The organism is Dokdonella koreensis DS-123 (assembly GCF_001632775.1).
In the GTDB taxonomy this organism is placed as follows: domain Bacteria; phylum Pseudomonadota; class Gammaproteobacteria; order Xanthomonadales; family Rhodanobacteraceae; genus Dokdonella; species Dokdonella koreensis.
The window spans coordinates 3,269,777-3,327,447 of the sequence record NZ_CP015249.1 but is presented as its reverse complement, the minus strand read 5'-3'; the positions used below and the strand labels follow the sequence as shown (position 1 = coordinate 3,327,447).

Genomic DNA, 57,671 nt, shown 5'->3' with positions numbered 1-57,671 from the left:
CGCTGGATGGTGTAGTCGTGCGCGTACTGCGGATGCTCGCGCGTGACCTCTTCGCGCAGCTGGCGCATCGCCTCGATCGGCCAGGCGGCGGCCACGGCGGGGCAGTGTGCGTGCAGCCAGGCATCCACCCGCTGCTCCACGCGCGCCATGACCGGCGCGATCGGCCACAGCGTGTCGTCCAGGTCCAGCGTGATCGCGCGGATGTCCACGTCGCGGATGCCTGTCTCGCCGCCGTCCGCGTCACTTGCCGCCGGTTTTCTCCTTGGCCTTCTTGGCGGCGGCTTCCTCGGCACGCACGCGCGCCTCCTGCGTGGACTCGGCGCCCGGCGCCGTGGCCACCTTCGAGGCCAGCGTCGCCTGCGGTGCGCCGGTCGGCGTGGTCGAGACCGGCGCGCTCGTGGCGACCGCGGCCGGCGCCGCCGCTTCCAGCGCGGCGTCGCGCTTGAGCTCGTCGTCGATCGCCGCCAGGCGCTCGGGCTCGCGTGCGGCCAGGCCGGCCGCGTCGGCGTACGGCAGCAGCTGGTGGCGGCGCATCGCCGCCTTGGCCTCGGGCGTGGCCAGGAACGCGACGAACGGATCGACCAGCTCGCGCTTGGGGTCCTCGTAGCGGGTGACCAGGTACAGCGTCATGTAGAGCGGGTAGGTGCCGTTGGCGATCGAGTCGGTCGAGGCCGGGATACCCGACACCGACAGCATCTTGAGGTCCTTGCGCGCGTACACGCCCGACAGCGAGGTCAGGCCCAGGCCGTTGGGGTCGAGCGTGACGCCTTCCTCCAGCACCGTCACGTTGAGGTACTGGCGCGGCGCGTAGATGCGCTGCTCGCCCTTGCGGTACAGCAGGTAGCGCAGGCTGTATTCCACGCCGTCCATCGGCGCGGCCACCGAATAGACGTTGATCGGCGCGTCCTTGCCGCCGACCTCCTTCCAGTTCTGGACGCGGCCCAGATAAATCTGGCGCAGCTGGCGCAGCGTCAGGTTGTTGACCGGGTTGCTCGGGTGCGTGATCGGGACGATCGCGTCGAACGCCTGCGGGATGAAGTTGAGGTTCTTCTCCTCCTCGCGTCCGTCGTGCTTGAGGCGCGCGCTGCCGGCCAGGTCCGCGCTGCCGGCGGCCACCGCGTCCAGGCCCGAGATCGTGCTGAACGGCTGCAGCGTGATGCGGACCTTGTGTTCCTTCTCGTAGAGCGCGGCGATGTCGGCGACCAGGCCGCGACCGGTGGCATGGTCGCCGCGCCAGATCAGCGTGGCCTTCGGCGGCGGGCCGGCCTTCTTCGCGCCCGGCTTTGTCGCCGGCTTGGCGGCCGCCGGTTTGGCGGCAGCGGGCTTGGCCGCGGCCGGTGCCGCTGCGGCGGGCTTGGCCGGCGTGGCCGTGGCGGGCTTGGCAGCGGGTGCCGGCTTGGGCGCCGTCGGCGCGGGATCGGCGGCGTAGGCGCCGCCGGCGAGGAACAGCAGGGCGGCGATCAGGACGTGGCGTGCTGGCATCGACGTAAAGAGTCCATTAAAAACGCGCGCACCTTACCACGCGCGCCACCGCATCGCCCGCATCGCCGCCCTGAACGGCGGCGACCGCGCGCTGGGCGGCTTTACGGCCGCTGCGCGCGGTCGCGTGGCCGCTACTCCACCAGCAGGAAGAACGCGTTCTGCCCGCGCACCACCGTCAGCAGCAGCTGGCGCGAACGGCGCTGCAGGACCTGCTCCAGGTCGTCCACGCCGCCGATGTCGCGCTGGTTGACCGCGGCGATCAGGTCGCCGCTGCGCAAGCCGCTGGCGTAGGCGCGGCTGCCCTCGGCCACGCGTGTCACCGCCACGCCGCCCAGCGCCTGGCGCTGGCTGTCGGCCTGGTCGGCGATCTGCGCGCCAGCCAGGCGCGGGTCCAGGCTCTCGCCCTTCACGCTGCGCACCGTCGGCGCTTCCAGCGTGGTGGTCAGCGTCAGCGGCTTGCCGTCGCGCAGCACGCCCAGCGCCACCCTGGCACCGGTCGGCGTGAGGCCTTCCAGGTTGTGCAGTTCCTGTGCGCTGCGCACCGACTTGCCGTCCAGCGAGAGGATGGTGTCGCCGGCGGCCAGGCCGGCGCGGCTGGCCGGCGAGCCGGCGCGCACGCGCGCCACCACCGCACCGCGCGCCTCGCCCAGGTTCAGCAGGCGCGCCAGCTCCGGCGTGATGTCCTGTGCCTCCACGCCGAGCGCGCCGCGCTTGACCGTGCCGAACTGCACCAGTTGGCCCATCACCTGCGCCACCAGGTCCGCCGGGATCGCGAAGCCGATGCCGACGTTGCCGCCCGATGGCGAGAAGATCATCGAGTTGATGCCGATCAGGTTGCCGCGCAGGTCCACCAGCGGGCCGCCGGAGTTGCCCGGGTTGATCGAGGCATCGGTCTGGATGAAGTTCTGGTAGCCGCGGCCGCCGAGGCCGGTGCGCCCGAGCGCCGAGACGATGCCGGAGGTGACGGTCTGGCCGAGGCCGAACGGATTGCCCACCGCGACGACGAAATCGCCCACGCGCAGGGCCGTGCTGTCGGCCAGCGGCAGCGCCGCCAGGCGCTCGGCCGGGATCTGCAGCACCGCGATGTCGGTGTCCGGGTCGGTGCCGATCAGGGTGCCGGTCAGCGTGCGGCCGTCGGCCAGCGTGACCGACACGTCGTCCGCGCCTTCCACCACGTGGTTGTTGGTCAGCACGTAGCCCTTGGCGGCATCCACGATCACGCCCGAGCCCAGCGACTGCTGCACGCGCTCGCGCGGCATGTTGGGCAGGCCGAAGAAATGCTCGAAGAACGGATCGCGCCGCACGCGCACGCGCGTCTTGGTGTTGATGTTGACCACCGCCGGCGTCACGCGCTCGAGCATCGGCGCCAGCGACGGCACCGCCTGGCCGTCGACCGCCGCCGGCAGAGCCGCGCCGGCCGGCGCGATCAGGTGGTCGCCGAGCGAGGGCGCGGTGCCGCGCCAGGCGGTGCCGGCGGCGAAGCCGGCCAGTGCGATCGCCAGCGACACGGCAAGGACGGGGAGTTTCTTCGGATGCATCGGGCCTCCAGGTACGAGGGACTGCGCGCAGTATCCGCCACGTCGCCATCCACGGCGACGCAGGGCGCAGCGGGCGGATGGGACCGTGGCGCCGCCGCAGGGTTCCGGCCGGCCGCCGGCAGCGCCCGGCCGGTTCAGCCGCCGTATCGTTCCGGCCGCGCGTCGCGGGCTGTGGCCGGCGTGCGCCACCGCGGTTTTGCCGGGGTTTCATGAACGTCCACGCCGCGCGTTGCCCGTGCCGGTCGTTACTGAAAATTGCTTTACATCACGCAAACGCGGGCGTAGGGTTGAAGCTGCTATCGGGCACAAGATGTTGTGGTTGAGCGCGAGGCGAATACCAGGGTTTGGGTGAACGGACCGGGCGTGCCGACAGCCCCCGGACCGGGCCCGGATCGCCCCGCCACCGGCGTCGTCGTCGTTCCTGCGCAAGCCGGCCGGCTTGGCGGCGACCGCGACATCCGGTCCGACCTCGCTGCGGATGCGCGTCATGAAGAACGAGAAACGGCCCCCAGAGGCCCGCAATCGGGAGACGGAAAAAACGATGAATACGGTACGTCTGGAACAGGTCGCGCGCGGCGCGGTCGAGATCCCGCTGCAGCCGGCCTCCTGGGACATCTGGGACAAGAAGTACCGGTTGAAATCCAAGCAGGGCGAGCCGGTGGACGAGACGATCGACCACACCTGGCAGCGCGTCGCCCGCGCCCTGGCCGAGGTGGAGGACGAATCCAAGCGCGCCCACTGGTACGAGCGCTTCCTGTGGGCGCTGCGCCGCGGCGCGATCCCCGCCGGGCGCATCACCTCCAACGCCGGCGCGCTGGAGCACAAGCCCAAGACCTCCACGATCAACTGCACCGTGTCGGGCACCATCGAGGACTCGATGGACAACATCCTGGACAAGGTGCACGAGGCCGGCCTGACGCTGAAGGCCGGCTGCGGCATTGGCTACGAGTTCTCCACGCTGCGCCCGCGCGGCGCGTACGTCTCCGGTGCCGGCGCGTACACCTCCGGGCCGCTGTCGTTCATGGATATCTACGACAAGATGTGCTTCACCGTGTCCTCCGCCGGCGGCCGCCGCGGCGCGCAGATGGGCACGTTCGACATCGCCCATCCGGACGTCAAGGAATTCATCCGCGCCAAGCGCGAGGACGGGCGCTTGCGCCAGTTCAACCTGTCGCTGCTGATCACCGACGACTTCATGCAGGCGGTGGAAGCCGACGCCGACTGGCCGCTGGTGTTCCCGGTGCACGTCAAGGAGCAGGGCGAGGTCGACCTGGCCGACCCGGCCGCCGTCACCTGGCGCGAATGGCCCACGCACAAGAACTACGTGGTGCGCGACGACGGCCTGGTCGCCTGCAAGGTCTACGGCCACATCCGCGCGCGGCACCTGTGGGACATGATCATGGTGTCCACCTACGACTTCGCCGAGCCGGGCTTCATCCTGATCGATCGCGTCAACGAGATGAACAACAACTGGTGGTGCGAGCACATCCGCGCGACCAACCCGTGCGGCGAACAGCCGCTTCCGCCGTACGGCTCCTGCCTGCTCGGCTCGATCAACCTCACCACCTTCGTGCGCGATCCTTTCGGGCCCAAGGCGCGGTTCGACTGGGACGAGTACCGCGAGGTGGTGCGCATCTTCACGCGCATGCTCGACAACGTGGTCGAGATCAACGGCCTGCCGCTGCAGCAGCAGCGCGACGAGATCCTCGGCAAGCGCCGCCACGGCATGGGCTTCCTGGGGCTGGGCTCCACCCTGACCATGCTCAAGCATCGCTACGGCTCCAAGGAAGCCTGCGCCTTCACCGAGGACGTCTCCCGCGAGATGGCCGTGGCCGGCTGGGAGGTTGCGCTGGACCTGGCCAAGGAGAAGGGCCCCGCCCCGGTGCTGGCGCGGACCTTCAGCGTCACCGCCGAGATGCTGCGCAAGCGCCCGGAGATGGCCGCCGACGGCTGGACGCTGGGCGACACCATCACCGGCGCCCAGCTGCACGCCCGCTACAGCCGCTATATGCAGCGCGTGGCTGAGGTGGCCCCCGCCCTGGTGGCGGAGCTGGCCGAGGTCGGCGCCCGCTTCACCCACCATTCCTCCATCGCCCCCACCGGCACGATCTCGCTGTCGCTGGCCAACAACGCCTCCAACGGCATCGAGCCCAGCTTCGCCCACCACTACAGCCGCAACGTGATCCGCGAGGGCCGCAAGACCAAGGAGAAGGTGGCCGTCTACAGCTACGAGCTGCTGGCCTACCGGGAGCTGATCAACGGCCAGGCGATGCCGTTCTCCGACAAGCCGGAAGAGAAGCTGCCGGACTACTTCGTCGCCGCCGACGACATCAGCCCGACCGAGCACGTGGACATCCAGGCCGCGGCCCAGAAATGGGTCGATTCCTCCATCTCCAAGACCGCCAACGTGCCCACGGACTACCCCTACGAGGACTTCAAGGACATCTACCGGTACGCCCACCGGCAGGGCTTGAAGGGCTGCACGACCTTCAGGTTCAATCCGGCGGCCTTCCAAGGCGTGCTGGTAAAGGAGCATGATCTGGAGAACACCACCTACCGTTTCGAGCTGGAAGACGGTTCCGTGGTGGAGGTGAAGGGCAACGAGGAGATCGAATACGACGGCGAGCGGCACACCGCCGCCAACCTGTTCGATGCCCTGAAAGAAGGCTATTACGGCAAGTTCTGAACGACGTATTTTCGTCAACCACAAACCAGGTCGGAGGGGTAGTCAGATGCACAGCGAAGCCAATGAGTCAGGCAGTCCGCTCGAGAATTTCAAGGAAGGCCTCGCCGAAGCCGGCGGTGCCGTCGTCGATGGCGCCAGTGCGCTGGCCAGTTCCGTGGCCACCGCGGCGACCGACGTGAAGGACGCCGCCAAGAGTGTCGCCAAGAAGGCCGCCAAGGCCGTGGTGAAGGCCCGCAAGCAGGCCGCGCGCAAGGTCAAGGCCGTGGTGGCCAAGACCAAGAAGGCCGCCACCACCGAGAAGAAGGCCGCCAAGAAGGCGGTCGTCAAGGCCGAGACCACCGTGAAGAAGGCCGCCAAGGCCGCCAAGAAGGCAGTGAAGAAAGCCGTGAAGAAAGCCGCACCGACGAAGGCCGCCAAGAAGGCTGCACCCAAGAAGGCCGTGAAGAAGACGGTGGCGAAGAAGGCCGCTGCCAAGAAGGCCGTCAAGAAAGCCGCCGTGAAGAAGGCGCCGGCCAAGAAGGGCGCCAAGAAGGCACCGGTGAAGAAGGCCGCCGCCAAGAAGGCCGTGCGCAAGACCGCCGTCAAGAAGGCCGCCGTCCGCAAGGCACCCGCCAAGAAAGCCCCGGCCAAGAAGGCGCCGATGAAGAAGGCGCCGGCCCGCAAGACCCCGGCGAAGAAGGCCGCCAAGAAGGCTGCCCGCCGGCGCTGACCCGGCACCGGTCCGCGCCGGCCGTCCCACGCGGCCGGCCGGCAGCGGACCGCCGGCATCGCCGCTCCGGCGCCGCAATGCGCCGGCGCGGTGGCATCACCGTTCGACCGATCCAGGAGCACCCGCGATGACCGTGAAGATCGACAAGAAGATCAAGGGCTATGCCGTCCTTAAACCTGAGGACGCCAAGCCCGCCGCCCCCGCGGCCCCGGTCGTCGAGGACACCCAGGCGCCCGGCGCCGAAGTGATCCAGATGCACGAGAAGGTGGAGCGCCCCGAAACCCTCATCGGCGCCACCTACAAGATCAAGTCCCCGCTGTTCGAGCACGCGCTGTACGTGACCATCAACGACATCGTGCTGAACCAGGGCACCCCGCACGAACTGCGCCGCCCGTTCGAGATCTTCATCAACTCCAAGAACATGGACCACTTCCAGTGGATCGTGGCGCTGACGCGCATCATGTCCGCTGTGTTCCGCAAGGGCGGTGACGTGACGTTCCTGGTGGAGGAGTTGAAGGCCGTCTTCGATCCGCGCGGCGGCTACTTCAAGGCCGGCGGCGTCTACATGCCCAGCATCGTCGCCGAGCTGGGCGCCGTCATCGAGCAGCACATGAAGATGATCGGCCTGCTGCACGACCCCGAACTCGACGCCGGCCAGCGCGCGCTGATCGCCGAGAAGCGCGCCGAGTACGAATCGCGGTCAAAAAAAAAGCCTAGCGTAGAAGCCGCGCCCACCGCGCCCGCTTCCAGCCCCAAGAGCGAATCCTCCGCCGCCGCCACGGGCGGCGAAGCCGATGCCGGCGCGTTCCCGCCCGGCGCCACCCTCTGCCACAAGTGCAATACGAACGCGACTATCGTGATGGATGGGTGTGCGACGTGTTTGAATTGTGGTTACAGCAAGTGCGGATAGCTTAAAAAATGCGCATGGAAGCCGAGAAGAGCCAACGTTGCATGCCGTTTGTTCGATTTATGCATCGGCTTTTTGCTGGCGTGTCTGTGGCATTAGTCACGTTGACAAAGACACCTCGTCAAGCATCCAGTGAAAGCCTCGGCAAAATTGCCGCACCTATAGAAGCTCAAGCCTATTGGCTCATTCCATTGCTGTTGTTGGCAGTGCCATTCTTTGAATGGTGGCGGCGGAAACTCGAATCTCGAGCGACATGGAAGGTTGTCGAGTCTGCCCTTGTGGAGCTTCGCGACAGAATTTTTCCGAGGTCAACTGATCCTACTCACTACCATAGGGTTACTCTATTTAAAAGAAGACGCTACTGCTGGGTGTGGCGTTCTTGGCCGGGAAGTGGCTGGATGATACCCGTTGCAAGGTCCTGTCATACAAATAGAAATTCCGCCGCTATCTTTTTGGCTCCGGATGATGGTGATCGCGCTGAAGGGATAGCTGGAGTTGCCTGGACGATGGAGGAGATGCTTTTCCAAGAAAATCTGCCACTTCTCTCCGTGTCTTCAGAGAGGGCTGTGATAGAGGATTATGCTGCACGGACCTTCTTGCCAGTGAAGAGGATCGCGTCTCGTATCAAAGATGAGAAGCCACCCTTAGCTCGCTCTATATGCGGTATTCCAGTTCGAGTTAAAGGAAAAAATTGGGGTGCTATTGTAGTTGATAGTAGAAATACTACATTAGATTCAGAGAAGATTCGCGAGCATTACAAAACCGTGGCGGGGGTGCTATCTAAACTCTTGGAGGGTATGTGATGACCACGTCTTGGATACCCGTTGTTAATGCCAATAAAGATCTCTTCGTTAGAAGGGAGGTCAGAGGTACATCAGTACGCGTCGCCCCTTCACCCCACGATGTTCCCACTTGCCTAAGGACTGTTCGAGAAGAGGGCGATAGAAAAGTAATACTCGAAGTTAGATATTTAGATGAAGAGGCGACAATTAGAAGGAGCGTGAGTGAAAAGGTTGAGGCGCATGTGGGGCGCAATAGCGGCCGTTTGCACAGGTTAAGCGTGGATCTAAATAGAAGCCCCGTGAAAGTCGCTGCGATACAAGAATTTGAGAAGGCCTTGCATAAGGTTCAGGCTTGTGTTAAGCATGGTTTAAATGTGTCTAATGCAGAAATAATAGAGAAGGCAGTTGGGCTTACCAAAGAGTTGGATGATCTGTAGGGGTGGATATGGATGTTGATTACGATAAGCTTAATCTTGCCTTTTCTCCGTCGGCGCCCATAACTTCCGAAGAATTTTTCTTGGGTAGATTTGATCAGTTAATTAAGGCGGTCGATGCTATAAGCGAAAGAGGGCAGCATTTTGTGGTCCATGGAGAGCGTGGTGTTGGAAAAACTTCCTTCGCAAATATTGTAGCCACAAAAATTGAAAATGTAGTGGTGGCAAAGGTCACGTGTAGTAGGGGAGAAAGCTTCCAAGATTTGTGGAGAAAGGCTCTATCGAGAGTAAGGTTTACTAAAAGCGTCCGAGGAACTGGGTTTACGGCGCAAGTGTCGGAAGAAATTGTGCAGCTTGACATGTTCCTTCCGAGCGATGGCGGATTCGATTCTTTGGATATACAAAGTATATTTGAAAGTGTAAATGGGCATCTTCTTTTTATATTCGATGAATTTGATAGTGTGGCAGATGAAGCGGTTAGGGCAAAATTTGCAGACATCATTAAGAATCTTTCCGACAATTCTCCTTTGGTAACTATTGCTTTAGTCGGAATTGCTGATGACGTTTCTGGTCTTATAGGTCAGCACCCTTCTATTGAGCGTTGTTTAAAGCAAATTCGACTGCCAAGGATGTCGAGAGAGGAGCTTGAGCAGATTATCGATAAGGGGCTCGCGATTCTTGGCTTAGGTATGGAGCCTGCGGTAAAAGCTAAGATAATATATTTTTCTTCAGGGTTCCCTCACTTCACTCATCTTCTTTCTAAGAATGCCTCTTCTGTTTGTATATTAAATGGCGACTCTATAATCAGAGACCATCATTATAGGAGCGCTCTCGATGGGGCTTTGAATGATGTGAGTCAAAGTATTCTTCACAGTTATCAATTGGCTACTATTGACGTTAAAAAGAAGAAGTCTAAGTTTGAGGACGTAATTGCGGCTTGCGCAATAGCGGCACACGACGATTATTCAACATTCGCTATAAAAGATTTAATAGTTCCGTATAGGAGGTTGACTGGGCAGCAAGTTAAGGCTAATGATTTGGTGTATAACGTCCGAAAATTATGTGAGCCAGAGCGGGGTTCCATCCTTTCCAGGATAGGCGACTCTCGCAACATAAGGTTTCGTTTCTCTAGCCCCTTGATGAAAGTTTTTGTTAGCATGAAGTTGGATAAGGAGCGACATAATCAGCAGCAAGGCCTGTTTGTTCATTGATTTCTCGCACCATTTAAACCTGCTTTTGCTTGACAGGCTGTGATGTCAGGGGTAAATTAAAAACTAGGAGTGTCGAAACTCCTCGTGAAGCGGCTCCCACCTCCGAAAATCCGGTGGGTTTTTTGTGCCCGTAGCTTTTGGCGGGCCACCTCGGTACGTTCTGTGCCGGGAGGGCGGCTAATGCAATACCCCGCAAGGGGGAATACGCCCACCGTCTTCACGCGGTTTCGAACCTCCCGGCATCCCGGCGCGGATAGCGCCGGTGTGCTGTCGCACCGCTGGAAGCGGGATTGCGGTCCGGCGGATCGTTCACTGCACAGATGGAAGGGTGATTGCCATGAGGAAGGAACGTACGGGAAGCACACCGCGCAGCGCGCGGCAGGTGAGTAAGGCAAGCGCCGGGCGACGGCGCATGGACGTTGAAGATGGGGAGCGGACGCAGGCCGTGCGTCGCCTCCGGCAGGTGGTGGATCGGTACTGGGGTGTCTATGCGCCCATGCCGGACGCGGTCCATGAAGAGACCGCGGGCTATGCGGCCACGCGGCTGCCGCTCTGGCAGCAGGCACAAGGTTTGCCGGCCACGGCGGTCGCGATGCAGCACTGGCGCAAGCACCGGCACCGGCTGCCGGAGTTCGCCAACGCGGTGCAATACGTGGAAGCGGCGAACACCTTCCTGCGCCGGCCACCGGCCGGCACCTTGACCAAGACGCGCGCGAACGGGGACCGGCTCTACTATGACCCTGCGCGCAACCTCCTAGGGGTGGCGTCCTGGCAGGGCCTGCCGCGTACCTTGTTCCGCCCATATAGCGGCATGGGTTACTGGAGCGGCCTGTAACCGATCGAGGCCGAGTCACTGGCCGCCGCAGCGCACGAGGCGGCCAGTGGCTGTGACGTAAGGGCAGACGCAAGATCGCAGAGCAGCGATCCAAATTGCCAGAGGGATTCACGAGAGGGCGACTGGTCTGATGGATCTTGGCAGAATTTTCGCGAGCGGATTCGACGAGGCCGTTGCTTGTCCTGGCATTGCCTGCTAGTGGGAACCAAGGAGATGCGTAGACTGCTCCCGCTTTTCTCGTGTCTCTTCTTCATCGTCGGCGGACCGGCGGCGGGACAGCCGGCGCAAGCGGATTTGTCGCTCAGCGTTGTCGTGACACCATCGACATTCGTCGCCGGCGGACGCAACAGGGTGGCGCTTACCGTACACAATGCAGGGCCTGACCTGGCTGGTGGTGGCACGGAATCCTCGATCAGCGTCGCGAGCGAGTTCTACATCATCAACACCCGGCCGCCGCCTTACGAGGTCGTCGAGGAGACTGCGCAAGGTTGCTGGGTCGAGCGTTTTGTTACCGAGCCTTTACCCGACAACAGCATCGCGCTCCTGTTTGCCTACTATTTCGACTCGATCCCCGCGGGCCAATCGCGTACGTGCACGTACGAGATCGAGTACTACCCGTCTACCCACCCGCCACTGCCTCTGGAGTGGACGGTGTTCACTTGGTACACCGACGTCGATCCTGACCCGTCCAACAACACGTTGCGCTATACGTTGGAAGCGCAGACCGTCTTGCCGGTTCCGTCTGGATCGGGATGGAGCGCGATCGGGCTGATCGGTGTAGTGATCGGGCTGGGCCTGTGGCGCCTGCGCCCGAGCAGGTGTCGTTCTGTGGCGTGATCTCCGAGACATACACGGCTGGCCTTTGCTTACGATCCGTGGTCCACGCGAAGCGTGGGTGTAGACGCAGTACTCGTGTGATAACGTCCCGACGGGGCTCCAGGGGGAGCCGACAGCAAGGAAAGCTCATCATGAAAATGCGTTTCAGCACGATGCTGTGGGTAGTTGCCTGTATCGCGGCTCCCGCTTTCGCCGGAGGTCAGCCAGTTCCGCTCTTCAGTGACATCAAGTGGAACTCGGCGCCACTCTCGCCTCCCATACCGGATGCACTGGAGATCTATTACTCCACCATAGACATCCCGGCACTGGCGGCGATGCCCGACCAAGTCAGAGTTCAGATCCCTCGGCCTCATGGTGGCGCGGTTGATGTTGTCATCGACCTGGAGGCCACCGATCGGCGCGACGGATTCGTGCAGCGCGATGGTTGGGGTTGTCATCAGGGCGATCTCGTCGGATGTGAGCTGATACCTATCCCGAATCTGCCTGCGGACCAATTTTCCTACAGGTGGTCTGGTCGAGGAGACGGGTACGAACTAAGAATCAACGTCCATCGCGGCCATGTCGTCGGTATCGTTGCTGGCGCGGCGGGACGCTTCGCTCTGTCTCGGGAAGTCGTCAAGGAACTGCGAATGGAGTACTTCCGGCTCGATGATCCCGTTGGAACATCGGCAGCGGCTGAGTCCAGCACGAGAGTCGGCGATGTGGCGGATAGGCCAGTCCCTGTCATGACTGCGGCCGAGGCGGACGCAGCTACGCTGATGAGGATTTCTCCTCGGCCACTTTCTCCTGTGGGGCCGTCATCCACGCCGCGAATGATCGATATGGTGGTGTTGTTCACCGAGCAGGGACGGATCGCAGCCGGCGGAAATCCGGCGGTGTGCAGCGATACGGGCGGCATCGTCGGTCTGATTCAGAACGGCATAGGGGACATCAATGACGCTTTCAGAAACAGCGCCATCGATGCGCGGGTGGGTGTGGTGACCATCTCGAAGCTCGCTGGTTGGGAACCGGTTCCTTATGCTGGCAGTTGGGACTACCGGGAAGCTCTTCAAAGCCGAAACCAGATACAAGCAAGTCCTTCCATCAAGGCTTTTCGGAACGCCGTAGGCGCTGACGTTGTTGCAGTGATCCCTGCTTCGCAAGCTACCTTTGGTCCCTGCGGCGTCGCGTATGTTCAGCGAACGGAGTGCGCCAGCCAGGGCATTCCTACTTCGCCCTGCACAGGGATCAACTTTTCCGAGTACACCTACTACATAAGTACAGCGGAATGCTCGTCGAGTGCCGACGTTTTTACGCACGAACTCGGGCATGTGCTTGGCGCCGAGCACAATCGAGGTGCTGGCGCGGCGGCTGATCATGAAGCGTCTTTTCCTTACGCGTTTGGATACAACGACCCTCCTTGGTTCCAGACCGTGATGGCGCAAAATTTTTCCCCAGGGGCTCCCATGCGGCTTCTCCAGTTCTCGAATCCTGGCGTTCTCAGTGGTGGGCGCCCAACGGGAACTGCTACGACAAACAATGCGCTTGCCATCAACAATCTCACGGCCGGCATCGAGGCGCTACGTATTCGGCCGAATGTTATTTTTTCTAACGGTTTTGACAGTCTTGCTGCGTGCCCATCCATTACATACGTGCCGGGACTTCCATGAATCGCGGTCATCAATGGCTGGTGAGGTCTTTGGCGATCTGTGCCGCAGTACTGCCACAGCTTGCCTATGCAGGGACAGGTGCGTGGCCGCAGATCGACGTCTCGATCGCCGTTTCGGTCACGCCTTCGGCGTTCCAGCCGGGCGATCGCGGAACGGTGACGTTGACCTTGCACAACGCTGGCCCCACTGCGGCGGGTGTTGCGCAGCCCGGGCCTTTTGGCGACCAGTTTGCCAATTACGTCATCGGTCCTGGATTCAGGCTTCCCACTACGTGGGATTGGGGGCCGTTCGACATCTTGTGGAGTACCGTCAGTGGCTGCGTTGCTACCTACGATGTCATCGGTCCCGGTCCGCCGCCGGATTTCTTCTTTGCGCTGGTGTTCCAGTTCTACTTCGAGGTGATTCCGCCTGGTGAATCGCGGGTTTGCACGTTCGACATCCAGTTCCTGCAGGAGCCGTTCGAGACCTTTGAGACACGCTGGAGCTATACGATCAGTGCGGCGCAGGAGGACACGAACCCCGCCAACAACGAGGTGTTCTACACGATCGTCGCCGGCGAGCCCTACGTCCCGCCAGAACCGGTTCCCTCGCTATCGCGGTGGACGCTGATGGGCTTGGCGATCGGCCTGTCTGTGCTGGCCTTTGCGCACCGGCGACGATGCGGGATGTGGGGCGCCTCACATCGCTGACCTTCACTTCACGATCGATGGTTCCAGGTGCCGTTGTCGGCGCTGGGGTTCTCACTTGCGCGGTCGTGCGTGAGCCGCCCTCCGGACAGCACCCCTAGGGAATCGGTTCCACTACGTCCGACTTGAGATCCGCTCGCTGCCCCCGTCCGAGGGGCTTGCCTCTGCGGTTGCCCGCCTCGGCCGCCGCGGTCCCGGCAGCTGCGTGTGCCCGCCCGACGCCCATCCAGGAAGGAAGCGCGACCACGGGCGGGCCGAACGCGAGGGCAGGGGCAGCTACCTCCAGACGCAAGTCCATAGCTCCGAGAGCGCCGCACAGCGCGCTGCGCCAGTGCTGAATTGGTGATTTACATTAGTAGAACACTATGTCAGTGTGCCGCGGAACTGGTCCCAGGGGCGCCCCATGCTCGAGCTCACCCACCTCAGCCACGTCTACGGCAACGGCACGCGCGCGCTCGATCAGGTGACGCTGTCGATCCCGCGGGGCATGTACGGGCTGCTGGGGCCGAACGGTGCCGGCAAGTCGACCCTGATGCGGACGATCGCCACGTTGCAGGTGCCAACGGAAGGAAGCATCCGTTTCGGGGAGATCGACGTGATCGCCGAACCCCAGCGGCTGCGGCGCAGGCTGGGCTACCTGCCGCAGGATTTCGGGGTCTATCCGCGGGTTTCGGCCTACGACATGCTCCATCACATGGCCGCGCTGAAAGGCATCGGGGTGGCGGCCGAGCGCCGGCAGACGGTCGAGGCCCTGCTGCACCAGGTCAACCTCTGGGGTGTCCGCAAGAAGGCGCTGGCGGGCTTGTCGGGCGGCATGCGCCAGCGCTTCGGCATTGCCCAGGCGCTGATCGGCAACCCCTGGCTCATCGTCGTCGACGAGCCGACGGCGGGCCTCGACCCGGAGGAGCGCAACCGCTTCCTCGACCTGCTCGCGGAGATCGGCGAGAACGTGGTCGTCATCCTCTCGACCCACATCGTCGGCGACGTGGCGGACCTGTGCCCGCGCATGGCGGTGCTCGCGGGCGGGCGCATCCAGCTGGAGGGCGCACCGCTCGAGCTGATCCGCGGCACGCGCGGCCGGCTCTGGACGAAGACGATCGAGCGGGCCGAGCTCGAGGGCTACAAGGCGCGCCACCCGGTGGTCTCGACCCGCCTGTCCGCCGGGCGAACGATGGTCCACGTGCTTTCCGATACGGACCCGGGCGACGGCTTCACGCCCCACGAGGGCGACCTGGAGGACGTCTACTTCTGCACCCTGGCGCACGCCCGCCGCGCGGCCTGAGGCGCGAAGAACATGCTCGGCACGATCGCGGCGTTCGAATTCCGCTACCAGGTCCGCAGCCCGCTGTTCGCCGTGTCTGCGGCGGCGCTCTTCCTGGGGGCCTTCGTCGACATGGCGGTGGCGAAGCTCCTGACCATCGGCGGCGGGAACGTGCTGTACAACAGCCCGCATTCGATCATCGTGTCCCACCTGCTGGTGTCGCTCGTGTTCCTGTTCGTCGGCGCGGCCTTCGTCTCGAACGTCATCGTGCGCGACGACCAGACGGGCTTCGGTCCGATCCTGCGCACCACGGGCATCAGCAAGGCGAGCTACCTGTTCGGCCGTTTTCTCGGCGCCTTCGCGGTGGCTGCGCTCCTCCTGGCGGCCGCGACCGCCGGCCAGTGGCTCGGCACGCTGATGCCGTTCGCCGACCCGACGATGCTCGGGCCCCACCGGCTCGCCGCCTTCGCGTACGGCTACGGGCTGTTCGCGTTACCGAACGCGCTGATCATCTGCGCGATCCTGTTCGCGCTGGCCACCGCGACGCGCTCGACGGCCGGGACCTTCGTCGGGGTGGTGCTACTGCTGGCCCTGTACCTGGTCTCCCAGCGGCTGATGGAGGGGCAGCCGCAGCTCGCCGGCCTGCGCGTGCTGGCCGATCCCCTCGGCCTGTCGGCCTACATGGCGACATCGCGCTACTACACGGCGGCGGAGCTCAACGCCGGGGCGATTCCCATCACGGCCCTGATGCTGCAGAGCCGGCTGCTGTGGGTGGGCCTGTCGATCGCCCTGCTGGCGTTGACCTGGCACCGGTTCCGGTTCGCGGAGCGGCGCCTGTCGCGGCGCCGGCAACGCCGGCTGCATCGACGGGGTGCGCCGGTCGTGTCGTCCTGCGAGGCCGGCACAGGCGCGCGCTTCGCGCGGCTGGCGGAGCCACGCTTCGATGGCCGTACCGCGCGGACGCAGTTCGTCGCACGCGCCGCGATGGAGGCGCGTTACATCCTCGGCAGCTCGCTGTTCCTGATCCTCCTGCTCGTCGCCTGCGTGGTCACGCTCGCGAACCTGTTGACCGCGTCGGGCTGGGTCGGCGCGGCGCTCCGTCCGCTGACGTCGGTGTCCGTACCGATCATCGGGGCCAGCTTCGAGACGCTCCTGGTCGTCATCGCCACCTACTACGGCGGCGAGCTGGTGTGGCGCGAGCGCGAACGCCGGATGCACGAGATCATCGACGCGACGGCGCTCCCGGCGTGGTCCCTGATGCTGCCGAAGGTGCTCGGGCTGGCGCTGGTGCTGTTCTCGACGCTGCTCGTCGGCGCGGCGGTCGGCATGGCCGTGCAGCTGCTGTGGGGCGGCGTGGACCTCGCGCCCGGCGGCTACCTGCTCTGGTATCTGCTGCCGGGCGCGGTGGACGCGCTGCTGATCGCGGCGCTGGCGGTGTTCGTCCAGGCGCTCAGCCCCAGCAAGTACGCCGGCTGGGGCGTGATGGTGCTGTACCTCGCGCTGCGCTTCTTCGGACCCTCGCTGGGGCTGGAGCATCCGCTGTTCGTGTACGGCAGCGTGCCGGCCGTACCGCTGTCCGACCTGGCCGGTGCCGGCCTCTTCTGGGAGGCGGCCTGGTGGTTCCGGCTGTTCTGGGCCGCGACGGCGGTGCTGCTGCTGGTGGCGGCACAGCGGCTCTGGCCGCGCGGCGCCGAGGCGCGCCTGATGCCGCGGCTGCGCCGGATGCCCGCGCGGCTGGCCGGCCCGGCCGGGCTGGCGGCCGCCGGGGCAGCGGCGCTGTGCGTGCTGAGCGGCGCCTGGATCGTCTACAACACGCTGGTCCTGAACGACTTCCGCACCGACGCGGACACGCAGCGCTACCTGGCCGAGTACGAGAAGCGCTTCTTCCGCTACGCGCGCTTGCCGCAACCGGCGGTCAGGCGCGTGGAACTGGACGTGGCGCTGTACCCGGAGGCGATCCGTGCCGAGGTGCGCGGCCGCTACCGGCTGGTCAACGACACCGGATCGCCGATCGAGCAGGTGCACGTGCGCCTCGTGAATCGCGATCTCGTGCTGGTCGAGCTGGAATTCCCGGCGGCGCGGTTGGAACGCGACGACGCAGCGTTCGGCTACCGCATCTATCGCCTCGACACGCCGATGCAGCCGGGGGAGGCGCGCTCGCTCGCCTTCCACACCCGCCGCGAGCAGGTCGGGTTCCGGGCCGCCGGCACCGAGACCGGCCTGGCGCCGAACGGCACCGACCTCGACACGTTCGAGCTGACGCCGCGGATCGGCATGAGCGACGTGGGCCTGATCGAGTCGCCGGCGGTGCGCCGCGCACTCGGCCTGCCGGATCTGCAACCGCTGCCGCGGCTGGACGATGTGGCGGCCACCTACCTCCTGCCCGGCGGCGACGTCGGCTGGACCACGGCGGACATCACCGTCTCCACCACCGCCGACCAGGTCCCGATCGCCCCCGGCAAGCCGGTGTCGGAGCGGGTCGAGAACGGCCGCCGCATCGTCCGCTTCGTGTCCGACACGCCGATCAAGAACTACTTCTCGATCCAGTCGGGCCGCTACGCCGTCAGGCGGCAGGTCCACGCGGGCGTCGAGCACGCGATCTACTTCCATCCTGCGCACCCCTGGAACGTCGATCGCATGATGACGGCGATGCAGGCCTCCATCGACTACTACGGCCAGGCCTTCGGTCCCTACCAATTCGACCAGGCGCGGATCGTCGAGACGCCCGCCTACCGGTCGGGCGCCCAGGCCTTTGCGAACACCATTCCGCTCGGGGAGACGGCCGGCTTCGCGATGGACCTGGAGGACCCGGACGCGATCGACGTGGTCACGATGGTCACCGCTCACGAGCTCGCCCACCAGTGGTGGGGGCACCAGGTCCTGGGGGCCCGGATGCAGGGCGCCGGCCTGCTGTACGAGACGCTGGCGCAGTACTCCGCGCTGATGGTGATGAAGCGCCTCCACGGGGAGGACAGGATCCGCCGTTTCCTGCAGTTCCAGCTGGACCGCTACCTGAGCGGCCGCCGCACCCAGGTGATCGAGGAGGCGCCGCTCGTCAGCGTCGAGATCAGCCAGAAACACGTCGCCTATGGAAAGGGTGCGCTCGCGATGTACCTGCTCCAGCAACGGCTCGGCGAGGACGCGGTCAACCGCGCGCTGAAGCGCTTCGTCGACCGCTACCGCTTCACGACGCCGCCGTACCCGCGCTCGGTGGACCTGGTCGCCCTGCTGCGCGAGGAAGCGCGCACGCCCGAGCAGCAGGCGCTGATCACCGACCTGTTCGAGCGGATCACGCTCTACGACCTCAAGGTCACACAGCCCCGGGCCGTGCAGCGGGCCGACGGGCGATGGGACGTGACCGTGCCGGTGGAGGCGCGCAAGGTCCATGCGGACGGTCGCGGCGCAGAGCAGGACGCGCCCCTCGACGAGGCCATCGAGCTGGGCCTGTTCACCGCCGAGCCGGGGAGCCGCGCCTTCGACGGCGCGCGCGTGATCCTCATCGAGCGGCAGCCGGTGCGCAGCGGATCGCAGGTCTTCCGCTTCGTCACCGACGCAAGGCCCACCCACGCCGGCGTGGACCCGTACAACGCCTACATCGACCGGAACGCCCGCGACAACGTCGCGCCGGTCGGCCCGTAGCGCGCCGCGCCACGAGGCGCCGGCCACGCCGGGCACCGCCCGAGGATCGCCGGGGCCTGCTCGGCCGTCAGGCCCGGCGGAAAAGATCGCGCGCCACAAGGCGGCCGGCACCGGCCCCGACCGGCCGCGAAGGAATGTCGATCGGACCGGTAGCCGCCCGCAGGCTTGCATGCCTGTGCTCGCCGTCGTGCGCGTGACCGCGCCGCGCGACATTTCACCGACATCCCCGCCCCACGATCGGCACCGACCCGAAGCCGCCACGGCGAGCCTGCCCCCTCGCCGGCGGCGACGGGTCGTCCCGCATCCGATCCGTGAGGTCCCGTCGCGACATGAAGCGTGGTTTGATCGCCCTGGCCTGCGCCGGGCTTGCCGTTGTTGCGCTCGCGCTGTTCGGGCAGGGCCGGGCGCGCGAGGCCGACGGCGGGGTGGACGCATCGCCGGTACCGGTGCTGTCGGTGACGCTGATCCGGCCACAGGAGAGCGTGCTGCCGGTACGCGTGTCGGCGACGGGCCATGTCGTGGCCTGGCAGGAGGCGAGCGTCGGCGCGGAGGCGGACGGGCTGCGCCTGACCGAGGTGCGCGTCAATGTCGGCGATACGGTGACGCGCGGCCAGGTGCTGGCGTTGTTCAAGGCCGACACGATCGAGGCGGAGCTGGCGGAGGTGCGCGCGGCGGTCGCGCAGGCGGCGGCCGAGGCCGGGGAGGCCGAGACCAACCATCGCCGCGCGGGACGGCTGGGTGCCACCGGCGCGATCGCCGCGCAGCAGGTGGGGCAATACGCGGCCGGCGCGGCGACGGCGCGGGCGCGGCTGGACGCGGCGCGGGCGGTGGAGCGGCGCGTCGGCCTGCGCCTGGCGCAGACGCGCGTGCTGGCGCCGAGCGACGGTGTCATCACGGCGCGGCCGGCGACGGTGGGGGCGGTGGTCACTGCGGGGCAGGAGCTGTTCCGCCTGATCCGCGATGGCCGCCTCGAATGGCGGGCGGCGGTGTCGGCGGCGGACCTGGATGCGCTCGCGCCCGGCCAGGCGGCGACGATCAGCCTGCCGGGCCACGCGCCGATCCACGGCACGCTGCGCAGGCTGGGGCCGGTGATCGACGTGGCGACGCATACGGGCCTGGCCTATGCGGACCTGCCGCGCGGCAGCGCGGTGCGTGCGGGTGCGTTCGTCAGCGGCCATATCGCGGTGGGTGATCGCTGGGCGCTGACGCTGCCACGCAGCGCGGTGCTGCTGCGCGACGGCTTCCACACCGTCATGCGCGTGAGTGTCGCGTCGCGCGTGGTCGTGCAGAAGGTGGACGTCGGCCGGTCGGTCGACGACCGGATCGAGATCACGGCGGGACTCGCGGCGTCGGAGCCGGTCATCGCCGCGGGTCTGGGCTTCCTGAGCGAGGGGGACACGGTGCGCGTGGTCGGCGAGCTGGGGCCGGGTGCGGCCGCCGTGCCGGTGTCGAGCACGGCCGACGCGGACGTGACCGAATCGAACGCGCCGCCGCCGGAGCGGTCCGCACCGCCGCGGAGTAGTCCGTGAACCTCAACGTCTCGGCCTGGTCGATCCGCAACCCGGTCGCCGTCACGCTGCTTTTCATCCTGCTGACGCTGGCGGGGCTGGCGGGCTTCGCGGCGATGAAGGTGCAGAACTTCCCGGACATCGACTTCCCCGTGGTCACGGTCACCGCGGTGCTGCCGGGTGCCTCGCCGGCGCAGCTGGAGAACGACGTGGCGCGCAAGATCGAGGACGCGCTGGCGAACGTGCAGGGCCTCAAGCACCTCACCAGCGTGTTGAGCGACGGCACAGCGCGCATCACGGCGGAGTTCCGCGTCGGCACGCCGGTGCAGGCGGCGATGGACGACGTGCGCGACGCGGTGGCACGCACGCGCGCCCGGCTGCCGGCAGACCTGCAGGACCCGGTGATCGAAAAGCTCGAGCTGGCCAGCACACCAGTCACGATCTACACGGTGTCCTCGACACGGCGCGACGACGAGGCGCTGTCGTGGTTCGTCGACGGCCAGGTCACGCGGCGGCTGCTGGCGGTGCCGGGCATCGGCGCGGTGTCGCGCGTCGGCGGCTTGGACCGCGAGATCCGCGTCGCGCTCGACCCGCAGCGGCTGCTGGCGCTGAACGCCGGCGCGGCCGACATCTCCCGGCAGTTGCGCGCGCTGCAGCAGGAGGCGTCCGGCGGGCGCGTCACGCTCGGCGGGGCCGAGCAGTCGGTGCGCACGCTGGGCACGGTGGCATCCGCGCAGGCAATCGAGAACCTGGATCTGGCGCTGGGCGACGGGCGCCGGATTCGCCTGGCCCAGGTCGCGACGGTGTCGGATACCACGGCGGAGCCGCGTGCGGCCGCGCTGATGGACGGCAGGCCGGTGGTGGCGTTCGAGGTGCTGCGTGCGCGCGGTGCCGGCGAGCTGGAGGTGGCCGCGGCCGCGCGCGCCACGATCGCGGAACTGGCGGCCGCGCATCCGGATATCGCGTTCGCCGAGGCGGTCGACCACGTCGGCCCGATCGCCGAGAACTACCGCGGCTCGATGATGCTGATGGTCGAGGGCGCTGCGCTGGCGGTGCTGGTGGTGTTGGGGTTCCTGCGCGACTGGCGGGCGACACTGATCGCCGCGGTGGCGCTGCCGCTGTCGGCGATCCCGACGTTCGCGGTCATGCACCTGCTGGGCTTCACGCTGAACACGGTCTCGCTGCTGTCGCTGTCGCTGGTGATCGGCGTGCTGGTGGACGATGCGATCGTCGAGATCGAGAACATCGAGCGGCACCGGCGGATGGGCAAGACACCGCTGCGCGCGGCGACGGAGGCGGCCGACGAGATCGGGCTGGCGGTGATCGCGACCACGTTCACGCTGATCGCGGTGTTCGTGCCGACGTCGCTGATGGGCGGGACGGTCGGCCAGTACTTCGTGCAGTTCGGTTGGACCGCGGCGGTGGCGGTGTTCTTCTCGCTGGTGGTCGCCCGCATGCTGACGCCGACGCTGGCGGCGTATTTCCTGGCGGCGCCGCAGCGCCCGCCGGCCGCGCCGCGCTGGCTGGCGCGGTACCTGTGGATCGTGCGGACGTGCCTGCGCCATCGCGCGCTGACGATCGGCACGGCCGCGCTGCTGGTGGCCCTCGGCCTGCTCGTCGCCACGCAGCTGCCCGGCGAGTTCATTCCGGCTGATGACGGCGACCATACGCAGGTGACCGTCGCGCTGCCGCCGGGCAGCCGGCTGGGCGATACGCTGGCCGTCGCCGAGCAGGCGCGCGCGCGGATCGGTGCGCTTCCGTACGTGACCTCGGTCTACACCGCCGTCGGTGGCGGCAGCGGTGGCAGCGGCGATCCGGACGAGGCGGCGCCGGTCGCGAGCGTGACGACGGCCGTGCTCACCGTGAACCTGGTACCGCGCGGCCAGCGCGACGGCCTGACCCGGGCGATGATCGAGGCCACGCTGCGGCAGGCGCTGTCGGTGCTGCCGGGCGTGCGGATCGGCGTGGGCGCCGGTGGCGACAGCGAGGGCTACCAGCTGGTGCTGGCCTCGGAGGACGGGGCATTGCTGGCGCGTCATGCCGGCCGCGTCGAGCGCGAGCTGCGCGGGATTCCCGGTGTCGGCGCGGTGACCTCTTCGGCCAGCCTGGTGCGGCCGGAGCTGGTCGTCCAGCCCGATTTCGCACGCGCCGCGGACCTCGGCGTCACCTCGGCGGCGATCGCCGAGACGCTGCGGATCGCCACCGCGGGCGACTACGACCAGGCCCTCGCCAAACTGAATCTCGGTGAGCGCCAGGTGCCGGTGGTGGTACGGCTGGCCGATCGGGGCCGCGACGACCTGGACGTGCTGCGACGGCTGCCGGTACCCGGCGCGCGCGGGCCGGTGCCGCTGGAGAGCGTCGCGGACCTGGCGATCGCCAGCGGCCCGTCCGAGCTGACGCGCTACGACCGCCAGCGCAACGTCACCCTCAAGGTGGAGCTCAACGGCCGCCCGCTGGGCGACGTCGAGCGTGCGGCGGCGGCGCTGCCGAGCCTGCGCAACCTGCCGCACGGCATCGTCCAGGCCGCCACCGGCGACGCGGAAGCCATGGGCGAGCTGGCCCGGGGCTTCTTGCTGGCGATGGCCGCGGGCGTGCTGTGCGTGTACATGGTGCTGGTGCTGCTGCTGAAGGACTTCGCGCAGCCGTTGACCGTGCTGGTGGCGCTGGTGCTGTCGATCCCGGGCGCGTTCCTTGCGCTGTGGGTGACCGGTGCCAGCCTGTCGATGCCGTCGATGATCGGCTTGATCATGCTGATGGGCATCACCACCAAGAACGCGATCCTGCTGGTGGACTACGTCGTCATCGCCCGCCGGGACCACGGCAAGGGCCGCCGGTGCGCGATCGTCGATGCCTGCCGCAAGCGCGCCCGGCCGATCGTCATGACGACGATCGCGATGGGGGCCGGCATGCTGCCGGTCGCGCTCGGCATCGGCGCCGATCCGAGCTTCCGCGCGCCGATGGCGATCGTCGTGATCGGCGGGCTCGTGACGTCGACCGTGCTGTGCCTGCTGGTGATCCCGGTCGTCTACAGCCTGGTGGACGACCTGGTAGGGTATGCGCGCGTCTCGATGCGGCAGCGCCTGGATGGCGCAGTCGGCGGCTACGCGGTCGAGGTATAAGGCATGGCACCGATCCCCGGGCAGACCGCACCGGCCCCGGCACGTGACCGGGATGCGCCGGAGCGCGCCGCGCCGGGCACGCCGCCGGATGCGGCCGAACGGCGCGCTGCGGGCGTCGCTGCCGGCAGCGTCGATCGAGAATCCTGCGCGGCGGACAGCGGCCGCCGGCTGCCGCGCGCGACGCCCGAGCAGGACCTCGGCCTCGCCTTCGCGCGCGCAAGGGCCATGCTAGAGTGGATCGCGCGCGCCGCCGGCGTCGTGCCCGGCGATGGCGCGTGCAATCCTTCATGCGGCCCGGCCGCGCGCCCATCGGCGGACGAACCATGAGCACGCATCCCCTCTCGATCCTGATCATCGAGGACAACGCGCAGCTCGCGGCGAACCTCTACGACTACCTGGAAGGCTGCGGACACAGCCTGGATGCCGCACCCGACGGGCTGTCCGGCCTGCACCTGGCCGCGACCCGGGACTACGACGCGATCGTGCTCGACTGGAACCTGCCGCGCCTCGACGGCCTGACCGTGCTGCGCAAGCTGCGCGGCGAGGCGAAGCAGCGCGTACCGGTGATCATGCTGACGGCACGCGACCAGCTGGCCGACAAGATCGACGGCTTCGAGGCGGGCCTGGACGACTACCTGGTCAAGCCGGTCGCCCTGCCCGAGATCGAGGTGCGCCTGCGGTCGCTGGTGGCGCGCCTGCGGCAGTCGGTTGCGCCGGAGGACGTGCTCACGGTGGGTGATCTCACGTTCCACCTCGGTACGCTGGAAATCCGGCGCGCCGGACGGCCGATCGCGCTGAGCCGCACCGGACGGCACCTGTTGGAGCTGCTGATGCGCGAGAGCCCGCGCGTCGTCACGCGGGTGCGATTGGAGCGCGCGGCCTGGGGCGACGCCGTGCCGGCGACGGACCTGTTGCGCTCGCACATGCACGTGCTGCGCCGTGCGATCCAGCGCGACACGGAGCCGCCGCTGCTGTACACCGTGCCGGGCTCCGGCTACAGGCTCTGCGAACATGGCTAGGCGCGACGTCCCGCCGGGCCGGTCGCGCGGCATCCACGCCTGGATCAGCGCCGCGCTGGTCGTATTCGGGCTGACCATGCTGGCGGCGCTGGCGGCGCAGAGCTTCAGCAGCCAGCGCCTGATCGAGCACCGCTTCTGGGCCGACTTGCTGGCGTCGCTGTCGGCCGACCAAGTCGCGCGCGTCGAGCAGGGGCAGGGCGCTTCGCTGCCGCAGCGCGGACTGGTCCGGTCCTGGTACCTGGCCGAAGGCGGCAGCACCTTGCCGGATCCGGCGTATCTGGCCGATCTGCCGGCCGGCTACTACTCGACCGAGAGCGGCTTTTTCGGTTCGTTCCAATCGCTCGACGACTTTCCCGGCGAGAGCAGCTTCCATGCGCGGGTCGCCGATCTGCCGCACGGCCGGCTGGTCACCACGCTCGACATCCAGGCGCTGGAGGACCAGCAGAACCACGACTCCCTGCTCAGCACCGGCTGGGCCGTCGTCTTCGCCGTACTGATCGCGGGGGTCATCGGCTGGCTGCACGCCAACCTGGTGCGGCCGGTGCGCGACCTGGCCGAGCGCATGCAGGCGATCGACCCCAGCGACACCGCGGCGCGGCTGCCGACGACGTACCCGCGCGAGGAGATCCAGGTCATCGCGCAGGCCAGCAATGCGCACCTGGAGCGCGTGGCGCAGTTCATCGCGCGCGAGCGCAGCCTGCTCGACCAGGCCAGCCACGAGTTCCGCACGCCGATCGCGGTGATCGCCGGCGCCGCCGACGTGCTCGGGCAGATGCCGCTGCCGGAGGCGTCGCGGCCGGTGCTCGGCCGCATCGAGCACGCGGTGGCGGACCTGTCCGAGACGATGGTCGCCCTGCTGTACCTGGCGCGCGAGCCCGACCCTGCGACCGAGCCGGCGGACGTCACCGTGCTGCACGAGCTGCTGCCGCGCCTGGCGCGCGACCACGAGCACCTGCTGCACGGGAAACCGGCGCGGTTGGAGCTGGGCGAGCTGGTGCCCACCTTCATCGCCGTGCCGGAGGCGATCGTGCGCATCGCCGTCAGCAACCTGCTGCGCAACGCGATAGAGAGCACCGAGGCGGGCTATGTCGAGATCGCGCTGAGCGAGGGTGTGGTCACCGTCGCCGATTCCGGCAGCGGGTTCGATCCGGTCGAGGCCGCGCGGCGCTATCGCGACAGCCTGCGGCAGGCCGCACCGGTGCGCGGGCAGGGCCTGGGACTGTTCCTGATCGGCCGCATCTGCGATCGCTTCGGCTGGACGCTGGCGATCGAACCGGGCGGGCTGTCGGGCACGCGTGCCCGCCTCGACGTGACCGCCAGCGTCATCACGCCGTAGGCGGCGGACCACCGGCTGGCGGCCGGTGCGGGACACGACATTTCGGCGACACGACCGATTCATGCTGGGGTGGACGTTTGCCACCGCACCCGCCGCACGGGTGCGCGCCGGTGGACGCACATGACATTCCCCCACTCGATGAGGTCAGGCGTCCCATGAAGAAACGACTGTGGTCCCTCGTGCTGTCCGGCTTGTCGCTCAACGCCGTCGCCCAGCCGGGCGCGGCCGACGAGGTGCCGGCGGAACAACACCCGCCGCGCTGGAGCCTGGGTATCGCCGCGATGGTCTCGGACAGCCCGTTTGCCGGCGAGGGCACGCGGGTGATGCCGGTCCCGCTGGTGACCTACGAAGGCGAGCGCTTCTACTTCCGCGGCATCACCGCCGGCTGGCGTTTCGTCAGCAGCGAGTCGTTCGAGCTGGCCGCGATCGGAAAGCTCCGCTTCGACGGCTTCGACGTCAAGGACCTCGGCCGGCGCGAACTGGCCGACAACGGCGTCGACTACCGGCTGCTGGAAGACCGCGACCTCGCGTTCGACCTCGGCCTGGGCATGAAGTGGAGCGGCCGCGCCGGCGAGCTGGAGGTCGAGCTGCTGGCCGACGCGACCGACACCAGCGGCGGGCAGGAGGTCTCGATCCAGTACGGCTACCCGTTCGCGCTCGGCCAGGGCCAGTTGACGCCGATCGTGGGCGCCACCTGGCAGTCCAAGGACATGGCGAACTACTACTACGGCACGCTCGACAAGGAAGTCGCGCGCGGCGTCGTCGACTACAAGCCCGGCTCGGTCGCGATCGGCCATGTCGGCTTCAACTACTTCCGGCCGATCGGCCAGAAGTGGTCGCTGCTGGCCTCGGTCAAGTACAGCAGCCTGCCCGACGAGATCAAGGACAGTCCGTTGATCGATGCGGACGCCAAGGGTACCGCGTCGGTGTTCTTCGGCCTCTCGCGCGGGTTCTGACGCGCGCGGGGCGGCTCCGAAGCCTCGCGGTCTAGGGGCGTCCGGCGGCCTCGAAGTCGTCGTCGAACAGCGCGTCGATCACCGGCACGAACACGATCGAGGTCGGGTAGCAGTTGCCGCAGCCGGGATCGTAGGGCCCGCCGAAGCGCGTCACGAACGGACCGAGGTCGAGCTGGACGGGGTTGGCGCCGACGTTGAGCCGCACGCTGTGGAAGCGGTTGGAACGCACCGGCACGCCGGGGTTGGCGTCGGTCGGGTTGGTGGTGCCGGGATTGGCCACGGTGGTGCGCACCGGGCCGCCCGGGCACCAGTTGCGCGGGTTGGTCGGATTGGCGCCGACGGTGCCGGAACTGATCGAGCCGTTGAGCGGATTGATCGCGGTACCGACGAACGCATTGCAATTGGTCTGCGTGCTGAACGCGTCGCCGACCGGAGCGCCGTTGACCTGCACGGTGTTGCCGGTGCTGAAGCCGTACTCGGAGTTGCCGCCGTGCGTGGTGACGATCAGATGCAGCGTGCCGTCGACGGTGGTGCTGCCGTCGCCCGGGTCGGGCACGTCGAGCGTGCCGGCGATCGTCAGCGACGCGCCGGAGGCAGGGCCGGTCGGCGCGTTGAGCGCGGCGCGCACCGCGGGGCCGGGCGCGGGCGGGCCGGGCGGTTGCGTGGAGAGCAGGTCCAGCGAGAAGCTGAAGCCGGTGCGCGCGAAGATCGCCTGGGCCTCCTCGGTGGTCAGGCCCGGCGGATACGGCGCGAGCGGCAGGTTCGCCACCTGGGCACCGGCGTTGGTCCAGCACGGGTTGTAGGTGCCCGATCCATTAGGGTAGGTCGGGTAGGAGCCGCCGGCGAAGCCGACCCAGATGTCCTGCGTCGGATCGGCCAGGTGCGGTGCGTAGGCGCTGACGTCCATCAGCGGCGACACGTACGGCGACGGATTGCTGTCGCGGTTGTAGGTGCTGAACGTCGTCATGAAGCGCGCGATCTCGATCGTGCGCGGGATGTCGGCGGTGGTGGGGACGGCGCCGGCGGCCTTCGGCAGGTAGACGATGCTTTCGATGCGGTCGAAGGCGTCGCAGCCGGCGAACTTGGTGACCTTGGCGGCCAGGTCCGCACCGAGCTGCGCCTTCTGCTGCGCGCTCAGCAGCGTCAGCGTGTACCAGGACTCATTGCCGCGCAGCAGGACGATGCCGGGCGGCGTGGTGTAGAGCGGTGGCAGGTCGTCGGAGTAGATGCTGAACTGCGGCGCCTGCGTCAGCACGTTCGTCGTCGTCACCGTCTGGGCACCGGCCGCCAGCGGCACGGCCAGCAGCACGAGGGCGAGAAGGGGTCTGGCGCCGCCAATCGGTGTCGTCGGTTTCACGGGTTCGCTCCTCAGGGCCGCGTTTGGTTCGGGACAGGCTTGCCGGCGGGCCGGCGGCGGACGCTGCGAGCTTCCCTGCCCGATCCCGGCAGCGGCTGCGGGCGTGCACCGTCACCCGCCTGCATCTTGAGTGACGCCCGTCGAGGGATCAAGGCCGCCTGGCCGGTCGTTTCCGCCGGCTGGACGATGGGCTGTCCTCGTGCGGGCGGCAGGCCCATGGACGGCTCGGATGTTCAGTGCGCCCGGCGAAAACATGCCCGACCCACGCCGGCAGGCCGGGCGTCGGGGCGGCGCGTGCGCGGCGTCAGTCGGCCGGCATTGCGGCCTGCGTCGCGTGCGCCGGCGTGCGACCCGGCCGTCGGCCGTTCAACCACCGCCCCAGCACCGTGTGCCGCACCAGCAGCTGGTAGCTGGCCAGCGAAACGACGAGCGTGAGCGTGGTGGCCAGCGCGAACTTGGCGGGCCAGGGCAGCGGCACGTCCAGCAGCCGGTACTGGATCGCGAACAGCACCGGCAGGTGCACCAGGTAGACCCAGTAGGCGGCGTCGGCGAACCAGCGCATCACCCGATTGGACGTGTCCAGCCAGGCGCGGCCGGCGATCAGGCAGCACAGCGTCATCCACAGGCCGGCGCAGGCTTGAAGCACGGCGTCGAGCCCGCGCGTGGCCCAACCGGCCGGCACCGGGCGCGGCGTGCCGAGCACCCACGGCGAGGCCGCGTACGCCACGAGCGCGCCGACCAGCAGCAGCGGCCCGAAGCGCCGCAGGCCGTCGATCAGCGCGGGCTGCAGGTACAGGTGATAGCCGAGCGCGAAGTACGCGCCGAAGTACGCCACGGCCCACAGCTGCGGCAGCAGCGCTTCGGGCGCCGGCCATGGGTTGGTCGTCATCGCCAGCGCAGGCGCCAGCAGCAGCGGGGCGACCAGGACCGTCGGCCAGGAGACCGGCAGCGCGCGTATCCGGGCGTAGGCGCGCTGCGGCTCGATGGCGGCGACGACCCAGACCAGCAGCGTGAACAGCATCAGGTAGGCGAGGAACCACAGGTGCGCAAGGCTGGGTATCAGCGGCACGCTGCCTTGCGTGGCGGCGTAGTCGCGCAGCCAGGCGAGCACCGGCGAGGGGTGCTGCACGGTCGTCGCGGCGTAGACGGTCAGCCGGTACATGCCCAGCACCACCAGCGGAACGCCGGCCAGCAGCGGCAGCAGCACGCGCACGAGGCGCGTACGGAACAGGCCGGCCAGCCCGCGGCGCTGCACCAGCAATGCGCTGAAGAAGCCGGCCACGACGAAGAACAGCGGCATCCGGAACGCGTGCAGCCACCAGGCCACCATGTCCACGGCCGCGGAACCGGCGGCATCGGCGGGCGGCCAGTAGGGCCGGATCAGCGGGCTGTAGGCGAGCGCGGCGTGGAACACCACGCCGGCGAGCATCGCCAGCGCGCGCAGGTTGTCCATGTAGTGGATGCGCGATGTCGTGGTCATGGCCGGGTGCTCAGAGGAACGCGGTCTTGCGCGTGTGGAACCAACTGCTCGCGAGTAGGGCCAGCACGATCGCCGCGAGCTCCGCCGCCAGTACGCGTAGCACCGTGGCGCTCCAGACGATGTCCTCGGTCCGGATGAACGGTGCGACGCCGTCGAGCCGGCTCACCAGGTACATGAAGGGCCCGATCAGCGTCATCAGCCCCAGCATGACGAAGATGTTCCAGCCCTCGGACTCGCAGGCGATCGCGAAGCCCAGCGAGGCGCAGAAGCTGGCCAGCATGAAACCGGCGGTCAGTACGGTCCAGACCACGGTGCCGTCGGGGATCGGCGTGGTCAGGATCAGCACGATCATGCCGCCGGTGACCACGGCGAACGGCACCAGGTAGATCACCAGGTTCGCCAGCAGCTTGCCCCAGTACACGTCCATCGGCGAGACCGGCAGGCTCATGACGAAGGCGAGGGTCTGCTGCTTGCGCTCGGCCAGCAGGGACGTCTCGATCGTGTACGAGCCGCACACGACCAGTAGCACCAGCAGCAACAACGCGCCGGCGGCAGCGGCCCACGGCGCGCCGGTGCCGATCAGGCCCAGCGCCAGCACGATGCCGGCCAGGTAGCCGGCCAGCTGCTTCTGGCAGACCTGCCAGTCCTTGACGATCAGCCGCCCGACCAGGCGGGCATCACAGGCGAACAGGTTCATCGGCTCGTTCCTCCACGCACCGTCGTCACGAAAATGTCTTCCAGCGTCATCGGCTCCACTGCCGTGACCTCCAGGCCCTGCGCCTTCAGCCGCTGCAGCAGCCCTTCGTCGAAGGCGCCGGTCTTGATCTCGATCAGCGGCGGGCTTTCGCGGACGGATGCGATGCCGGCGATCGCGTCGAGCGGCCCGATCGCCGGCCCGCGGCACAGGATGCGCCGCCAGCTGTCGAGGAAGGACTCCTTGTCGCGCGAGGCGACGATCCCGCCGCGATGCAGGAACGTGATCGCGTCCGCCAGCTGTTCGATGTCGGCGGTGTTGTGCGAGGAGAACAGCACCGACCGCTCCTCGTCGCGCAGGACCTCGGCCAGCGCGTCCAGCACCTCGCCGCGCGCGATCGGGTCCAGGCCGGTGGTGGGCTCGTCCAGCAGCAGCAACCGCGGGTGCCGCGCGAAGATCAGCAGCAGCAGCGCCTTGACCCGCTGGCCGTGCGAGAAGCCGGCCAGCTTCTGCTGCGGGCGCAGGTCGAAGCGCGCCAGCAGTGTCTGCGCATAGGCCTCGTCCCAGCCGGGATAGATCCGCGCGACGAAATCCATGTGCCAGCGCAGCGTCTGGCCGCGGTACAGGCGCATGTCGTCCGAGGCGTAGCCGATGTCGCGCTTCACCGCGACCTGTGCCTCGGGCAGCCGCTGGCCGAGCACCGCCACCGCGCCGTCGTCGGCGCGGATCAGGCCGACCAGCAGCCGCAGCAGCGTGGACTTGCCGGCGCCGTTGACGCCGACCAGGCCCATGATCTGGCCGGTGGGCACGACCAGGTCGATGTCGTGGAGCGCGAATTCGCCGTAGTGCTTTTGCACGCCCGAGAGGGCGATGGCGGGAGATTGGATGTCCATGGTTCCTGCAAGGGTCCGGAGGCGGTTAGGGACTGTCGGAAGGGTGGGACAAGGCTTCTTCGACCTGCGTCAGCACGTCCTGGGGTTCCAGGCCGAGCGTTCGCGCGGTGGTGACCAGCTCGGCCAGTTGCGTGCGGAACGTGTCCATCAGTACGGCCCGAGACGCGTCGGGCTGGTCGGCCACGAACGAGCCCTTGCCCTGCTGCGTCACGATCACGCCGGCGCGTTCCAGTTCCAGGTAGGCGCGCTTGACGGTGATCACGCTGACGCGGCTGGCGCTGGCCAGTTCGCGGATCGACGGCAACGGATGGCCGGACGGCCATTCGCCGGCCATCACCTTCGCCACCACCTGCTCGACGATCTGCGCATACATCGGCGTGCCGGAGTGGCTGGAGAGAACGAGTGCATCACGCATGCATAGGATCAGGCCTCACTGTGTATAGTGAGTATACACAGATATGCCCGGACATCAACAGGGCCTTGCGCGCGGTGCTTGCGGGCCTCCGGCGGCTCGGTTTCACTTCCGCGTCCACGGGACGGCTGTCCTTGGGCCGGAGACGGTGTTGCAGGCGTTGGATCTGATCGTTCGGGCGGTGGCGGCCACGCTGTGGCTGCTGCTGGCCTGGCGGCTGGTGTGGGCGGCGGGCGGCGAACGCGTCGTGCGCTTGTTCGTCCCGCTGGCGCTGGGTCTGGTGGGTTTCCTGGCCGGCACTACGGTGCAGCCGGCGTTGCTGCTGCCGGGCACGGCGGCCGTGGTGGCCGGTGTGCTCAGCGGCAGCGCGGCGGTGTTCCTATGGTGGTTCTGCCTGATGCTGTTCGACGACGCGTTCCGCCTGGGCCCGATGCAGGCGGTGGTGGCGGTCGCACGGTGCAGGGCCGGTGCTGGTGGCGCGGCGCGGCGGCAACCTGAGCCGCACCCTGCGGCGCGCGCGCTCCGCTACCTGCTGCACCGCCGTGCGCTCGATCGCCTTGCGGCGACCGGCCCGCGTGCGGCGCCTATCGGGGAACTCCCGCGCTCGCCGGATCGATGCGGGAGCAGGCCGCCGACGTGCCGGGCCGGAGCCGGCGCACGCACGACCGGCGCTTGGCGTGCGCGTTCCGGGATGACGCTCGCGATCGACGTGATGCGGGATTCGCGTAGCGCCACGGTGGCGGCATGGCGTGGAGCCGGCCGCGCAGCGGTGACCTGGGCTTTTCAGCTGCGCCGGGCGGCGCCGGACCCGCCCGATGCGTCGGGCGCGTGCTTGTCCAGTCGGTGGTTCTCGTACATCTCGATCGCGGCCTTCAACAGCCCGATGTAGCCGATGCCGAGCATCAGCACGCCGAACGCCACTTCCTGGATGATGCCTCCGGACGAAACCAGGAAGCCGTACAGGCCCGCGACCAGCATGGCCGCCGCGGAGGCCGCCAACGCGATCAGGGCCAGCCGGCCCTTGCGCGGGTCCTGCCAGATCCGTTTGGAGAACGCGTTCTGCGTCGTGGTGGTGTCCTGCAGCGTCGAAAAGCTGATCGCCACGCCGGCGACGACCAGCGCCTTGTTGAGGCCCTGCCAGAACCCGTCGAAACCCGTGAAATACGGTTGTACGACGTAGAACAACGACACCAGCAGCAGCGGGTACTGCAGATAGCTGACGGCGTGGAACAGCCGCGTGACCTTGCTCATGGGGCGAGCGCTCCGGGGCTCGAATCGTTGTCTTGAGGGTGCCGCGCCCGGATCGCCGGGCAACGATGGCGCGCGGCGCCGCGGCGGCCGCGCACCATCGCATGGGGCGTGTCGCTATCGCAACGGTGCTCGCGCTGCGCAGAGGTTACCCGGACATCGGCTCAAGGAGCGATCTTGATCTTGCGTCCCAGGGCCTTGATGGCTTTGTTGGTGCGCTGGTTACGCGGGGGAAAGTCGTTGGGGCGAGTCCAGCCGACGACCTCCCCCAGGGTGGAAACGCCAACGCCGTCCAGGCGGTAGTCGGGTTCGTGGATGGCGTTCCAGATGCGTTCGGCCACGTCGCCCGGCCCCCATATCACGTAGCGGAACACCTCGGGCCCGGAGTGAGAGCCGCTGGCCGAACGGGCGTCGTAGATCATGCGGGCGTGAGCGAGGATCTTGGGCCATGCGCCGGGACTGCGGGTGAAGCCGAGCTCTTCCACGCCCTTGCGCGTGGAATGCATGCCGAACGCGTGGGAGCACGCAAGCGTCTCGGCAAAGGTTTCCTGGTCCAGCGCCAGGATGCGATCTTCGGCGAAATGCTCCACGAACAGAGGCGCGACTCTCTCCATCATGTCGCGTTCGTTCTCGTAGTCGAAATCCGAGGTCTTCCACCACGCGAGGGCGTCCTGCATCGCGGCTTCGGCATGGCGGCTGTTGCGCTCGTAGTGGCCGAGATAGGCGTCCTTTTCGGATCGCGGATCGACGATGGTGTAGTAGTAGGCGTGCAGGAACTGGTCACACTGCACGCCGGGCGGGATCCCTTCCCGGATCCATCCGGGGCGGTTCTCGGGACTGGCGACACGCAGTGCAAGGGGGCGCAGGTAGGCGAGCGTCTCGTGCCACTCGGCCACGAATCTCCTTTTCCTCATCGTGAAAGAGCTGCGGGCCGGCTGATGCGCGATGGGGCTGTTCCGGTCCATCAAGGCCGCGTGCCCGTCCTCGAATTCCTTCTGGACGAGGTAGGCATCCTTGCGGATCTGCTTGAGGCGCTCGTGCAGCTGCCGCTGAGCGCGGTAGATCGTCTCGTCGAGCGGGATCGACTGCGCCGCCACCTGATCGAAGAACCCGTCGAGCCGCTCGGTCATGCCTTGCGCGTCGAGTTCGTCCTGCGTCAGGAACACGCCGGCCTCGTGGTTCTGGTTCCACGCACGATCGGTGAGGTTCGCCGAGCCGATGTAGGCGCCGACGCCGACCCACCAGATCACCTTGGCGTGGAGCCAGTGAGGGACCAGGCGACACTCGACGTCCGCGCTGTTGCGCTGGCGCATCAGGAACCAGCGCAGCACCGCCGGATCGATCGGGCAGGTGCCGTCGATGCGCCCGTAGAATGTCACGGGCTTGTCCAGCCGCTGTGCTGCATCGAAGAGCAGCAGGTCGCCATTTCCATGTTCGGCGTAAGGGATTGCCGCCTTCACTTCCTCGCAATCGGGAAGACAGTCCTGGTTGAGGTTGGGCAAAGGATACCCAGCCTTTTCGAGCCCGATCAGCTTCATGTGCGACGTCCTTGCGGTTGATCCAGCGGCGTTCGAGCCGATCGCGGCTCGGGGCCGGCCTTGCGGGGTGGGCGTTGAAATCGGAGTCCATGCGCATGCCATTGTCCCCCATCCCGGCGCAGGAGCGCTGGGTGAGCACGCCCCAGGGCCGGCTCTTCACCCGTTGCTGGAGTCCCGGCGCCGGTAATCCCGGGCGCGATGTCCCGATCGTGCTGTTCCACGACTCGCTGGGCTGCGTCGCGCTGTGGCGCGACTTCCCGGAGCGCCTGGCGCAGGCCTCGGGCCGGACCGTCATCGCCTATGACCGGCTCGGCTTCGGCCGGTCCGATCCGCATCCCGGCCGGCTGGACCGCGATTTCGTCCAGGACGAGGCGCGTGGCGCGTTTGCCGCAGTCCGCGAGCAGTTGCGGATCGAGCGCTTCATCGCCTTCGGCCACAGCGTCGGCGGCGGCATGGCGGTGGCCTGTGCGGCACGCCACGCGCCCGCGTGCATTGCGCTCGTCACCGAGTCCGCGCAGGCGTTCGTCGAGGACCGCACGATCCAGGGCATCGGCGATGCACGGCGCAGCTTCCAGGCGGCGGGCCAGCGCGATCGCCTGGTGAAGTACCACGGCGACAAGACGGACTGGGTGCTGGCCGCCTGGATCGAGACCTGGCTGGCGCCGGACTTCGCCGGCTGGAACCTGGATGCGGACCTGCGCGGCGTGCGCTGCCCGGTGCTGGCGCTGCACGGCGACCACGACGCGTACGGCTCGGTCCGCCATCCCCGGCGCATCGCCGAGCAGGTGGCCGGACCGGCCACGGTGGTGATCCTGCCGGACTGCGGCCATGTTCCGCATCGCGAACAGCCCGAGGCCGTGCGCGCGCGGGTGACGGCCTGGCTGGACGGCGCGGTCGGCCGGGAATGACCGGGCTGCACAGGCCGTTGCAGCGTTAACTGGCCTGGGGGTATCAGTCCGCTTCGGCGGCCAGCACCTGCCCGAGGTCGCGCGCCAGGCACCGGGCCTGCGCGGGGTCCAGCGTCGAGACCGTGATGCGCAGGCCGTGGGCGGGGGCCTGCACGCCGAAGGCCTCGCCGCCGCGGACGCGCCAGCCGCGCCGGGCCAGGGCGGTGGTGACCGGGCGGCTGTCCGCCGGCAGCGGCAGCCAGAGGTTGAGGCCGTCGGCCGGGGCCAGGACCGGTACGGATTGGGCGGCGAGGGCGGCGCGCAGGGCGTCGCGGCGGCGCGCGTAGTCGGCGCGCGCGCCTGCGATCCGCCGGGTGACGGCCGGTGAGGCGAGGCAGGCGCCGACCACGTCCTGCAGCAGGTGGCTGACCCAGCCGGTGCCGGGCGCCAGGCGCAGCTGCAGCCGCTGCGCGGTCTGCGTGTCGCTGGCGACGAAGGCGAGGCGAAGGTCGGGCCCGAACGGTTTGGAGACCGAGCGGACCACGGCCCAGCGCCGGGCGCCGCGCGGGATCACGTCGTGGTAGCCGGCGGCGGACAGCAGCGAGAAATGGTCGTCGGCGATCACCAGCGCGTGCCGGTGGCGCGCCAGCACGGCACGCAGCTGCCGTGCGCGCGCCGCGCTCAGGCTGCAACCGGTGGGGTTCTGCGCGCGCGGGGTGACGATCACGGCCTGGGCGCCGCCGGCCAGCGCCGCGTCCAATGCGTCGGCGCGCATGCCCTCGGCGTCGACGGCCACGCCCACGGCCTGGTAGCCGCCGATGCGCAGCGTATTGATGCTGCCGAGGAAGCACGGGTCCTCGACCGCCACGGTGTCGCCGGGCACCAGGCAGGCCGCCAGCAGCCGCTCGACGGCGTCCACGGCGCCGTGCGCCAGGCTGATCGCGAAGCGGGCCGGACAGTCGCCGTCGAACCAGCGCCGCGCGTGCGCGTCCAGCGCGGGGGCGACCGGCGCCTCGCCGTACAGGCGCGGCCGATACGGGCGCTGCGCCAGCAGGGCCGGGACGTCCGGCAGCCAGCGCGGCGCGGGATTGCCGCTGGCCAGGTCGACCAGGGGCGAGCCGGGCAGGGCACCTTCCTGCTCGCCGGCGCCGTGCGGCGGCCGGATGCGGGTGCCCAGGCGCCCCTGCGTCGTCGCGATGCCGGCGGTCGCCAGGCGCCGGTAGGCCAGCGCCACGGTGTTGCGGTTGACGCCCAGCGTCGCGGCCAGGTCGCGCACCGGCGGCAGCGCGTGCCCGGGGGGCAGGTCGCCGCCGCGCGCCAGCAGGCGGATGCTGTCGAAGATCTCGGCGGCGGTGGTTCCGGTGATGGTCATGGCGGGTATCACAGCCTGATCTTTGTCCTAGGTCAATGATAGAATCGTGCCGGGTTCGTCCGCGGGACGAGCGTCACCCGTTTGCGAGGTTGAAGCAGTGAGCGAGTCACACGCCGGCGCAGCGCCCGGCACCCCGACCCGGCACGACCAGCACGACCGCTGGCCCCGGGCGGAAACCGTCGAGGATTTCCGTCGCAACCTGGCCGCGGTGGATGCGCGCATCGCCGCGGCCTGCGAGCGTGCCGGCCGCGACCCGGCCGAGGTGCGCCTGCTGCCGATCAGCAAGACCGTCGACGAGGCGCGCATCCGCCTGGCCCATGCGGCCGGCTGCGGCTGGCTCGGCGAGAACAAGGTGCAGGAGGCGCAGCGCAAGTGGGAGGCGATGGCCGACCTGACCGACCTGCGCTGGTCGATCGTCGGCCACCTGCAGACCAACAAGGCCAAGGCGGTGGCACGCTTTGCGGCCGAGTTCCAGGCGCTGGACAGCCTGCGCGTGGCCGAGGCGCTCGATCGCCGGCTGCAGGCGGAAGGCCGCGCGCTGGACGTGTTCGTGCAGGTCAACACCTCCGGCGAGGCCAGCAAGTACGGCCTGGCGCCGGAGGCGGTCGCCGCCTTCGTCCAGGCACTGCCGGCCTATGCAGCGTTGCGCGTGCGCGGGCTGATGACGCTGGCCGTGTTCTCCGCGGAGGCGGCGCGCGTGCGCGCCTGCTTCGTCCGGCTGCGGACGCTGCGCGACCGCCTGCGCCAGCAGACGCCGGCCGGCATCGGGCTGGATGCACTGTCGATGGGGATGTCCGGCGACTACGAGATCGCGATCGAGGAAGGGGCCACCGTCGTGCGCGTGGGGCAGGCGATCTTCGGCGCGCGCAGCACGCCCGATGCCCACTACTGGCCGACCGGCGGCGCGGTGGAGCCGGACGCATGACGCCGCCGCCGACCGCGCTTCCCGAGCCGCTGCAGCCGCTGGCCATCGACGTCGTGTCGGTGCAGTCGCAGGTGGTCTACGGCCGCGTCGGCAACAGCGTGGCGGTGCCGGCGCTGCAGGCGCACGGTCTCACCGTCGCCGCGGTGCCGACGGTCGTCTTCAGCAACACGCCGCACTACCCGACGCTGCACGGCGGTGCGCTGCCGATCGACTGGTTCGACGGCTACCTGCAGGACCTGATCGCGCGCGATGCGCTGCGCAGCCTGCGAGCGGTCCTGGTCGGCTATCTCGGCAGCCCGGCCCAGGCGGCGGCGCTGGCGCACTGGATCGATCGCGTGCAAGCGATGCATCCGGGCCTGCGCGTGATCGTGGATCCGGTGATCGGTGACCACGACCACGGCATCTATGTCGATCCGGGCCTGATCGCGGCCTGCCGTACGCACCTGCTGCCGCGGGCCCAGGGCCTGGCGCCGAACGGCTTCGAGCTGGAGCAGCTGACCGGCCGGCCGGTCGCGGACGAGGCGGACGTGATCGCTGCCGCACGGACGCTGCTCGGCGGGCGCACCCGCTGGGTGGTGGTGACCAGTGCCGCGCCGGCAGCCTGGGCACCGGGCCAGATGCAGGTGGCGGTGGTCACGCACGAGGAGGCGCGCATCCTGCGCCATCCGCGTATCGACGCAATGCCCAAGGGCACCGGCGACCTGTTCAGCGCCGTGCTGGCCGCGCGGCTGCTGGAGGGGGCCGCGGTTTTCGATGCGGCGGCACACGCCTGCGACCAGGTCGTCGCCGCGCTGGAGCGCACGCACCGGGCGCGCTGCGCGGAACTGCTGCTGCCGCCGGTCGCCGGCGGTGGTGCGGGGGCTGAGCCCATGCCCTGCTATCGCCTGGTCGTCCATCGCCACGGCAAGCGGCTGGGCCAGTTCGAGTCCGATGTCCCCGACGCCGCGGCGGCCGTCCGCGACATCGCCGCGCGGCTGCATGCGGCCGACGGTTACCAGCTGGAGCTGTGGGTGGCCGATGGCGAGCGCCGCCTGCTGGAAAGCAGCCCGGACGGGGTGCGCCTGCTGGGGCGCGAGCCGCTGTTCCGGCCGACGGCGCTTTGAGCCACGCCCGCCACCGGCGCGTGGGGCCCACGCGGTGGCCTTGCGCCGGTGGAGACGCTTGCGGCGGGTGAGGGCGTTGACTCGCGCCATCATGTAACATAATTTGTTACGTGATGGCGCTGGCCGCTGGCCGGGCATCGCTGCGCGGCGACGCGCTCGTTCTCGTGCCCGCCAGCGCCCTCGTCCCGCTCTCACCGCTCCGGATCGCCTCATGCGTGAATCGCTCGCCCCGTTCTCCGATGCCGCCGCCGTCGCGCACTATGCGGACGGCCCGCCGCGCCTCGTGCCCGGCTATGCCAGCCTGCATCGCATGACCGCCGTCCTGCTGGCCGAACGCACCCCGCCGGCCGCTCACGTGCTGGTCCACGGCGCGGGCGGCGGCCTGGAACTGAAGGCCTTCGCCGAGGCGCATCCGGCCTGGACTTTCACCGGTGTCGATCCGTCAGCCGACATGCTGGGGCTGGCCGCGCGGACACTGGGGCCGCTGGCGCCGCGCGCCCGCCTGCATCACGGCCTCATCGAGGACGCGCCGGAAGGGCCGTTCGATGCCGCGACCAGCCTGCTGACCCTGCACTTCCTGCCGATCGACGAGCGCCGCCGCACCCTGGCCGGGATCCACCGCCGTCTGCTGCCCGGCGCGCCGTTCGTGGCGGTCCATGCCAGCGTTCCGCAGGAGGACGGCGCACGCGACCGCTGGCTGTCGCGCTATGCCGCCTTCGCGGTGGCGTCGGGCGTGGACCCGGTGAGGGCGGCGGACGGGCGCGCGGCGGTCGAGGCGCATCTGAGCCTCCTGACGCCGGCCCAGGACGAGGCGCTGCTGCGCGAGGCCGGCTTCTCCGGCGTAGAGCTGTTCCATACCGGCTTCACCTTCCGCGGCTGGGTGGCCTACGCCTGATCCGTGCCCCGCCGGCGTTGCCGTGCGCCGGCCTGTTTCACCGGCCGGCGCCGCGCCAGGCCGTGGGCGATACGCCCGAGCGTGCGCATCGCGGCGACGAACCGCGTATCGATCGCCTGGCCGCAGGACAGCCGGATGCAGTGGCGGTAGCGCGTGCCCTTCGAGTAGACCCGCCCGGGCAGGATCACGATGCGCTCGCGCAGCGCGGCCTGGAACAGCGCGGCGCTGTCGACGGCGGCCGGCAGCTCGATCCACAGCAGGAAGCCGCCGGTGGGCTGGGTGGCGCAGGTGCCGGCCGGGAAATGGTCGGCGACCAGGCCGCGCACGGTGGCGACCTGCGCCTCGCAGAGCCGCCGCAGGTGCTTGAGGTGATGCGCGTAGCCGCCGCTCTCCAGGTACAGGCCCACTGCTTCGCCGAGCAGCAGCGGCTCGGCGCCGCTGGAGGCGAACTTCAGGCGCCGGACCGCCGGTGCGAACCGGCCCGCGGCCAGCCAGCCCACGCGGTAGTCCGGTGCCAGCGTCTTGGAAAAGCCCGAACAGGCCAGCACCCAGCCGTCGCGGTCGAACGCCTTGACCGCCGGTTCCGGCGGATCGGCGAACTGCAGCTCCGCGTAGACCAGGTCCTCGATCAGCGGCACGCCGTGTCGCGCGACCAGGTCCGCCAGGCGCTGCTTGGCCGCCGGCGGCATCGTGCAGCCCAGCGGGTTGTGCACGGTCGGCATCGCCACCAGCGCGGCCAGCTGCCGCTGTTCGAGCAGCCGTTCCACGGCGTCGAGATCCAAACCGTGGCGTGGATGCGTCGGGATCTCGATCGCCTTCAGGCCCAGGCTGGCCAGCAGCGGATACAGGTTGAAGTAGGCCGGCGCCTCGATGCCGATGCCGTCGCCGGGGCGGGCCACGGCGCGCAGCGCCAGCTGCAGCGCCTCGGTCGCGCCGTGGGTCAGCTCGATATCGTCGGCCGCCAGCGTCATGCCCAGCCGCTGGCCGCGCAGCGCGATCTGCTCGCGCAGCCGTAGCGAGCCCGGCGGCAGCGCATACCCGGACGCCACGCCGGCCTGGCGCGTCAGGACCGTGTGGGTCAGCCGCGCGAGGCGCTCGCCGGGGTAGAACGACCGCCCGCGCGGGCAGGCCAGCGCCAGTTCCAGGCAATCCGGCTGCCGTCGCGCCTCCAGCACCAGCGCCAGCAGGTCGTCCTGCGCGCTGCCGATCGCCTGGCTCGGCGCACTGCGCAGCGACTGCCGCGGTTCGGGCAGCGCGCTGCGCACGTAGAAGCCCGATTGCGGCCGCGCCACGATCAGCCCGCGATCCTCCAGCAGGCGGTAGGCGGCGGTCACCGTGTTGAGGCTGAGCGCGCGCTGCGCGGCGCAGTCGCGCAGCGACGGCAGCGCGGCACCGGCGGGCAGGCGGCCGCTACGGATGGCGTGGCCGAGATCGTCGGCGAGCGACTGGTAGCGGGGGGCGGCAGCGGTCATGCGCTACTCCGTAGCGAACGGAACTGTACCCATTCAACCACGAACCTGCTGTATCTGTACCCATCGCCATCGCCGCCCTAGCATCGTGGCTCCGCTCCGGACCCCCGCTGGAATGACCGACCTGCTGCCGCTGCTGAGCTACCTCCTGGCGATGACCGTCACGCCGGGCCCCAACAACATCATGCTGACCGCCTCCGGCGTGAACTTCGGCTTCCGGCGCACGATCCCGCACATCATCGGCATCTGCCTGGGCAGTGCCGCGCTGTTCGTGCTGTGCGCGCTGCTATTGAACGCGGCGACGGAATGGATCGCCGCCGTGCGCAAGCCGCTGGCGGCGGCGGGTTGCGCCTACCTGATCTGGATGGCGTTCAAGCTGGCGCGTGCCGATGCGCCGGGGCAGGCGGCGGCGCCGGGACCGATCGGCTTCTTCGGTGGCGCGCTGTTCCAGTGTGTCAACCCGAAGGCCTGGATCATGGTGCTCAACACGGCGGTGCTGTTCCTGCCGGCACAGGCCTCGCTGGCGCTGATTCTCCTCGTCGCGCTGATCGGCATCGCCGTGGGCCTGCCGTCGCTGGCGTTGTGGGCCTGGGGCGGCGAGCGGCTGCGCCGCTGGCTGCATCGGCCGTGGGCGCTGCAGGCGTTCAACCTCGGCATGGCGGGGCTGCTGGCCGGTACTGCGCTGTGGCTGCTGGCCGACGAGTTCGGATCGGCCTAGGACGGGTGGTCCCCGTTCGGGCCGGCAGGTCACGCCGGTCTCTAACGCGCGCGTTTCGAGGACGTGCGCGGACGTCGACGCCAGTCATGTCCTGACGAAGACACCGAATCCTTTCAGCGTTCGCCGCCGCGGGCCGGCGGACCTGTCCCTGGCGCTGCCATCGGGCGTACCCTGGGTCGCCGCCGCTACGGCCAGAGGGATCGCCCATGGCAACGCCCGTCGCCGCATTCGCGTATCCGGCCAGGCGCCTGGTCGCGTCGTGTCATCTGCTCGGCCTGGTGCTCGCATCGGCCTGCGTTGCCGCGCCGGCCGCCGCACCGGCACCGCCCGGCGCGGCCGCGTTCGCGTCGGCCGAGCAGTCCGACCCGCGCCGGCTCGGCTGGATGACCGGCTTTCCGCCGCCCGAAGACAAGACGATCCGGTTCTCGGACGCGGACTACTTCGCCTTTCCGAAGCTGCGCTGGACGGTCTGCCATTTCCGGCAGCTGATGCCCACGGTCGGCGTGGCGCGGGGACCGGGCGGCGCGTCACCGATGAAGCGGCGGATCGACCCGTCGATCGATGCGGTCACGTTCACGCCGCTGGGTGCGGACACGGCCATGACCTGGGCCGACTCGCTGCCGGCCAACTACACCGACGGCATCGTGGTCCTGCATGAGGGCGTCCTGGTCTACGAGCGCTACTTCGGCTGCCTGGACGCGGCCGGCCAGCATGCGGCGATGTCGGTCACCAAGTCGCTGACCGGCCTGCTCGGCGAGATGCTGGTGGCCGAAGGCACGCTGGACGAGTCCGCGAAGGTGGCTTCGATCGTGCCGGAACTGGCGGGCAGCGCCTTCGCCGACGCCACCGTGAGGCAGGTGCTGGAGATGACCACCGGCCTGCGCTACAGCGAGGACTACGCCGATCCGGACGCGGACGTGTGGACCTATGCCGCCGCCGGCAGCCCCTTGCCGCGGCCGGCCGGCTACACCGGGCCGCGGGGTTACTTCGACTACTTGAAGACCGTGCGCAAGCAGGGACGGCACGGCGAGGCGTTCGGCTACAAGACGATCAATACCGATGCCCTGGGCTGGATCATCGCGCGCGTGAGCGGAAGGTCGGTGGCCGACCTCCTGTCCGAGCGGATCTGGAGCCGCATCGGCGCCGAGCAGGACGGCTACTACACGGTCGACTCGACCGGCACGCCGTACGCCGGCGGTGGCTTCAGCGCCGGCCTGCGGGACCTCGCGCGCATCGGCCAGCTGATGCTCGACGAGGGAACGGTCGATGGCCGCCGGTGGGTGCCGGCGGCGGCGATCCGCCGCATCCGCGCCGGTGGCGACCGGGCCGCCTTCGCCAAGGCCGGCTACGCGCTGCTGGCGGGCTGGAGCTATCGCGGCATGTGGTGGATCTCGCATGACGCGCACGGCGCCTACATGGCGCGTGGCGTCCACGGGCAGGCGCTCTATGTCGATCCGGCCGCGCGCGTGGTGATCGCCCGCTTCAGCTCGCACCCGGTCGCCGCCAACAGCGCCAACGATCCGACCACCCTGCCGGCGTTCGATGCAGTGGCCCGCCACCTGATGCGCACGCGTTAGCGGTCCGCGCAAGCCGCCATCGGGACACCGCCCGATACCGGGTGCCAACGGCCCTGCGCAGGTGATCGACAGGGCGGTGCCGGCCGACGAGTGCCAAGGCCGCGTCGCCGCGCCGCGTCACGAATCGCCGCCGGCACCTGTGCTAGCCTCGGCCGCGAGCCAGTCGTGACTGCCGGAGACGCATCATGGACCAGCCAGCGCCCGCCGCGTCGAGCCGCCAGCAGGAACGCTTCGCCTTCCTGCTGCTCACGGTGGTCGTGTTCCCGCTGCTGGCGGTGCTGTTCGTCGCGGGCTACGGTTTCGTGGTCTGGATCTGGCAGATGTTCGCCGGTCCGCCGGGCGGCGCGTGAACGATGCCGCCGGACGCCCGTCTCACGCGTCGCGATCTCTTCCTCGGCCGCCGGGCCGATCACCGCGCGATGCGGCCCCCCTGGGCGCTGCCGCCCGCCGCCTTCCTGGACACTTGCACGCGCTGTAGCGCCTGCATCGCCGCCTGCCCGCAGCAGGTGCTCGGCACCGGCGACGGCGGTTTCCCGCAGTTCGATCCGGCCGCCGGTGAATGCACGTTCTGCGGCCGTTGCGCCGAGGCCTGCCTGCCGCGGGCGCTCGATCCGAGCGCGGTGACGCGACCGTGGCAGCAGCCGGCCGTCATTGCCGACCGCTGCTTCCAGAACCACGGCATCGTCTGCGCCAGCTGCCTGGACGCCTGTCCCAAAGCAGCGATCGGCCGCACGCCGGGCCGGACGGCGATGCCGGTCGTCGATCCGGAGCGCTGCAGCGGGTGCGGTGCCTGCGTGGCGGTGTGTCCCGCCGGTGCGATCGCGCTGGCGGTCGTCGCGCCGGAGGCCATCCGATGAGCCACGCCGAGGCCGAGCTCCACATCGCCAGCTTCATGGTCCAGCACCGGCCCGACGCCGGTGCGGCGCTGGACCGGGCGCTCGCCGGCTGTGCCGACCTGGAGCTGGCGATCGCCGGCGCCACGCGCAGCGTCGTCGTGTGCGAGTCGGACGACACGCGCGCCGTGATGGACCGCATCGAGATGCTGCGAGGTGTAGCCGGGGTCCTCAACGTCGTCCTCGTCTACCACCATGCCGAGCCGCGTGCCGCGATGGCGGCGCCGCTGGCCGATCCCGTTCCCGCCGGAGCCCGCCGATGACCACGCGTCGAGACTTCATCCGTGCCAGTGCGATCGCCAGCGCCGCGGCCGCGGCCGGCCTCCCGCAGAGCGGCGCCGGCAGCAACCTCGTCACCGAGGGCGACCGGACCGCGCTGAAGTGGGACAAGGCACCGTGCCGCTACTGCGGCACCGGCTGCGGCGTCAACGTGGCGGTCAAGGACGGCCGCGTCGTCGCCACGCACGGCGACGTCCATGCCGAGGTCAACCGCGGCCTCAACTGCGTCAAGGGCTATTTCCTGTCCAAGGTGCTCTACGGTGCCGACCGCCTGACGATGCCGCTGCTGCGCAAGAAGAACGGCGTCTACGCGAAGGACGGCGATTTCACCGAGGTGAGCTGGGAGGAGGCCTTCGACGTCATGGCCGCGCAGTTCAAGCGCGTGCTCAAGGAGAAGGGGCCGGGTGCGCTCGGCATGTTCGGCTCCGGCCAGTGGACCATCTTCGAAGGCTATGCCGCCAACAAGCTGTGGAAGGCCGGCTTCGGCAGCAACCACATCGACCCCAACGCGCGCCACTGCATGGCCTCAGCGGTCATGGGCTTCATGCGCACCTTCGGCATGGACGAGCCGATGGGCTGCTACGACGACATCGAGGCCGCCGACGCCTTCGTGCTGTGGGGCTCGAACATGGCCGAGATGCACCCGATCCTGTGGACGCGCGTGACCGACCGGCGCCTCTCGCAGCCGCACGTGCAGGTGGCGGTGCTGTCCACGTTCGAGCATCGCAGCTTCGAGCTGGCCGATATCCCGATCGTCTTCAAGCCGCAGACCGACCTGGTCATCCTCAACTACATCGCCAACCACATCATCAAGACCGGCAAGGTCGACAAGGACTTCGTCGGCAAGCACGTCAGCTTCAAGCGCGGCAACGACGACATCGGCTACGGCCTGCGCCCGGACAACCCGTTGGAAGTGAAGGCCAGGCACGCCAAGGATCCCAACGGCGGCGAGCCGATCGACTTCGAGGCCTTCGCCGCCTTCGTCGCGCCCTACACGCTGGACAAGGCGGTGGCGATGACCGGGGTGGAGCGCGGCTGGCTGGAGAAGCTGGCCGCGCTGTACGCCGATCCGGCGATCAAGGTCACCTCGTTCTGGACCATGGGCTTCAACCAGCACACCCGCGGCGTGTGGGCCAACAACATGGTCTACAACATCCACCTGCTGACCGGGAAGATCGCCACGCCCGGCAACAGCCCGTTCTCGCTGACCGGGCAACCGTCGGCCTGCGGCACCGCGCGCGAGGTCGGTACCTTCAGCCACCGCCTGCCGGCCGACATGGTGGTGACCAACCCCGAGCACCGCCGGCACGCCGAGGAGATCTGGAAGCTGCCGCACGGCGTCATCCAGGAAAAGCCCGGCTATCACGCGGTCGAGCAGAACCGCGCGTTGAAGGACGGCAAGCTCAACGCCTACTGGGTGATGGTCAACAACAACATGCAGGCCGCCGCCAACCTGCGCGAGGAGACCTGGCCCGGCTATCGCAATCCCGAGAACTTCATCGTCGTCTCCGACGCCTATCCGACGGTCACCGCGCAGGCGGCGGACCTGATCCTGCCGGCGGCGATGTGGGTGGAAAAGGAGGGTGCCTACGGCAACGCCGAGCGGCGCACGCAGTTCTGGCATCAACTGGTGAAGGCGCCGGGGCAGGCGCGCTCGGACCTGTGGCAGCTGATGGAGTTCTCCAAGCGCTTCACCACCGACGAGTGCTGGCCGGCGGCGCTGCTGGCGGCCCATCCGCAGTTCAAGGGCAAGACCCTGTTCGACGTGCTGTACCGCAACGGCAACGTCGACAAATACCCGGTCGCCGACATCGCCGCCGGCTACGCCAACGAGGAGTCGGCCGCGTTCGGCTTCTACGTGCAGAAGGGCCTGTTCGAGGAATACGCCACCTTCGGCCGCGGCCACGGCCACGACCTGGCACCGTTCGACGCCTACCACGCGGCGCGTGGCCTGCGCTGGCCGGTGGTCGACGGCAAGGAGACGCGTTGGCGCTACCGCGAGGGCGCCGATCCGTACGTGAAGCCCGGCACCGGCTTCCAGTTCTACGGCAATCCGGACGGCCGCGCGGTGGTCTGGGCGCTGCCGTACGAACCGCCGGCCGAGTCGCCCGATGCCGACTACGACCTGTGGCTGGTCACCGGCCGCGTGCTCGAGCACTGGCATTCGGGCTCGATGACGATGCGCATCCCGGAGCTCTACCGCAGCTTCCCGGCGGCGGTGGTGTTCATGAATCCCGACGACGCCAAGGCGCGCGGCTTCAAGCGCGGCGACGAGGTGCAGGTGGTCTCGCGGCGCGGTGCCATGCGCACGCGCGTGGAGACGCGCGGCCGCAACCGCATGCCGCCCGGCGTGGTGTTCGTGCCGTGGTTCGACGCCGGCCAGCTCATCAACAAGGTCACGCTCGACGCCACCGACCCGATCTCCAAGCAGACCGACTACAAGAAGTGCGCGGTCAAGGTGCAGGCCGTCTAGGAGGAACCCCCCATGTCCAGCAAGTCCGTGCTCGTCGCCGTCGGCCTGCTGGTCGTGACGGCGCTGGTCTTCGCCGCCGGCTGGCATTTCGGATCGCAGCCGGTCCGGCCTGTCGCATCCTCGGCGCCGGCCGCCGCGCCCGACGGCGCCGTGGCGTGGCAGGCGATCGCCGCGCCGTTGCCGGGCACGCAGATCGACGCGGTGCGCCGCGGCGTGCCGGTGGACCAGGAAGGTGATCCGCCACCGCTCGCCCGTGTCGAGAATGCCGACATCAAGCGCCTGCGCGCCTACCCGATGCAGCCGCCGACGATCCCGCACACGATCGACGGCTACCAGGTGGACAAGAACGCCAACCGCTGCATGCTCTGCCATGCGCGCGCCAATGCCGCCACGTTCCAGGCGCCGCCGGTCAGCGTCACCCACTACATGGACCGTGACGACCAGTTCCTGGCCACCGTCTCGCCGCGCCGCTATTTCTGCAACCAGTGCCACGTCGTCCAGACCGACGCCCAGCCGCTGGTCGCCAATGCGTTCCGCGACATCGACAGCCTGATCGCCCGGCCGGAGGCGCAGTAGCCCATGTGGCGCCGCCTGATCGCGCAGGGCAGGACCACCTGGCGCACGCTGCGCTCGCCCAGCGTGCACTACAGCCTGGGCTTCCTGACGGTGGCCGGCTTCGTCGCCGGCATCGTGTTCTGGGGCGCGTTCAACACCGCGCTGGAGGCGACCAATACCGAGGCGTTCTGCACCGGCTGCCACGAGATGCGCGACAACGTGTTCCAAGAGCTCAAGACCACGATCCACTACAGCAACCGGTCCGGCGTGCGCGCGACCTGTCCCGACTGCCACGTCCCGCACGACTGGACCGACAAGATCGCGCGCAAGATGCAGGCCTCCAAGGAAGTCTGGGGCAAGCTGTTCGGCACCATCGACACGCGCGAGAAATTCCTCGACCACCGCCTGGAACTGGCCCAGCACGAATGGGCGCGGCTAAAGGCCAACGACTCGCTGGAATGCCGCAACTGCCACGACTACGCGTCGATGGACCTCACGCGGCAGGCGTCGCGCTCGGCGCAGATCCACCAGCGCTGGCTGGGTAGCGGCGAGAAGACCTGCATCGACTGCCACAAGGGCATCGCGCACCGGCTGCCGGACATGGCCGGGGTACCGCAGGGCTGAGGCGTCGCGCCGGCGCCCGTCGTCCGTGGACCGAGCGGGCATCGCTTATGCGCGCTCGGCATCGACGGTGCATGCGACGGCATACCGCGCGCGCCGCACCGGGTGCATCCGGCTTGCTACCCTGTGAGCATGAGTCGTGTCTGCTACCGCTTCGGCGCGTTCCGCCTGAATCCCCATGCCCGTGAGCTGCACCGGTCCGGCGAGCGCATCGCGTTGCCGACCAGCCATATCGATTGCCTGGCCTACCTGATCCAGCACCGCGACCGCCCGGTCGGCCGCGACGAGCTGACCGCGGCCGTCTGGGGACGCGTGGACGTCAGCGACGTGTCGCTCAACCACGCGATCATGCGGCTGCGCCGCCAGCTCGGCCTTTCCGGCAGCGAGCAGGAAGGCATCCGCACGGTGTGGGGCGTGGGCTACCGCTGGGTCATGGACGACACCGTGGTCGAGGCGGAGGACGCGCCCGTCGCCCCGCCGTCGCCGGCGGCCGCCGAGGCGCCGGCACCGCTGCCGGCCGCCGTCGTGGCGGTCGTGGAACCGGCGCCGCTCGCCGCGCCGGTCGATGCGGCGCCGCCGGCGCTCGTGCCCGCCGTACCGCGTCCGGCCTCCCGGCGCGCCTGGCTCTGGGGGCTCGCCGCCCTGGTCGCGCTGGTGCTGGCCGGCTGGGCGCTGAGCCTGCGGCGGGCGCCGCCTCCGCAAACCGCCGCGGTGCCGGCGTCGGCGCCGGCCTCGATACCGGCGCTGGTGCTGCCGGTGCAGGTGGAGGCGCCGGACGGCTGGGCCTGGCTGCGCCTGGGCGTGATGGACCTGGTGGCCACCCAGCTGCGGCGCGGCGGCCTGGCGGTGACGCCGAGCGAGGCGGTGGTGGGCCTGCTCAATCCCCAACTGGACGTGCCCACCGAGGACGGCTGGGTGCGCGAGCGCATGGCCACGCCGCAGGCCTGGGTGGTGCGGCCGCGCGTGAGGCTGGCCGGATCGAGCTGGCAGATGGCGCTGCAGGCCAGCGACGGCCACCGCGCGCTCTACGCCGACGCGGTCGGCGAGGACGTGCTGCACGCCGCCCGTACCGCCACCGATCGCCTGCTGGTCAAGCTGGGGCGGGTACCGCCGGCCACCACGGAAACGAGCCTGTCGCGGGTGGCCGAGGAGACCGCCCAGCGCATCAGCGCCGCCGTGCTGGCCGGCCAGCTCGATGTCGCCCGAGCGCTGATCGACGCCGCCTCGCCGGAGATCCGTGGCACGCCGGAGATCGCGCTCGCCCAGGCCAACATCGATTTCTTCTCCGGCAACTACGAGGCCAGCGCGCGTGGGGCCGAGGCGCTGCTGGACCGGCTCTCGCCGGACACGGCGCCGCTGCTGCGTGCGCGGGCGCTGCACACGCTCGGTTCCACCTATTTCCGGCAGGACCGCCTCGAGGCCGCCGACGCCGCCTTCGCCGAAGGCATCCGCCTGGTCGAACCGCTCGGCGAGCGCAGCACGCTGGCCGGCGCCTACACCGGCCGCGGCGCGGTGGCCGGCCGCAGCCGCCGGCTGGACGATGCGGTGCGGCTGTTCGGCACGGCCCGCATGCTGCACGAGCAGACCAACGATGCGTTCGGCGTGGCGCGCGTGGACCTGAACCTCGGTGTCGTGGCGATGGACCGCGCGCAGCCGGCGATGGCCCTGCCGATCCTCGAAGCCGCCGCCGCGCGGCTGGAGACGCTGGCGGTTCCCGAGGCCTGGGCGTTCGCGCTGCGGTCGATCGTCGACGCCCAGCTGATGCTGTTACAGCACCCCGCCGCGCTGGCCACCAGCGAGCGCTTCTGGCCGCCCGAGTCGCATTCGCGCAATACCCGCGAGCGTTGGTGGATGACGCAGTCGCGCGCGGTGGCGCTGGCCGCCAACGGCCGGCTGACCGACGCCGAGGCGCTGGCGGCCCAGATCCGCGACCTCAGCAGCCCGACCGACGATGCGATCGTGCGGGCCGAGGCCGATTCGCTGCTGGCCAGCATCGCCTTGCTGCGCGGCAGCCCCGAGACGGTCGTCCAGCACGCGCAGGAGGCGCTGGCGGTGACCCTGGGACCGGGCAACCGGCTCACGATGGCCACCACGCGCCTGACCCGCATCCGCGCCCTGCACCGGCTCGGCCGGGTCGCCGAGGCCGCCGAGGATGTTCGCTACCTGCAGGCCCAGGCCCTGGAAGCACCGGACGATTGGCGGGTGCTGTTCATCCGGCTGGCCGAGGCCGAGCAGGCCGGTGCCGAGGGCCGGCGCGACGCGGCCCTGGCCGCCTATGCCACGGCGATGTCGCTGGCCGAGGCCACCGGCGTGCCGGAGAACCTGGTGGTGGTCGGGGAATCCTACGTGCCGGCGCTGCTGGCCGCCGGCCAGCGCGAGAAGGCCGGCGCCATCGCCGGCCGGGTCGCGCCCTGGGCCGGGCAGGACCTGCGCGCGGCCCTGATCCAGGTGGCGGTGCACCGGGCACTGGGTGACCGCGCGGCCGCCGAGCATGCGCTCCGGCAGGCCCGCCAGCTCGCCGGCGAGCGGCTGCTGCCCGCGGAGTTGCTCGGTGTTGCTGACGTAACGCCTTGATCGGAAAGGCGACACATCGGCCGATCACATCTGGCACAGGATTGACACAAAATCGTGCCGAGGCTTTGGGAGATCGTCGGCGGGTGGCGACGTCGACGTTGCCCGGGGCCGGCGGGGGATTGCGCCGGATCGACTCGATGTACGCGGGAGGCCGCAAGAGGCCCGCCGCCCGCGCTGTCTTCCGGAGATATTGATGAACGCACCACAGCTCCTGCCGGCGGTGTCCACGCTGGTCCTGGCCTTGGCCGGCGCCGCGGCGTCCGCCCAGCCGCTGCCCTACGGCAGTTTCAACCCGGCCGGCCGGGTCCTGGACTTCGGCGAAGGCCGCAGCGTCGCGCAGGACGACGGACGCGGCAGCTGCACCAGCGGCCTGTGCCTGACGGTGACGCTGGCCCTGGCCGACCCCGGCAATCCCGCGCTGTGCGGCACGGCCACGACGCTGGACGTGACGGTGGGGGACGAGGTCAACATCTGCTACACGCTGACCAACCATACGGCCACCACCTTCAACTACCACACCCTGGTCGACGGCGACGTCGGCACCTTGCTGTCCAACCACGTACAGGCGGTCGCCCCTCACGCGAGCTTTCAATACAACCGCGTGATCGTCGCCAGCACCAGCCAGAACGCGACCAGCGGCGACTTCACCTCGACCTGGACCGCCACCGACGTGCGGCCCGGCTACGCGGCCAGCACCGCCGCGCCGCCACCGTTCATCGACATCAGCACCAGCGGCACCGCGCTCAGCATCGGCGACGACAATGCGACGGCGATCACCGCGCCGTTCCCGTTGCGCTTCTACGGCGCGGAGTCGACCAGCCTGTGCATCGGCAACAACGGCGGCCTGGTCTTCGGCGGCGGCGCCTGCTCGACCTTTCCGTACGGCAATCGCGCGCTGCCGGCGACCAATCTGACCGGCGCGTCGCTGCTGCCGTACTGGGACGACCTGATGGCAACCGGCACGGTCTACCACGGTGCGGTCGGCAGTGCGCCGAACCGGCAGTTCGTCGTCGCCTGGCACGACAAGGCCAACTATGGCGATACCGGCGCCAGTGCCGGCCAGCACGGCGCGACGTTCGAGGTGGTCTTCAACGAGTCCAGCGACACGCTGCTGTTCGCGTATCGCACGGCGAGCTTCGGCGGTCCGGCGGCCAGCTACGACAACGGCGCTTCGGCCACGGTGGGCCTGCAGAAAGACGCCAGCATGGCCAATCAGTTCTCGTACAACACGGCCAATCTCACCGACGGCATGACGATCAGCTGGACCCCGATCCTGCCGGCCAGTGCGACGGCCACGGCCGACGCCGTACTGGACATTGGTGCGCCGCGGGTCAGCCTCACGCCCTCGCCGGGCACCGGTTTCAACCCGGTGGTGTCGGCCGGTGCTCTGATCAGCCAGCCGTTGACGATCGCCAACCTCGGCGACCGCGACCTGCACTGGAGCTGGCAGGCACCGTCGACACGCGCGCACTTTCCGGTTTCGCCGCGTCGCGCGATCGAGGACTTCGCACGCTCGGCTGCCGGCCGGGCGCTGGCTTCGCCGGACCGCCGCGGCCAGCTGGCGGCCCATCCGCGCGGTGTCGACTCGGTGCCGGCCTATGGTCTGCGCAACGGCACTGCCGCCACGATCGCCTTCGTCAGTTTCGACGTGCTCGACGCGACCGACCTTAGCGTGCTCAACGTGGGGCATCCGACGACGTTCGCGGCCGACTTCATCAACGATGATTTCAGCAAGCAGTACGGCATCACCGCATTCGCGGGCCTGCCCAATCTCTACACGACCGACACGCAGACCGGTGAGGCCGAGCTGATCGCACCGGTGTCGATTCCGGCCACCGGCGTCGCCAACAATCCCTACGGTGCCGCTTGGGATCCGGTGACCCACACGATGTACGTGACCGCGCCGACGTTCGGCACGCTGTCCACGGCGATCTACACGGTGAACCTCACCAACGGCGACGCCACGCTGATCGGCACGATCCAGCAGCGCATGATCAACGACATCGCGATCGACGCCAGCGGTCTGATGTACGGCATCGACGTGCAGAACGACGTGCTCGTCGCGATCGACAAGACAACTGCCGAGGCGCAGACGATCGGCCCGACCGGTCTCTCGCTGTGGTTCTCGCAAGGCCTGGACTTCGACGATCGTACCGGCACGCTCTATCTGGCCGCCTACGACCAGACCGTCGGCAACGTCTACACGATCGACACGACGACCGGCCAGGCCACCCTGGTCGGGCCGAGCTTCGGCGAGGTCGGCGGTTTCTCGATCGCCACCTCGGGCACGGTCTGCGCGAGCGAGACCGGCACGCCGTGGATCCGCTTCGCCGACGGCGGCGGTACGGTCGCAGCGGCCGCCAGCGCGAACACGGACATCGGCTTCGATGCCGCGACGCTGGCGCCCGGCAGCTACCAGGCGAACCTGTGCTTCTACAGCAACGATCCGGATCAGCCACGCCTGGTGGTGCCGGTCAGCCTGACCGTGAACAGCGGCGACCTGCTGTTCCGCGATGGTTTCGACGGCACGCCCTGAGCGCAGCGCGACCGCTCCGGCACCGGTGGCCCGCCTCGTGCGGCCACCGGTGCCGGCCACCGACGATTCGACCGTGTGCCGCTGCGCCGCATCCGGCGGCACCGACCCGCGAGGATGATCCCCATGCTCAAGCCACTCCGGTCCGCCATCACGCTGGCGCTGCTGACCGCCTTCGGCACGCCGGCCACGGCGGCTTCGTACAAGTTCCTGCTGTCCGACCATGACGTGGCGGCCGGCGCCGCCGGGCTGGTGAAGCTGCACGACTACGGCAGCTTCGCCCTGTATGCCTCGCCCACGCCGGTACTCGAACTGGCCGGTCGCAGCTGGCAGGCCGATCCGGGCTTCGACCGGCTGGCCTTCAGCGCGCAGCCGTTCGACACCCAGCGCGAGACGCTGGCGCCGCCGGCACCGTTCGCACTCGACGCGCCGGACGGCGCCGGGCTGCAGGTGGTGCAGTTCGTCGGGCCGGTGCGCGAGGAATGGCTGGCCGAGCTGTCCGCGCAGGGCATCGTGCCGGTGCACTACGTCGCCAGTCATGGCTATGTGGTCTGGGTGGACGCGGCCGCGCGCGCGCGGCTGGCCGGGCTGCGTGGCACGCAACCGTGGCTGCAGTACGCCGCGCCGCTGTATGCCTTCCTCAAGGTGGATCCGCTGCTGCAGCAGCGCCTGGATCGCGGCGAGGCGGCCGATCAGGCTGAAGTCGACGTGATCGTGCAGATCTACCGGCACGGCGGTGATGCCGCCACGCGCGTCTTCGTCGAAGGGCTCGCCCGGCTCGCGCCGGCGCAGCAGGGACCGCTCGGCAGCGGCGTCGCGACGCTCGCCTGGGAGCCGGTGCTGGCGTACGAGAATCTCGCGCTGCGCGTGCGCGTGGCGGACATCCCGCTGATCGCACAGCAGCCCGACGTCACCTTCGTCGGCGAGCAGTTGTCGATGCAGCCGATGGACGAGAAGCAGAACCTGATCCTGACCGGCGACCTGTTTCCGGCGCCGGGCGCGCCGCGCTATCTGGATCGCCTGCGCGACTGGGGCTTCAGCGAGAACCCGCTCGACTACCCGATCGTCGACATCACCGACAGCCCGCTGCAGGAAGGCGGCAGCGGCCCCACCGTCCTCGCCACCGCCGACCGCAAGTTCTACGTCGAGGGCGACACCGCCAATGCCTCGCGCGTGGCCTATTTCACCAACTGCACGTCCACGGCCGCAGCGGCGTCCGGTGACATCACCGGCCACGGCACGCTCAATGCCGGCATCGCCGTCGGCTACGACACGCGCGCCGGCGCACCGTTCCAGGACGGCGACGGCTGGCAGCGCGGCCTGGGCGTCAACCCGTTCGCGCGCGTGGGCTCCACCGCGATCTTCGGGCCCGGCTTCGACACCAGCGCCTGCGGCGGCGGCCCGGCTGGCCTGGTCCAGGCCAATGGCCGCTCCGGCGCGCGCATCAGCAACAACTCCTGGGGCAGCAATCCGCCGCCGGCCACCTACGAGGCCGTGCAGCAGCTCTACGACGCCGGCGTGCGCGATGCCAACAACAGCGTGGCCGGCAGCCAGCCGATGATCTACGTGATGGCCGCCGGCAACCTCGGCACCGGCGGCGCGTCCACGGTCAGTTCGCCGGCCGCGGCCAAGAACGTCATCGCGGTCGGCGCATCCGAGAGCGTGCGGCCGCAATGGACCGACGGCTGCGGGCATGGGCCGGCCAGCGCCGACAATCCCAACGACGTGGCCATATTCTCCAGCCGCGGCCCGACCCGCGACGGCCGCGCGAAGCCCGAAGCGATCGCACCGGGCACGCATGTCCAGGCCGGCGCCTCGCTGTATTCCGGGTACGACGGCCGCGGCGTCTGCGATACCTACTATCCGAGCGGCCAGACCGAGTTCGCCGCGTCCTCCGGCACCAGCCATTCGGCGCCGGCGGTGGCCGGCATCGCCTCGCTGGCGTACTGGTGGATGGCACAGGGCGGCGCCGGCAGTGCGGCCGGCAGCGTGGATCGCGTGGACGCGCCGGCTCATCCGCCGAGTCCGGCCGCGATGAAGGCCTGGCTGATGGCCCACCCGATCTACCTTACCGGCGTCAGCGCGAACGACGCGCTGCCCAGCCCGACCCAGGGCTACGGCATGCCCGACATGGGCCAGATGTTCGATACCGTGACCAAGGTGGTGGTCGACCAGACCGCGGTCTTCACCGCCACCGGCCAGAGCGCCAGCTATCGCTGGGCGGTGCTCGATCCGTCGCGCCCGGTCCGCATCGCGCTGGCGTACACCGACGCGCCCGGCCTGCTCGGTACCAGCCCGCAGGTCAACGACCTGGACCTGGCCGTGAGCGCCGGCGCACGCAGCTGGCTCGGCAATGTCTTCGCCGGCGGTTGGAGCCAGGAAGGCGGCGCCGCCGACGCGCTCAACAACTACGAGGCCGTGTTCCTGCCGGCCGGTACCGCCGCGGACGTCCAGATCACCGTGACCGCCCGCAACATCGCCGGCGATGCGCTCAACGGCGGCGGCCTCAGCCAGGACTTCGCCCTGGTCTGCTACAACTGCGTGCGCGCGCCCGGCTTCACGATCGAGGCCGGATCGCCGACCGCCTACGCCTGTGCCGGCCAGCCGGTGGCCACGCCGATCCACGTCGGCCAGATCGCCGGCTTCCCCGATCCGGTGGCATTGAGCGCCGCCAGTTCGCTGCCCGGCGCCACGTTCGCGTTCGATCCCAACCCGGCCGTTCCCGGTACCGATGCGACCTTGCACCTGGGTGCGCCGGCCGCTGCCGTCGCCGGGGCGCAGACGCTGTCGATCACCGGCCAGGCCGGCAGCGCCACCAAGACGCTGGACCTTGCGCTGACGGTGTTCGACGGCCTCCCGGCCGTCGCTGCGTCGCCGCTGCCGGCCGACGGTGCCGGCAGCATCGGCACGCTGCCGACCTTCAGCTGGGCTGCTTCCGCCGATGCCTACGGCTACCTGGTGCAGGTGGCGACCGATGCCGGGTTCACCCGCGTCGTCGCGCAGACACGCACCACCGCCACCACCTGGACGCTGACGCCGGCCGAGGCGCTGGACTCCAACCGCCGCTACTGGTGGCGCGTGGTGACGCTCAATGCCTGCGGTGCCAGTGCGCCGCTGGCGCCGCAGGACAGCCTGTTCCGCGACGGCTTCGAGATCGCGGCCGCGCTGCCCGACACGCAGGCCTTCGTCACCGCGGCACTGCCGTCCGACTGTCCGCTCGACCAAGTGCCGACCGTGCTCTGGGCCGACGGCATGGAGAACGGCGCAGCCGGCTGGACGCACGGTGCGCTGGCCGGCAGCGACGGCTGGCAGCTCGGGTCCGCCGCGCTGCACGGCGCATTCGCCTGGCAGGTCGCGGCGCCCGCGGCCGGCACCGCCAACGACCAGTGGCTGGCGACCGCTCCCATCGCGCTGCCGGCGAACCTCGCCCGTCCCAGCCTGCGGTTCTGGCACCGGCAGTCGCTGAAGGCATCGAGCAGCGGTGCCAACTGCCAGGACGCCGGCCTGCTGGAGGTCTCCGCCGACGGCGGCCAGACCTGGAGTCCGCTCACGACGCTGGAAGCCACGCCCTACGACGGTCCGGTCAGCGGCGCATTCCAGAACCCGCTGTCCGGTCGCCCGGGCTGGTGCGGCGACCCGCGCGGCTATGTGCGCTCGGTGGCGGCCCTGGACGCCTACGCCGGCCGCACGGTGCAGGTGCGCTTCCGCCTGGGGCACGACCGCTTCGAGCACCGGCTCGGCGTCAACTGGGCGATCGACGCGGTGACCGTGCAGGCCTGCCCGCTGCCCTAGCGGGTGCCACGGCGCGCGGCGGCGGACCGCCGCGCGCCGGATCGACCGGCCCGCAGGGTGCGACCGAAGTTCGCACCCTGCCGTCGGATGCCGTGCCGGCGGGTATCACGGAGGGCTCGCCGCCGCCCGGAGCTTCCGATGATCCCGTCCCGCCGTCTGCTGCCGCTCGTCCCGCTGGCCGCCGCTGCGGCGCTGGCCTGTGCACCGGCGGGTGCCGAGGACGTTCCCGTGCTCGACCGCGTGGACGTGCATGCGTCCGCGGCACCGGCCACCGTCGAGACACCCGAGGCCGCACGGGCGCGGCTGGCCGCGCGTGCCGGCGGCACCGGCCTGGTCGATGGCGAGCGTTATCGCCAGGCGCGGGTCAGCACGCTGACCGACGCGCTCGGGCTGGCGACCGGTGTGTTCGTGCAGACGCGCTTCGGCGCCGAGGAGGCGCGGCTGTCGATCCGCGGCTCGGGCCTGCAGCGCACCTTCCACGGCCGCGGCATCGAGCTGCTGCAGGACGGCAGCCCGCTCAACCTGGCCGACGGCGCGTTCGACTTCCAGGCGGTCGAACCGCTGGCCGCGCGCTACATCGAGGTCTACCGTGGCGCCAACGCACTGGAGTACGGCGCGGCCACGCTGGGCGGCGCGATCAACTTCGTCTCGCCGACCGGCTACGACGCGCCGGCCGCGCTGCTGCGACTGGAGGGCGGCCGCTACGGCTACCGGCGCGGCCAGGTGGCGCTGGCCGGCCACACCGGCGCGGCCGACGCCTACCTCAGCGTCTCGGCTTTCGGGCAGGAC

The 57,671-nt window shown here is 69.2% G+C and carries 47 protein-coding genes (2 of these 47 running past the window's edge); 35 read left to right on the top strand and 12 right to left on the bottom strand.

Annotation, left to right across the window (positions count from 1 at the left end; translation table 11 throughout):
* The 3 genes from I596_RS13600 to I596_RS13590 form a co-directional block, all read right to left on the bottom strand.
* Positions 1-218: the 5' portion of an HAD family hydrolase gene (locus I596_RS13600; RefSeq protein WP_425478809.1), read on the bottom strand. The gene continues 487 nt to the left of window position 1, outside the view; the window shows 218 of its 705 coding nt (coding positions 1-218); the start codon lies at positions 216-218; its stop codon lies off the left edge, out of view.
* 22 nt (positions 219-240) lie between these two features.
* On the bottom strand, positions 241-1,482 hold the full coding sequence (locus I596_RS13595) for a substrate-binding domain-containing protein (RefSeq protein ID WP_067648996.1): 1,242 nt from the start codon (positions 1,480-1,482) through the stop codon (positions 241-243).
* Positions 1,483-1,613: 131 nt separating this feature from the next.
* On the bottom strand, positions 1,614-3,020 hold the full coding sequence (locus I596_RS13590) for a DegQ family serine endoprotease (RefSeq protein WP_067648993.1): 1,407 nt from the start codon (positions 3,018-3,020) through the stop codon (positions 1,614-1,616).
* A gap of 541 nt (positions 3,021-3,561) precedes the next feature.
* Here I596_RS13590 and I596_RS13585 point away from each other — a divergent pair.
* The 18 genes from I596_RS13585 (at position 3,562) to I596_RS13520 (ending at position 26,594) form a co-directional block, all read left to right on the top strand.
* The gene (locus I596_RS13585) at positions 3,562-5,706 is read left to right on the top strand and encodes an adenosylcobalamin-dependent ribonucleoside-diphosphate reductase (protein ID WP_067648990.1); all 2,145 of its coding nucleotides are present in this window, start codon (positions 3,562-3,564) and stop codon (positions 5,704-5,706) included.
* Positions 5,707-5,752: 46 nt separating this feature from the next.
* Positions 5,753-6,415 (top strand): hypothetical protein, encoded by a 663-nt coding sequence (locus tag I596_RS18790; protein ID WP_190278914.1) that lies wholly within the window; start codon positions 5,753-5,755, stop codon positions 6,413-6,415.
* 127 nt (positions 6,416-6,542) lie between these two features.
* Positions 6,543-7,325, top strand: a complete 783-nt coding sequence (locus I596_RS13575; protein WP_067648987.1) for a TSCPD domain-containing protein — start codon at positions 6,543-6,545, stop codon at positions 7,323-7,325.
* An 8-nt stretch (positions 7,326-7,333) separates the two neighbouring features.
* Complete coding sequence (locus tag I596_RS18525; RefSeq protein WP_150132161.1) at positions 7,334-8,125, top strand: hypothetical protein; 792 nt, start codon at positions 7,334-7,336, stop codon at positions 8,123-8,125.
* On the top strand, positions 8,125-8,541 hold the full coding sequence (locus tag I596_RS19020; RefSeq protein WP_223303833.1) for a hypothetical protein: 417 nt from the start codon (positions 8,125-8,127) through the stop codon (positions 8,539-8,541). Before I596_RS18525 ends, I596_RS19020 begins: the two co-directional genes overlap by 1 nt.
* Positions 8,542-8,549: 8 nt before the next feature.
* Positions 8,550-9,749: an ATP-binding protein gene (locus I596_RS18520; protein ID WP_223303976.1), complete on the top strand. Its 1,200-nt coding sequence runs from the start codon at positions 8,550-8,552 to the stop codon at positions 9,747-9,749.
* 412 nt (positions 9,750-10,161) lie between these two features.
* Positions 10,162-10,584 (top strand): hypothetical protein, encoded by a 423-nt coding sequence (locus tag I596_RS13570; protein ID WP_150132159.1) that lies wholly within the window; start codon positions 10,162-10,164, stop codon positions 10,582-10,584.
* A gap of 213 nt (positions 10,585-10,797) precedes the next feature.
* On the top strand, positions 10,798-11,421 hold the full coding sequence (locus I596_RS13565; RefSeq protein ID WP_067648981.1) for a COG1361 family protein: 624 nt from the start codon (positions 10,798-10,800) through the stop codon (positions 11,419-11,421).
* A 131-nt stretch (positions 11,422-11,552) separates the two neighbouring features.
* Complete coding sequence (locus tag I596_RS18125) at positions 11,553-13,070, top strand: M12 family metallo-peptidase (protein ID WP_190278913.1); 1,518 nt, start codon at positions 11,553-11,555, stop codon at positions 13,068-13,070.
* Entirely contained in the window at positions 13,067-13,759 is a 693-nt protein-coding gene (locus I596_RS13560; RefSeq protein WP_150132158.1) for a hypothetical protein, read from the top strand. Before I596_RS18125 ends, I596_RS13560 begins: the two co-directional genes overlap by 4 nt.
* Before the next feature lie 400 nt (positions 13,760-14,159).
* Complete coding sequence (locus I596_RS13555; RefSeq protein WP_067648975.1) at positions 14,160-15,038, top strand: ABC transporter ATP-binding protein; 879 nt, start codon at positions 14,160-14,162, stop codon at positions 15,036-15,038.
* 12 nt (positions 15,039-15,050) lie between these two features.
* Positions 15,051-18,656, top strand: coding sequence for a M1 family aminopeptidase (locus tag I596_RS13550; RefSeq protein WP_067648972.1), 3,606 nt, complete (start codon positions 15,051-15,053; stop codon positions 18,654-18,656).
* Between the two features lie 329 nt (positions 18,657-18,985).
* Positions 18,986-20,185 (top strand): efflux RND transporter periplasmic adaptor subunit, encoded by a 1,200-nt coding sequence (locus tag I596_RS13545; RefSeq protein ID WP_067648969.1) that lies wholly within the window; start codon positions 18,986-18,988, stop codon positions 20,183-20,185.
* Positions 20,182-23,283 (top strand): efflux RND transporter permease subunit, encoded by a 3,102-nt coding sequence (locus I596_RS13540; protein WP_067648966.1) that lies wholly within the window; start codon positions 20,182-20,184, stop codon positions 23,281-23,283. Before I596_RS13545 ends, I596_RS13540 begins: the two co-directional genes overlap by 4 nt.
* Before the next feature lie 3 nt (positions 23,284-23,286).
* Positions 23,287-23,610 carry a hypothetical protein gene (locus I596_RS13535; RefSeq protein ID WP_067648963.1) on the top strand — a complete coding sequence of 108 codons (324 nt, stop codon included), beginning with the start codon at positions 23,287-23,289 and terminating at the stop codon, positions 23,608-23,610.
* Positions 23,607-24,302 (top strand): response regulator transcription factor, encoded by a 696-nt coding sequence (locus tag I596_RS13530; RefSeq protein ID WP_067648960.1) that lies wholly within the window; start codon positions 23,607-23,609, stop codon positions 24,300-24,302. Before I596_RS13535 ends, I596_RS13530 begins: the two co-directional genes overlap by 4 nt.
* Entirely contained in the window at positions 24,295-25,638 is a 1,344-nt protein-coding gene (locus tag I596_RS13525) for a sensor histidine kinase (RefSeq protein ID WP_067648958.1), read from the top strand. Before I596_RS13530 ends, I596_RS13525 begins: the two co-directional genes overlap by 8 nt.
* Before the next feature lie 155 nt (positions 25,639-25,793).
* Positions 25,794-26,594 (top strand): MipA/OmpV family protein, encoded by an 801-nt coding sequence (locus I596_RS13520; protein ID WP_083965578.1) that lies wholly within the window; start codon positions 25,794-25,796, stop codon positions 26,592-26,594.
* 31 nt (positions 26,595-26,625) lie between these two features.
* Here I596_RS13520 and I596_RS13515 read toward each other — a convergent pair whose 3' ends face one another.
* From I596_RS13515 to I596_RS13495, 5 genes are all read right to left on the bottom strand, one after another.
* Complete coding sequence (locus I596_RS13515; RefSeq protein WP_150132157.1) at positions 26,626-27,951, bottom strand: peptide-N-glycosidase F-related protein; 1,326 nt, start codon at positions 27,949-27,951, stop codon at positions 26,626-26,628.
* Positions 27,952-28,255: 304 nt separating this feature from the next.
* Positions 28,256-29,431: an acyltransferase family protein gene (locus I596_RS13510; RefSeq protein WP_067648952.1), complete on the bottom strand. Its 1,176-nt coding sequence runs from the start codon at positions 29,429-29,431 to the stop codon at positions 28,256-28,258.
* A gap of 10 nt (positions 29,432-29,441) precedes the next feature.
* Positions 29,442-30,128, bottom strand: a complete 687-nt coding sequence (locus I596_RS13505; protein ID WP_067648949.1) for an ABC transporter permease — start codon at positions 30,126-30,128, stop codon at positions 29,442-29,444.
* Positions 30,125-31,018 carry an ABC transporter ATP-binding protein gene (locus I596_RS13500; protein ID WP_067648946.1) on the bottom strand — a complete coding sequence of 298 codons (894 nt, stop codon included), beginning with the start codon at positions 31,016-31,018 and terminating at the stop codon, positions 30,125-30,127. Before I596_RS13500 ends, I596_RS13505 begins: the two co-directional genes overlap by 4 nt.
* A gap of 25 nt (positions 31,019-31,043) precedes the next feature.
* Entirely contained in the window at positions 31,044-31,433 is a 390-nt protein-coding gene (locus tag I596_RS13495; RefSeq protein ID WP_067648943.1) for a GntR family transcriptional regulator, read from the bottom strand.
* Between the two features lie 157 nt (positions 31,434-31,590).
* Between I596_RS13495 and I596_RS18515 the strand changes: the two genes are divergently transcribed.
* A complete protein-coding gene (locus I596_RS18515) occupies positions 31,591-32,319 on the top strand; it encodes a hypothetical protein (RefSeq protein ID WP_150132156.1) in 729 nt (242 codons plus the stop codon).
* Here I596_RS18515 and I596_RS13490 read toward each other — a convergent pair.
* Both I596_RS13490 and I596_RS13485 read right to left on the bottom strand, forming a co-directional pair.
* Entirely contained in the window at positions 32,214-32,681 is a 468-nt protein-coding gene (locus I596_RS13490; protein WP_067648940.1) for a hypothetical protein, read from the bottom strand. The two genes, I596_RS18515 and I596_RS13490, sit on opposite strands and share 106 nt — an antisense overlap.
* Positions 32,682-32,842: 161 nt before the next feature.
* Positions 32,843-34,216 (bottom strand): phospholipase D-like domain-containing protein, encoded by a 1,374-nt coding sequence (locus I596_RS13485; RefSeq protein WP_067648937.1) that lies wholly within the window; start codon positions 34,214-34,216, stop codon positions 32,843-32,845.
* A gap of 95 nt (positions 34,217-34,311) precedes the next feature.
* On the opposite strand from I596_RS13485, the gene I596_RS13480 reads away from it, so the two are divergent.
* On the top strand, positions 34,312-35,124 hold the full coding sequence (locus I596_RS13480; RefSeq protein WP_067651973.1) for an alpha/beta fold hydrolase: 813 nt from the start codon (positions 34,312-34,314) through the stop codon (positions 35,122-35,124).
* Between the two features lie 43 nt (positions 35,125-35,167).
* Here the strand turns inward: I596_RS13480 and ptsJ are convergent, their stop codons facing one another.
* Entirely contained in the window at positions 35,168-36,475 is a 1,308-nt protein-coding gene (gene ptsJ / locus I596_RS13475) for a MocR-like B6 salvage transcription factor PtsJ (protein WP_067648934.1), read from the bottom strand.
* 97 nt (positions 36,476-36,572) lie between these two features.
* Here ptsJ and I596_RS13470 point away from each other — a divergent pair, with 97 nt between their 5' ends.
* The 3 genes from I596_RS13470 (at position 36,573) to I596_RS13460 (ending at position 39,398) form a co-directional block, all read left to right on the top strand.
* Complete coding sequence (locus tag I596_RS13470) at positions 36,573-37,400, top strand: YggS family pyridoxal phosphate-dependent enzyme (RefSeq protein ID WP_067648931.1); 828 nt, start codon at positions 36,573-36,575, stop codon at positions 37,398-37,400.
* Entirely contained in the window at positions 37,397-38,503 is a 1,107-nt protein-coding gene (gene pdxK / locus I596_RS13465) for a pyridoxine/pyridoxal/pyridoxamine kinase (RefSeq protein WP_067648928.1), read from the top strand. Before I596_RS13470 ends, pdxK begins: the two co-directional genes overlap by 4 nt.
* A gap of 211 nt (positions 38,504-38,714) precedes the next feature.
* Positions 38,715-39,398, top strand: a complete 684-nt coding sequence (locus I596_RS13460; protein WP_067648925.1) for a class I SAM-dependent methyltransferase — start codon at positions 38,715-38,717, stop codon at positions 39,396-39,398.
* Here I596_RS13460 and I596_RS13455 read toward each other — a convergent pair.
* The gene (locus I596_RS13455; protein ID WP_067648922.1) at positions 39,389-40,870 is read right to left on the bottom strand and encodes an aminotransferase-like domain-containing protein; all 1,482 of its coding nucleotides are present in this window, start codon (positions 40,868-40,870) and stop codon (positions 39,389-39,391) included. The genes I596_RS13460 and I596_RS13455 overlap by 10 nt on opposite strands.
* Positions 40,871-40,982: 112 nt before the next feature.
* On the opposite strand from I596_RS13455, the gene I596_RS13450 reads away from it, so the two are divergent.
* The 12 genes from I596_RS13450 to I596_RS13395 all read left to right on the top strand — a co-directional run.
* Complete coding sequence (locus I596_RS13450) at positions 40,983-41,585, top strand: LysE family translocator (protein ID WP_067648919.1); 603 nt, start codon at positions 40,983-40,985, stop codon at positions 41,583-41,585.
* Between the two features lie 206 nt (positions 41,586-41,791).
* Positions 41,792-43,162, top strand: coding sequence for a serine hydrolase domain-containing protein (locus tag I596_RS13445; protein ID WP_083965575.1), 1,371 nt, complete (start codon positions 41,792-41,794; stop codon positions 43,160-43,162).
* Positions 43,163-43,347: 185 nt separating this feature from the next.
* Complete coding sequence (gene napE / locus I596_RS13440; protein ID WP_067648917.1) at positions 43,348-43,512, top strand: periplasmic nitrate reductase, NapE protein; 165 nt, start codon at positions 43,348-43,350, stop codon at positions 43,510-43,512.
* Positions 43,513-43,581: 69 nt separating this feature from the next.
* A complete protein-coding gene (locus tag I596_RS13435) occupies positions 43,582-44,019 on the top strand; it encodes a ferredoxin-type protein NapF (RefSeq protein ID WP_236886334.1) in 438 nt (145 codons plus the stop codon).
* Positions 44,016-44,318, top strand: coding sequence for a chaperone NapD (locus tag I596_RS13430; protein WP_067648911.1), 303 nt, complete (start codon positions 44,016-44,018; stop codon positions 44,316-44,318). Before I596_RS13435 ends, I596_RS13430 begins: the two co-directional genes overlap by 4 nt.
* Positions 44,315-46,807, top strand: a complete 2,493-nt coding sequence (gene napA, locus I596_RS13425) for a periplasmic nitrate reductase subunit alpha (RefSeq protein WP_067648908.1) — start codon at positions 44,315-44,317, stop codon at positions 46,805-46,807. Before I596_RS13430 ends, napA begins: the two co-directional genes overlap by 4 nt.
* 12 nt (positions 46,808-46,819) lie before the next feature.
* Positions 46,820-47,383, top strand: a complete 564-nt coding sequence (locus tag I596_RS13420; RefSeq protein ID WP_083965574.1) for a nitrate reductase cytochrome c-type subunit — start codon at positions 46,820-46,822, stop codon at positions 47,381-47,383.
* A gap of 3 nt (positions 47,384-47,386) precedes the next feature.
* Positions 47,387-47,986, top strand: a complete 600-nt coding sequence (locus I596_RS13415) for a cytochrome c3 family protein (RefSeq protein ID WP_067648905.1) — start codon at positions 47,387-47,389, stop codon at positions 47,984-47,986.
* 129 nt (positions 47,987-48,115) lie between these two features.
* The gene (locus I596_RS13410) at positions 48,116-50,557 is read left to right on the top strand and encodes a winged helix-turn-helix domain-containing protein (protein WP_067648902.1); all 2,442 of its coding nucleotides are present in this window, start codon (positions 48,116-48,118) and stop codon (positions 50,555-50,557) included.
* Between the two features lie 193 nt (positions 50,558-50,750).
* The gene (locus tag I596_RS13405) at positions 50,751-53,093 is read left to right on the top strand and encodes a DUF4394 domain-containing protein (protein ID WP_067648899.1); all 2,343 of its coding nucleotides are present in this window, start codon (positions 50,751-50,753) and stop codon (positions 53,091-53,093) included.
* Positions 53,094-53,216: 123 nt separating this feature from the next.
* Positions 53,217-56,882: a S8 family serine peptidase gene (locus tag I596_RS13400; RefSeq protein WP_067648896.1), complete on the top strand. Its 3,666-nt coding sequence runs from the start codon at positions 53,217-53,219 to the stop codon at positions 56,880-56,882.
* 138 nt (positions 56,883-57,020) lie between these two features.
* A protein-coding gene (locus tag I596_RS13395; RefSeq protein WP_067648893.1) for a TonB-dependent receptor family protein crosses the window boundary here: on the top strand, positions 57,021-57,671 show its 5' portion. The gene runs 1,395 nt beyond the window's last position; 651 of the gene's 2,046 nt are visible here — the first part of the coding sequence; the start codon lies at positions 57,021-57,023; its stop codon lies beyond the right edge, outside the window.

Coding starts and splice junctions, on each gene's coding strand:
- I596_RS13585 (WP_067648990.1), top strand. CDS start 3,562: ATGAATACGGTACGTCTGGAACAGGTCGCGCGCGGCGCGGTCGAGATC.
- I596_RS13410 (WP_067648902.1), top strand. CDS start 48,116: ATGAGTCGTGTCTGCTACCGCTTCGGCGCGTTCCGCCTGAATCCCCAT.
- I596_RS13530 (WP_067648960.1), top strand. CDS start 23,607: ATGAGCACGCATCCCCTCTCGATCCTGATCATCGAGGACAACGCGCAG.
- I596_RS13460 (WP_067648925.1), top strand. CDS start 38,715: ATGCGTGAATCGCTCGCCCCGTTCTCCGATGCCGCCGCCGTCGCGCAC.
- I596_RS13430 (WP_067648911.1), top strand. CDS start 44,016: ATGAGCCACGCCGAGGCCGAGCTCCACATCGCCAGCTTCATGGTCCAG.
- I596_RS13525 (WP_067648958.1), top strand. CDS start 24,295: ATGGCTAGGCGCGACGTCCCGCCGGGCCGGTCGCGCGGCATCCACGCC.
- I596_RS13555 (WP_067648975.1), top strand. CDS start 14,160: ATGCTCGAGCTCACCCACCTCAGCCACGTCTACGGCAACGGCACGCGC.
- I596_RS18790 (WP_190278914.1), top strand. CDS start 5,753: ATGCACAGCGAAGCCAATGAGTCAGGCAGTCCGCTCGAGAATTTCAAG.
- napE (WP_067648917.1), top strand. CDS start 43,348: ATGGACCAGCCAGCGCCCGCCGCGTCGAGCCGCCAGCAGGAACGCTTC.
- I596_RS13485 (WP_067648937.1), bottom strand. CDS start 34,216: ATGAAGCTGATCGGGCTCGAAAAGGCTGGGTATCCTTTGCCCAACCTC.
- I596_RS13595 (WP_067648996.1), bottom strand. CDS start 1,482: ATGCCAGCACGCCACGTCCTGATCGCCGCCCTGCTGTTCCTCGCCGGC.
- I596_RS13505 (WP_067648949.1), bottom strand. CDS start 30,128: ATGAACCTGTTCGCCTGTGATGCCCGCCTGGTCGGGCGGCTGATCGTC.
- pdxK (WP_067648928.1), top strand. CDS start 37,397: ATGACGCCGCCGCCGACCGCGCTTCCCGAGCCGCTGCAGCCGCTGGCC.
- I596_RS18520 (WP_223303976.1), top strand. CDS start 8,550: ATGGATGTTGATTACGATAAGCTTAATCTTGCCTTTTCTCCGTCGGCG.
- I596_RS13500 (WP_067648946.1), bottom strand. CDS start 31,018: ATGGACATCCAATCTCCCGCCATCGCCCTCTCGGGCGTGCAAAAGCAC.
- napA (WP_067648908.1), top strand. CDS start 44,315: ATGACCACGCGTCGAGACTTCATCCGTGCCAGTGCGATCGCCAGCGCC.
- I596_RS13445 (WP_083965575.1), top strand. CDS start 41,792: ATGGCAACGCCCGTCGCCGCATTCGCGTATCCGGCCAGGCGCCTGGTC.
- I596_RS18125 (WP_190278913.1), top strand. CDS start 11,553: ATGAAAATGCGTTTCAGCACGATGCTGTGGGTAGTTGCCTGTATCGCG.
- I596_RS13490 (WP_067648940.1), bottom strand. CDS start 32,681: ATGAGCAAGGTCACGCGGCTGTTCCACGCCGTCAGCTATCTGCAGTAC.
- I596_RS13495 (WP_067648943.1), bottom strand. CDS start 31,433: ATGCGTGATGCACTCGTTCTCTCCAGCCACTCCGGCACGCCGATGTAT.
- I596_RS13570 (WP_150132159.1), top strand. CDS start 10,162: ATGGACGTTGAAGATGGGGAGCGGACGCAGGCCGTGCGTCGCCTCCGG.
- I596_RS13420 (WP_083965574.1), top strand. CDS start 46,820: ATGTCCAGCAAGTCCGTGCTCGTCGCCGTCGGCCTGCTGGTCGTGACG.
- I596_RS13435 (WP_236886334.1), top strand. CDS start 43,582: ATGCGGCCCCCCTGGGCGCTGCCGCCCGCCGCCTTCCTGGACACTTGC.
- I596_RS13560 (WP_150132158.1), top strand. CDS start 13,067: ATGAATCGCGGTCATCAATGGCTGGTGAGGTCTTTGGCGATCTGTGCC.
- I596_RS13535 (WP_067648963.1), top strand. CDS start 23,287: ATGGCACCGATCCCCGGGCAGACCGCACCGGCCCCGGCACGTGACCGG.
- I596_RS13415 (WP_067648905.1), top strand. CDS start 47,387: ATGTGGCGCCGCCTGATCGCGCAGGGCAGGACCACCTGGCGCACGCTG.
- I596_RS13520 (WP_083965578.1), top strand. CDS start 25,794: ATGAAGAAACGACTGTGGTCCCTCGTGCTGTCCGGCTTGTCGCTCAAC.
- I596_RS13450 (WP_067648919.1), top strand. CDS start 40,983: ATGACCGACCTGCTGCCGCTGCTGAGCTACCTCCTGGCGATGACCGTC.
- I596_RS18525 (WP_150132161.1), top strand. CDS start 7,334: ATGCGCATGGAAGCCGAGAAGAGCCAACGTTGCATGCCGTTTGTTCGA.
- I596_RS13575 (WP_067648987.1), top strand. CDS start 6,543: ATGACCGTGAAGATCGACAAGAAGATCAAGGGCTATGCCGTCCTTAAA.
- I596_RS13480 (WP_067651973.1), top strand. CDS start 34,312: ATGCCATTGTCCCCCATCCCGGCGCAGGAGCGCTGGGTGAGCACGCCC.
- I596_RS19020 (WP_223303833.1), top strand. CDS start 8,125: ATGACCACGTCTTGGATACCCGTTGTTAATGCCAATAAAGATCTCTTC.
- I596_RS13400 (WP_067648896.1), top strand. CDS start 53,217: ATGCTCAAGCCACTCCGGTCCGCCATCACGCTGGCGCTGCTGACCGCC.
- I596_RS13455 (WP_067648922.1), bottom strand. CDS start 40,870: ATGACCGCTGCCGCCCCCCGCTACCAGTCGCTCGCCGACGATCTCGGC.
- I596_RS13590 (WP_067648993.1), bottom strand. CDS start 3,020: ATGCATCCGAAGAAACTCCCCGTCCTTGCCGTGTCGCTGGCGATCGCA.
- I596_RS13565 (WP_067648981.1), top strand. CDS start 10,798: ATGCGTAGACTGCTCCCGCTTTTCTCGTGTCTCTTCTTCATCGTCGGC.
- I596_RS13510 (WP_067648952.1), bottom strand. CDS start 29,431: ATGACCACGACATCGCGCATCCACTACATGGACAACCTGCGCGCGCTG.
- ptsJ (WP_067648934.1), bottom strand. CDS start 36,475: ATGACCATCACCGGAACCACCGCCGCCGAGATCTTCGACAGCATCCGC.
- I596_RS13545 (WP_067648969.1), top strand. CDS start 18,986: ATGAAGCGTGGTTTGATCGCCCTGGCCTGCGCCGGGCTTGCCGTTGTT.
- I596_RS13405 (WP_067648899.1), top strand. CDS start 50,751: ATGAACGCACCACAGCTCCTGCCGGCGGTGTCCACGCTGGTCCTGGCC.
- I596_RS13550 (WP_067648972.1), top strand. CDS start 15,051: ATGCTCGGCACGATCGCGGCGTTCGAATTCCGCTACCAGGTCCGCAGC.